Source organism: Nonomuraea soli, assembly GCF_013761175.1.
In the GTDB taxonomy this organism is placed as follows: Bacteria; Actinomycetota; Actinomycetes; order Streptosporangiales; family Streptosporangiaceae; genus Nonomuraea; species Nonomuraea soli.
The window spans coordinates 111,456-167,518 of the sequence record NZ_JACDUR010000012.1 but is presented as its reverse complement, the minus strand read 5'-3'; the positions used below and the strand labels follow the sequence as shown (position 1 = coordinate 167,518).

The window sequence follows — 56,063 nt, the reverse complement described above, 5'->3', positions numbered from 1 at the left end:
CGGCCAGGCCTCCCCAAGGTCGCTAGGCGTGCCCCTGGTCGTCGGGGTGCGGGCAGGCACCGCGACGCCTCAGGCCGTGGAGAGGCGTAGGCAGCTTGCCACTTACTCATCCGCCGGGGATTCGGGACGGACCGCGAACTCGACCGAAGCGGCATCTTCTCCGTTGACCTCCATGACCCATCGGTAGATGTGTCCGGTCTGGAGAGGCAGCGGAGGGATCGGAAGCGCGAAGGCGACATTGAACGGAACGCTCTTCCCGACCTCGTCGATCTCGGCAAGGTCTGGGACTGCGAAAGAGCCACCAATTTTGAGTTGGTCATCCCTGTCTCGGAACGGCAGAAACGGGCTCCCAGAGGAATGCTCCAGGCGCAGAGTGAACTGGACCTGATCTTGCGCTTCATCCCATGGCATTCGGATAAAGCATGAAATGCCAGATGCCTGAGACTGTGGACCGATGATCGACCAACCTGCCCCCAGCATGTTGATCTTTCCCGCGGCCGGATCCGCACTTACGGCATCAGCCAGAACGAGGAATGCCTCCATCACCCAACCATCCCCAAGCGAAGTGCGGTGGATGGGCTGGTGGTCTGCGGCCTGAAAGCAGCCAGTCCTAGATCTTTCTGAGACTGAACGGCGATTCTGGGTGGGGCCTCCAACGGCTGCCGCCAGACTACGTCGACTACCACCGGTGGAGTGGTGCGAACTTCCCTCGCAGGCATCGGCCTCGCCTCGCGCTGCTCCAGCGCAGCTCTGCGTAGCTCTCCAGCAGGCACCAGTTGTAGGTCTAGCTCGAAACCCATCTCATACAGATATTCCGCCAGGGTCTCAACGCGGACGTTTCCATCCCCCTTGAACACCTGGTTCACCGCCGACCGGCGGCGACCAAGCCTCTTCCCCAGATCGCTCTGCGATAGGCCGGAGAGCTCAAGAGATCGGTGAAGGACCTTGATGACCTTGCGGCGAAGCCGTGCCGCCGCAAGCAGCCGGAGGCCGTCAGGCTGAGCGGCAAGACGTTCGTACAGCGCACCTAGCACAGCTTGTCCTCCTTCATCATGTAAAGCCCTTTGCGGATCTGCTTCGGAGGACATTTCCCATCTATGGTCCTCCCAAAGTCTTTGAGGAAGCCATGAGTGAGTCGGGCAAGCCTCCCGTGATCTGGATCGACGACCTCGTAGTAGGGCAGTCGGACATCTGGAGTCTTCACCTCCCAGAGATCACCTTCCAGGTGGCGCTGACGAGTTTTCGGCTCAAGAACGACACCCGTGGACCAGTCCTCGAAGAGGGCTTCTACGTCGGCCGCAATCCGCCGCTTCTTCTTCGACTTGGAGTCGGCGAAGCCAAGCAAAAAAGACACGGCCGGCTGATCTCCCTCACGGTCTCGAGCAGCTTCTATGGCCATGACTGGCCCATCCCGGTAGCACGCCCTCCCGCACTTCACGCAGTCGCTGTGTACAGTCAAAACTGTACCTCCCGGTAGGGCAGGGGGGCTGTAGCGGGGTGGAAAGAGTAACCTTGTCATAGGCCAGCCCGCTCGTACCCTGAAATACCGGGAAGGTTGAGCGTGACGTTACATCGCGCACCGGGGGCTGCCGCTCCTCCGCGATAGGCCGGATCGGCCCCCAACGCGCAACCACCGAGGCTTCAAGGCATCGTCTGAGACCCGGAAGGGCGATCCGAGCCGCGATCCAAGACCTTGGTGACGAATCCGTAGGCGGTGACGAGGGTTGTGGCTCCAGCGGCCAGGACGACGGCTGGTGCCAGCCCGAGCAGGGCTGCGACGATCCCAGCGGCTAGGGCGACGTTCAGGGCGATGCTGAGTTCAAGGGTGGTGCGGGCAGCGCTCGACATGACGACCTCCGGGATGTCCGTTCCGGGTGAGGGTTGGTGGAACGGAAGGATGTCGCCGCTGGGCCGTCGTACGCCCGGCCGAGCAGCATTTTGTGGATAACTTCAAGCGCGCAGCTTCAGTATCGCCCGCGAGAAGCTCCCAGAAGCGGGCTTGGACGACCAAGAACGTTTACGTTCGCTACTCCGACAATTGCCGACTGCTAAACAGTGACAGGCGCTTCTCATCACCAAGCTGAGTGGGCCTCGCACCCCAGCCCTCAGGTCACTTCTCGCGCCTCAGGCGCCACGGATCTCGATCTTGTCAGCAGGGAGCACCTCTACTTCTCCTCCGCACTCAGGAGTTGGGCCAGTCCCTTTGCAGCTTCGCGAACGTCCCGCGCTGCGCGACGGTGTCTACCCTGTGGGGCTCAAGAAAACGATTCGTCGTCAACGTCGGGGTCCCTCCTGGTCGGGTTGGGTGTTCCTGGGGCAGTGGTCGACTGGTTCGGGTTGCCTGGGAACATCGTTCGTGCTCTTGTCCACGGTGTACGCCGTCGCTCGACGTTTGCTGTCTGTGCCCGCCCTGTTGTTTCGCAGTGACGTCTCCAAGGAGGCGGAAGTGCTGGTGCTCAGGCACGAGAACGCGGTTCTGCGCCGTCAGGTCCGACGGGTGCGCTATGAGCCCGCCGATCGCCTGTGGCTGGCGGCGCTCTCGTCTCTGATACCCTGGCGCCGCTGGGCGAAGATCTTCTCGATCTCCCCGGCTACCTTGCTGACCTGGCACCGCAAGCTCGTGACGAACAAGTGGGACCACAGCCAGCGGCGTCGTCCCGGGAGGCCGCCCACCGCTGCTGCGGTCAAGGCTCTGGTGCTGCGCATGGCCGCCGACAATCCCACCTGGGGCCACCGGCGGATCCACGGCGAACTGACCCGCCTCGGCCACACGGTCGCCGCTTCGACCGTGTGGAACATCCTGAAGCGGGCCGGGATCGACCCCGCCCCGCGCCGCAGCGGACCAACGTGGAAGCAATTCCTGACCGCCCAAGCCGAACACATCGTGGCCGTCGATTTCCTGCACGTCGACACCATCAACCTCAAACGCATCTACGCCTGGTCCTGCTCGAACACCGCAGCCGTCGTACCCACCTGCTCGGTGTCACCGCCAACCCCACGGGCGAATGGACCACCCAGGCTGCCCGCAACGTCCTGATGGACACCGACACGACAAACATGAAGTTCCTGATCCGCGACCGCACCGGCCAGTTCACCGATGCCTTCGACACGGTCTTCGCCGACGCGGGCCTGCGCGTCCTCAAGAGCCCGCCACAAGCCCCGAAAGCCAACGCACACTGCGAAAGGATGATCGGCACCCTACGCCGCGAACTTCTCGACCGCACGCTCATCCTCAACGAGCAACACCTGCGCCGAACCCTCACCCAGTACTTGGAGCACTACCACAGGGCCCGGCCCCACCGCGGCCTCGGGCAGTTGAGCCCATCCCAAGCTGAAACCGGCCCGCCACCGCCAGTCGATCTGGCCAGCCATCGGATCCACCACAGAACCATCCTCGGCGGCCTCATCAACGAGTACCAGATCGCCAACTGAAGCCACCAAGAACCAGCAGGTCAGACACCGAATCCTATTTTTGAGCCCCACAGGCTCCGCGGGATCCTACACGAATATTCACATGCCGCTTGAGCTGCATGGACGTAGTTTTCGGCAGGCGCAGTGCCGGTGCTGAGAGGGGTCTGCCGTTCACGCTCAGTCGTGGTCCCGACAGGCAAGCCCGGGCCACGCCGCGGCAGGGCCTTAGTGAGAGGCCTCGTACTGCTCGACGATGCCGCTGGCAATGCGACCGCGCTCGCTCACTTGAAGCCCCTCACGCTTGGCCCACTCGCGGATCCGCTTCGTGTAGGCCCGGTCCGGGCCACCTCGAGTAAGCGTCACGCGCTTCCCTCTGCGCTCGCTCCTAACGGGCCGAGCCTTCGTGATATAGGGCGCGAGGATCTTCTCAAGCTTCTCCCGGTTGGCCCCGGACAGGTCAATCTCGTAATTAACGCCATCCAGGGCGAAGGGGACGGTACCGTCAGCGGCGCCGCCGTCTATGTCATCAATGAAGATCGTCTGTATCTGCTTAGCCATTCTTCACCTCTCTTGATGATCTGAAGCATAGCGGGCAGCGAAGCCCCGGGTCTGGCAGGGCGTGGGGCGAAACCATTCTGCTCCCATGACTGCCAGCCATTTCGTCGGCTTTACTCACCCATCCCGGCTTCACCTGCTTGTGCTGGGCCAGCCATACGGGAATTGAGCAGTTGCCTGCGCTGACCTCCTAGCCTTGAGATCTTGCTTCTGCCCCGGGCTCGTCAGTGACCGGCAAGATGCCGGACGAGCGTGGGGCGAAGGGACTGCCCATGCGTTTTTGCTGGCATCGCAGCTTCGACTGTGGCCGCTTTGGTCGTTGTCCCGGCCCCCACTCCGATGGCGGCGACGCCACCAGACATCCCGACAGTGGTGGTGCCGACTGGCCAACTTGCTGGCCTGATAGTTGCTCCAGAGGTCAACGCGAGCGGCTACGACAGGGATCTCTTCCCGCATTGGGACTCGGTCTGCGGCTGTGTAATGCCCGCGAGGTGGTGCTCAAGCGCGATGGCGAGAACGTGGCCACCAATGCGTCATGCGCCGCGGTATCAGATACGTTACGCAGCCCGTACGACGGCGGCGAATGGACGCGAGCATCAGATGTCGATATTGACCATATGGTGGCGCTCGCGGAGGCGTGGCGGTCGGGTGCGCACGCGTGGTTACCGTCCAAGAGGAGACAATTCGCCAACAGCCTCACCGACAGCCAGCTGTGGGCGGTCACGGATAGCGTCAACCAGACTAAAGGTGACAAAGAGTCGAGCGTCTGGAAGCCGCCGCTGGTGTCCTTCTGGTGCATCTACGCCCGCTCCTGGATCAGCGTGAAGTACGACTGGCGGCTCACCCAGCAGGCCAGCGAGAAGAGCGCCCAGCAGGCCATGCTGGATACCTGCACCTGACTTGCTCGCTGCTACCAGGTTGGGAGCAGGGAGCCTGCCCATCGTCCACGCGGCGGTCCTCGAGTGGACTGTGAGGGGCGCCGAACGCTGGCTCCGCGCTCTGCACTTCCTGCCTTCGACCGCCGCACTTGCTGATGCGCCTCAGTGAGAGCCGGGGTCGAAGTCGTTGTCGCAAGGAGTGGTGCCTCCGGCGGAAGGCGGGGTCACGTTCGGGCCGACCACGTGAAGGCTATGGCTAGCTGTGCTTTGTTATTTGTGTTCACTTTTAGGGGTCTAGCTAGAATGCTTACATGGTAGTTCGGAGGTGTATTTATTGGCCCCTCCGGAGGTATTCTGATGATTCGGGAGAATTCTTCAAAAGCTGGAATAGTTGGCGGAATCGGACTGTGGGTTCCGCTTTCACGTCCAGCTTTCGTAGTGACGCTCCTGCTCGCGGCAGGTTCATCAACCGCCGCTGCAGCCAAAATGGAGCCTTATTGCCCGCCTGTGTCAGATCAGGCTCGGGAGATTTACGACATCGATCAATGGTGTGCATCCGTTAACAGCGACGTTGATGCGGGACGGGTTCCGGATCTGGGGGCGCGGTTGGAGGAGTCGCGGCGCCAGCCGCTAAGGGAGCCGCCCGCACCACGCCCGCCGAAGATGTCGGAGTCGGGCGGTGCCGTCTCTGAGGTCAAGCAGCCGGGAACACCAACCACGAGCAACGAACCACCAGCTACGCCCGAAGACAACATGAAGCCCGCGCAGGGGACGGCTCTGACAGGAGATCACCAAACCCGCGGGCCGGATGATCCGCAGCATGAGGTGAAAGCGACGCCGTCACCGCCGGTGGTGTCTACCCCGGGCCGGGCGTCGCCGCCTCCTTCGTCGTCCTCATCGAGTTCCGTTCCTTCACCTGCCGGTTCGCCGAGTGCTGGGGCGGGGCGTCCTGGTGCCGGGCCTCGCTCCGATGTGACCGGGCCATGGAAGACCGCGCTGGTGTTCGGTCTGATGGTGATGGTGCTGGCCGGTGTACTTATCTCTTGGGTGCGGTTCCGGCTCGGGCTGGCCGGCCGGGACATCCGCCACAGCGGCCGTGCTGCGGGCGGAGATGGTCTGCATCGAGGTGCCCCCGGTGAGGGCGCCTCTTTTCCGATCATGATGACTGCCGGCACGCAGGCTCCCACAGCCGAGCCTGTCAAGGTCAGATCGTCCAGTGACGCGGAGAGGCTGAAGCCGGACGCGCCTGACCCCAAGCCACAGAGCGAGCGGCCTGGAGAGCCTGTTCCAGCAGCCGCAGTCGCGGCAGCAGCTGCGGCCCCCGAGGCCCTCGGTTCGGGCTTCGTGGCCGTAGTGGGAAAGACCAAGGTCGAGGTGTTCGGCGTGCCGAAGCTGACCGCGGCGGGGAAGGCGGTGGCCTTTGGTCGAGCGGAGGCGCGGGATCTGTTCGCTCTGTTGTCGGTGTCGCGGGACGGGGTGTCGGCTGAGGGCATCGTGGAAGCGCTGTGGCCGGGCGACGGTGAGCGGGGCGGGCGCCGGTTGGAATCGGCGGTGCGGGAAATCAACCAGGCAATGCGGCACGCGACTGGCTGCGCAACTGGTGTGCGGTTCGTGTTGAAGTCCGGAGAGCGGCGGTTGCTGCCGGCGGCGTCATTCGATGTGGACTTCTGGCGTTTCGGCGAGGCATGCCAGCGCGCCTCCACCGCGCGCGAGAACGTTGCCCGAGAGACGGCGTTGCATGAGGCGCTGACCCTGTATCGGGGTCCGTTGCTGGCCGGTCGTGACGATCTGTGGGTCCTTCCGGTACGCCAGGCGGTTCAACGGCAGGCGGTCGACGCGGCCGAGCGGCTGGCCGAGCTGGCGCGCCCGGATGATCCGGGCCTGGCGGTGGATGTGCTGCGGCACGCGGTTGACCGGATCGACCCGCTCGCCGAGGTGCTGTGGTGTCAGTTGATGACGATCCAGGCAGAGCTTGGTCGTCTGCCTGCGGTGCGGCGCTCGTTCGCGCTGTTGACCGAGCGCCTGGCGGAGATCGATGCGCTGCCGAGCGTCCAGGCCCGGCAGGTGTATGAGCGACTCCTTCGCTGACAGGCCCGCGGCAGGAGTAGCGAAGGGTGAGGTCCTGTCGGCGTCTGCCAGGGGCCTCACCCTTCGTCGCGTAGGGTGCGCTGGTCTCGCAGGGGATAGGTTGCCAGCGTCTCGGCGGTGAGCAGGTTCGCGGGGTGGGTGCCGTAGACGCGGGCCAGGAGGCAGAGCGTGGAGGCGGAGGGTCGCCGGCCTGCCTGCGGCCAGTTCTCGTAGTCATACAGGCGGGACTCGCGCAGTCCAGCGCCGGTGGTTCCGGCGAGTCGGTGGAAGGCTTCGACTGCCTGCGCCGCGGTGAGGCCGGTCGCGTAGCGGTAGAGGCGCAGTGGGGTGGCGGGGTGGTCCAGGGCGAGGATGACGGTGATCTGGTCGAGGGTGAAGCCGTGCTGACGCAGGTATCGGCTGCGGCGGCGGCAGTCGAGCAGGGTCTGGTATCCGGTGCCGGACATGGCCTGGTGTCCCTTTGTGTTGGCGCGCGGGGTGTGCGGCGGGTCCCTGTGGGGTTCGGGGTTGGGGGACGGTAGGCGGCCTTGTGGGAGGGGCTCAAGTCTGGGTGTGGGGTGGTCGATGTGCGGGTGGTGGCGGGGATGGCGGCGTGGTGGTGGTGTTGTCGCAGGCCGGGGCCGTGTGGAGGTGGGGCGGCGGGTTTGGGGGTGTGATTCGGGCGGGGAGGTGGGTGATCGTGCTGGCCGCTCCCGGCATCGGGCCGGGGTGCGGACACGAAAGGGCTTCGCATGGACATCCGGACGCAGCACCTGAGCCTGGCTGAGCTGGCTGATGCCTTCCTTCCTCCGGCCGTTGTCGTTCCGCGGGAGCCTGCGGTGGAGCGGTTCCCGGATCTGGCGCCGGGGCTGGTGATGTCGACGCTGCGCTCGGCGCAGGTGTGGGGCGGGATGGCGTGGCGTCGGGCCTTCCCCGGGCGGGGCGATCAGTCGGCGATTGCTCGCCGGATGGTGGGCCAGCTTCTAACTGATACCGGGCGGGCAGAGGATGCGGCGTGGGTGACGGCTGAGCTGGTCAGCAACGCGCTGCGGCATTCGCGTTCGGGCCGGGCGGGCGGCATCTTCGTGGTGGAGGTGCTGCTCGGGATGGATCGCGCGCGGATCGTGGTCTATGACCTGGGCGGCGGCACCATCCCGGAATCCTCGCCCACGCCCGGCGCGTTGTCGGAAGCGGTTGAGGAGGGGCGGGGTCTATCCGGGGTGGCCGCGCTCGCAGTCCGGACCGGAGCGGCGGGGAACACGGTGACCGGGCATGCGGTCTGGGCGGAGCTTGCCTTGGCCGAGACAGCGACGGGACCAGCTTCGGCCAGCACGGCTGCGGGTGACCCGGGCGAGCATGATGTGGACGGGTCGGAGTCGAGCAGCGCCCTGGAGCTGCCGGTCCCCGACGAGCCTGATTGCGGTCGCCAGGAGGAGGGAGTCTGCTTGGACCCTTCGATGCGTCTGCGGGAGGCGAGCTGAGGCAGAAGGCGGGCCAGGTGTCCGCGTACGGGCAGGAGCCGTGGGCTCGGCAAGCGCTGGCGGAGCTGCGCCGGAGCTGGCCTGACTGGGCCTTCCTGGTGGTGCGCTACCGGTGGCTGGCGCTGCACGGCAAGCGGATAGTGATCAGCGCGACCGGCCCGTACGAGCTAGGTCGCGCGCTGCCAACCCGCCCGGCGGAGTCGGCCGAGCTGGTCCCGGCCGAGCCGGTCCTGGCTAAGCCGGCCTGTCCGGTGCCCAGCACGGCCTCGGCCTGCCCGGTTGAGTGTCGTGTGCCGGAGCCGCGGCTGATGCCGCTGCCGACGTTGGCCGGGCTGCTTCAAGAGGAGCCTGGACTGAGCTGGGCGAAGGCGAGCACGCCGCTGTCGGCGGCGTCGGGGCCGAGGGCCGTGTCGGGTATGGCCGATGATGGCGGGGCGGGGCTGAGCGGCCCGGGGACGTCCGATGATCCCCCGATGGGGGCGTTGGCGGCGCAACGGTCGATGACAGGTACGTGGGCGGTTGCAGGCGCGGACGCGGGCCGTGTGGGGTTGTGGCCGGGTAGGTGGTGGCCGTGGGGCCGCCGGTCAGCCCGTTCGAGGCCCCTCTCGCCGGGAGCAGATGGTCCTCGTCATCGTCGTAGCAGGTCAAGGTCCTCGACGGTGGCTGCTGCGATCGCTACCTGAGGGCCCGGGCCGATGGCCTGGTTGTGATCGCGGGGCGGGCTTGACACCGGGGGCGGAGGTGGGTGTTGATACCGGTCCGCCCGCCCGCCGTGCGCTGCGGGACGGTTGGGCGGGTGGTTTCGGGTGGTGGGTCCGCCTCGTGTTGGGGACGAGGCGAACCCACCGCACCCCACCGCAACTCCTCCAGGTCCGGTCGGGCTCTCGTCCCCAGAGGATGGGAAATTGGGGGCAGATGTCGGTATTGGAAATGGGGGTAGCGTTCCGGTGCGCGGTTAAGACCACTACCCCCTGCGGTGGCTGGTTTTGCAGGTCACGCCAGTTTCGGGCATAGCGGTGGACGGCCCGACTCGTCTAAGGACGACTCCTTTGAATATGTGTGCGCGTGTTCTCGTGGCTGGCTCTGTTGCTTGTTCTCGCTTCTTCTGTCCCTGTGTCTGCACCTCTTCTCTGTCTTGACAGGAGTGCTATCGGCTGCGGCCTTTCCACGGCCGGCCTCTGCGGTGACCTCGGGTCGAGCGCCGAGCAGTGCCTTCGCCTCAGCCTCGCCGGGTGCCGGGATGGCCGGTCGGATGCGGCGTTGACGGGCGGCCCGAGAAACCCCGGAAGACTTTACCTTTTACGCGCGAGAAAAGATTCCGGCCGCTATGTTCGGCGGTGTTATCGAGATAAAATAAGAATGTCAGCGAGAAAGCAGAAAGGGCGGGCGGAAATGGCGAACACCACGGGTGACTTTGACGGCGAGTTCATGGCGGTAGCGACGGCGGATGTCCGGCCTACGGATGTGGTGCTGAACCCGGCCCGGTACGTGGCCGACCCGGCGGCGTTGCCCGCCGGGGTGGTCGACATCTTCCGTCCGGCCGACCCGGCGCGGGGGTGTGGGGGGTGTGATGCGGGGCCGGGCGAGCCGTGCGGGTGGGGGTGTTTGGGGTTGGCGGCGTTGGATGACGCGACCGGGTACGGGTTCGCCGACGCGGTCTGACCGGGTCGGGTGTGGCAATGGCCCCGGTGCCGCCGTAAGGCGGCACCGGGGCTGTTGGCGTGTCCGGATAGGCGTGTGCTGGGTCCCGGTGTCGGCTGACCGGGTGGGCATGCGCAGGGCCCCGGTAGCCGTCCGTGGGGCGGTTACCGGGGCCCGTGGGGGTCCAGGGGCGGGGATTACGCGGTGGTGCCTGTGGCGGCGGCATCCGCGCGGTCCGCGCGGTCCGTGCCGCCCATGGCGCCCGTGGCGTCTGTGCGGTCGGTGGTCCGGTCCGGTGCTGCGGGGGCGGGCGGGTGGAAGAGGAGGTGGGCACGAATCAGTTCGGCGACGTCGGCGGGCGGGGTTTCGACGGGAAGGTCGGTGGTGGGGTAGGTGTCGCCAGGGGCGGTGCGGCCGAGGTAGGTCCAGCGGATCGTCAGGGGCGGTTCGGGGGCGGTGGCGGGATGGGGGTCAACGGGGATGTGTAGTGCGACGAGGTGGCCGTCGGGCGAGCGGTAGTCCTGTCCGAAGACTTCGTGAGAGGGGCTGTCGTCGCCGGGGTCGTTGGCGTTGCCCTGGTAGAGGTAGCCCTGCGCGCGGCGGTGGAAGCCGTGTTCGGCCAGTGCGCGGGTGTAGGGCAGGGTGCTCGGCATGTAGTCGGCGATGTCGTCAATGGTCTGGTGGTAGTCGCCGAGGATATCGGTCATGTGGGCGGCGATGACCTCGAAGTCGGGTTGCCCGAGCGGCATGCAGGCCGGGCAGGTGTGGTCGTCGCCGCAGGTGTCGCAATCGCCACCGAGCCCGAACATGCGCTCGAAGGTGCAGACCTCCATGAGACGGCCGTCGTCGCCGCGTGTGGGTCGGGCGATGACGGGGTGGGTGTGGTCGTCGTTCCACATGATCGTCCAGCCGGGGCCGTGGGCGGCGAGTGCCCGGACGTGGTCAGGGGTGATCGTGTGGGTTTTGGGGGCGTCGCGGAAGCCGGTGGCGTTGCGGGTGGGATAGACGCGGGTGGTGTGGGGGGTGAGTCCGGCGGCGGTGACGATGAGGGCGGCCACGGCGGCGGGTGGGGTACGGCGGGGCACGGTCGCGACGTAGGCGGGAGTGGTGGCGTCGGGGTTGGCGTCGCTGAGGGTGACGGTGATCGATGAGAGGGAGTCGTGGAAGTAGGGCATGGCGACGGTGGCCGTGGCCCCGCTGGGCAGGCGGTAGCGGGTGGTGGCGTCGCCGTTGGAAAGGTCGAGGTCGCTGAGCTGGTCGCGATGGATGCCGTAGGGCCGTAGGGCGGCGCTGTAGGGGCCGCTGACGCTCATCCGCAACTCGATGCTCCGCCATTCCTTCACGCGCGTGCGGGCGGTTTCGGTGACGCCTTCGGCCACGCGGTCGAAGGCGGTCGTCAGGCTACGGCCGGGTTCGGTGGCAAGGACGGCGTCGAGGGCGGCGGCCGCCTCCTCGTAGGTGGTGATCTCCAGGAGGGTGCCGTGGTCGGCCATGGCGGCGGGGGCGATGAACACGTCTTGTCTGTCCCACACCAGGGCATGGCCGGGGCCGGTGACGGTGAGCCCGTGGAGCTGGGCGGCTTCCACCGTGATCACGGGCTTGGGGGTGGTGTTCGGTGTCATGCGGGTGTGCCCTTTCGTGTGGGCCCCGGAATGGCGCGGGGTGGTTATTCCGGTGCGGCGTTCCGGCGGTGTTTACCGCCTAATTCCATGGACGCTCTGCGCCCGTATGAATGTCAACCCGGCCGCGCGTTAATCTCACGAATTCTCTACAGTCGAAATTCGGGCATTAGGGTATCGTCTGCCGTCGTCCGGTGGAATAGGTGAAGAGTCGGGCCGGCCGCTAATGTCAAGTTGAACTGGCTGCCTTCTCGCGAGATGTTTTCGCAGATCGGGGATTGTTTTGTTAGGGCAGCCTCTCCAGCCGTTGGGGTGACGATATTTGTTGGCCGGTCGACTTGCCAGCCGCGTTATTGGCGAGGGATGGTCGTGACACAAACGAAAAACACCGGCCCGGACGGGGCCGGTAATGCGACCGGAAAGGGCTTCGAAACAATGGCTATCAACATCCCGGAAATGACCGGAACTGAAAAAGCCACCGCTGACATGGAAACCGCCGCCAATGCCCCGGCCAACGTCCCCGCCGCCGGGTCTGTGACGGTCCCTGACAGCCCCGACGCCGCCACCCCGGACATCCCGGCTACCGACCTGGCCATGGACGCGGACGAGCGGGTGGCGGCGGTGTCGGCGGCGTTGGAGTCCCTGCCGGGTGGGTCGGCGACGGGGATCGGTGCGGCGGCGGGGCTGAGCCGGGTAGCGGCGGGCAAGGTCCTGAACCAGATGGAGGCCGAGGGGCTCGTTCGCCGTGAGCCGGGGGTGAGTGACGGCAGTACGAAGGGGCGGGCGGCTGACCGGTGGTACCTGACCCCCGCTGACCCCGCCGAGCCGACCGGTGCCGCCGAGGCGTCGGCCCCGGCCCCTGAAGCGTCGGACGCCGAGCCCGTCGCGATGTCCGCGCCGGACACCGGCACGGACATCGCGGACGACGAGGCGGATGACGCCGCGTTGCCCGCACCGGAGGCAGAGGTTGCCGTGCCCGGTGTCGGTTCGGCCGACCCTGCCCCGGCGGACGAGCCGACCGATGAGGAGGGGACGGGGCAGGGCACGGCCGGGGCCGACGACCTGAACGCCGACGCCGAGCCGGAGGTCGACGAGCCGGAGTCTGAGCCCGTTGCCGACGACCCCGCGTGGGAGCGGGCCCGTGCCGAGCTGGCGGAGCTGGCCGAGCTGTTCAGCGGGATTCTGTCCGCGAAGGAGGACGGGAACACCGTCATGGCGCTGGGATGCCTGGAAATGGCCATGACCAAGGTCGCCGCCGCGCACCGCACCGCACGGGCGGCGCTGACCGGCACCACCACCCCGGCTCGTGCCGTACCGGGGGCTGGTGGCGGTGGGGGCATCGGCGGCAGCACACGGTCGGGCGCACTGCGGGAACTGGTTCACGGGCACCTGATCGCGTTCCCCGGTAAGGAGTTCACCCCGCACGAGATCAGTAAGGCGTTGGGGGGCCGTTCGTCCGGCGCGGTGGCCAACGCCCTGGACCGGCTGGTTCAGCTCGGTGAGGCCATTCCGACGACCGAACGCCCCCGCCGGTTCACCCTCGCCCCGACCGCCGACCACGGCCTGGCCAACGCCGCCGTGGCCCCCGCCAACCCCGTCCCAGCCAACGCGGCCGACACCGGGAACGGTGCGGCAACCGGCATCAACGGCCACTGAGCCGGGGCCGGGCGGGCCGCATTGACCGGCCCGCCCGCCCCTGGTCCGGTAGCGGGCGGGACACCCCTACAGCCCCGCCCGCGCCACCCGCGCACAGCCCGCCACCGGCTCGCCCGGTACGGCTCCCACGGCTACGGCACCAGGGCCTCACGGTCCGGTCCGCCACCCCTCACAAACATCTCACGCGGCATCGCGTCTGTTCCGCATGCCCGCACACCACCCCCGCACCGCAACGCCGCACGTCGGTGTTTCAGAAAGGGAACATGCCATGGCCCACGAGATTGAGATCTTCGCCAATGGTTCGGCCGGGTTCGCCGCCGCCGGGAAGCCCGGTTGGCACGGGCTCGGCTACACCGCCCCCGGCCCAATGACCGCCGGAGAACTGCTGACCCGGTCGCACCTGGCCGGGTGGAACGTGCGCAAGGTGCCGGTCGGTCAGGTGACCGACCCGATCACCGGAGGGTCGGTGGTCACCGACGAGGACTTCCTCATGGTGCGCACCAACCCGGTCACGGGTAAGCCTGAGCGGCTCGGCCGGGTCGGGCGGGAGTATCAGCCGCTGCAGAACGAAGAGGTCTGTGACTTCCTCCAGACCCTGGTGGACGAGTCGGGGGCGATCTTCGACACCGGCGGCTCGCTGAACAACGGGCGGCGGGTGTTCATCACGATGCGGCTGCCCGAGCCGCTCATGGTCGGCGGGTTCGATCAGATTGACCTGTACCTGGCCGCGTTCTCCCGGCATGACGGGTGGGGAGCGTTCACCACAGTCGCGACCCCGGTGCGGGTGGTGTGTGCGAACACCGAACGGGCCGCTTTGGCCAACCACGCCTCCCGGTTCACCGTCCGGCATACCGGCAACGTCGCCGGACGGATCGCCGAGGCCCGCGAGGCGCTGAAGCTGACGTGGGAGCACGGTGAAGCCTTCGCCGCCGAGGCCGAGAAGCTGCTCGCGGTCCCGATGAACCTCAAGGAGTTCCGTCAGTTCGCCACGAAGTTGCACCCGCTTCCGGCGGACGCCAAAGACCAGGCCAAGCGTAACCACGACCTGACCATGCGGGAGCTGGAGTACCTGTTCGCTCAGGCCCCGACGCAGGAGCCGATCCGTAACACCCGCTGGGCCGCCTACAACGCGGTGACCGAGCGGCTGGATCACAAGAGCCCGGTGTTCGGCAGCCGTGACATCGCCACCGTTCGCGCCGAGCGGGCCCTGCTGGACGACCACGACAACGCCAAGATCAAGGCCCGGGCGTTCCGGTTGCTGGCCACCGTCTGACGTACCCGACGTCCGGTACGGCCCCGGCACGGGGGCCGTACCAGGCCACGCCGCCAGACAGGGCGGCTCCGCCGGGCAGCCCGGAACGCCACACCGGGCGACGTCCGGAAGCCGCTAGGACGCTACCCCGGCACTGTCCCCGCGCCCCTGCCACGTCACGGGCCGGGAACCCGGCCCCGTGCCGTCGCCGGACACCCGCCCATCACACCCCCGCCATGCGAAGGAGATCGTCATCATGGGTCGACTCGAAGACCTGCTAGCCCAGTTCGCCAACGATGCCCGCTACGAGCTGAGCCAGGCGCTCACCCCGGTCTGTTCCCTCGACGACGAGGGCAAGCTCGGTGATCACGACCTGGGCCGAATCGCTGACCGGTACCACCTGATGACCTGGTGGCAGGAGGTCACCGACCTCACCCACGGCATCGAGGAGGCAGTCGACGGCGGGACCGCCATCCTGACGGTTCGCCAGCGAGCGCGCCGCTACCTGCTCGAGGTACGCGTACGTGCCTACGGCTCGGCCTCCACGATGGCCATGGCCGAATCCCGCCGCGCCTCCGCCCAGACCTTCCTCGACCAGACCCGGCAACTCGCCGATGCTCTGACCCCGCCCCTGGCCCGAGGCGCTCATCCCGCCAACGACCTGGCCGATGAGCTGACCGACGACCTAGCTGCCGCTTCGGCTGACAACGCGTCCGGCGGCCCAGCCGTCCGCTGCGACCGGTCCGGGGCCGAGGCGAGCGGGGCGGCCAGGGAGTACCGGCCATGACCGCCCGGCCGACCGCCGCCGCCAGGGATCCACCCGCCCCGCCCCGCCACCGGCTGCGCGGGTTTCCCGCCGAGCCTCGCGCGGCCCCTCAAGACTCCGTGCCTCCTGCCACCCGGCACCTGTCATCTATTCACCCGACGAAAGGGAACCCGACCCATGAAAGACCGCTACCAGCCCGGTCAGCCTGGCCCCCTGCCTGCGGCCGAACCAGCCACCAACGACACCTCCGCCGAGGGCGGGGAGGGGTGCTCGCTGGGCGAGCTGACCGCCGAGGAGATCGTCACGGCCCGTCACCGCTACTACGCGGCGGCGGCCGAGGCGACCGCCGCCTTGCAGAACGGGGACTTCCTCGGCGGCGAGCAGTTGTTCGCCGCTACCTACGCCCAGACCTTCCGTGCCTGGTGGGACTTGGTCGAGGGCCAGGTCACCGTCAAACGGCTGGCTTGGGATCACGCGCTGCGGCGGGTGCGGTCCTGGGCCCGCCACCACCTGACCGGCGAGGCCCCAGCCACACGGCCGGGCACGTTGTTCGATCACGCGCTGGCTCACGCCTCCCGAATGGCCGCCCGTGACTTCCTGGCCGCCACCGGCGAGCTCCTGACCAGGCACCTGGCCACCGAACCCGGCGACGCGGCCGGAGCAGGCGACGACGCCGAGGTGCTAGGCCCCGACACGCCCGCCAACAACCTTCACCCCTACCGCGCGACCGTGACCACGGCGCAGACGCCATGAACGATCAGCCCGGTCAGTCGGCCATGCCAGCGCATCCCGGCGCTGGCCCCACCACCCCGAGAAAGGTCCCTCCCATGTCCGAGTACAACCCGACTCCCGGTGCGGTCCCGCCCCCGCCCGATGTCCCCAGCGTGCCCGCCGTACCCGCCGTACCCGCCGGACCGAGCCCGGTGTTGTCGATGGAGGCGGTCATCGAGCAGGCCCGGACGATGCGGCTGCGCAACGCCGACGACATCGCCCACCGGCTCGCCCGAGGCGAGCGGCTGGACGCCGAGCGGCTCTACGGCGTTCTGCACTCCCAGAAGCTGGCTGGGTGGTGGCTGCTGATCGATCGGCACATCCGCTGCGGCAGCGTCGGCCGGGGGCTGACCCCGGCGGGGGTGGTGGCCAAGTACGTCTCCTGGATCAGCCCGTTCCTGGAGGAGCGCGCATCGTGCGAGGCGCCTTTCACCTTCGATGTTCTCGGGGTCAAGAGCGTGCAGGAGCTGGCTTTGGCTCACCTCGACCGGGCCATGGCCCTCATCCGGCAGGACGCGGCGGGGACCTTCCTGGAGCAGGTGAAGTCCCTCGCGCCGGCCTCCGCGGAGCAGGAGCAGTCTCGCTCCGGCTTGGCCGGGCAGGAGGCGACGGCATGAACGGCCACCCGACCACCGGCGAACACACTCCCGCCACTCCCACTTTCGGCGAATCCGCCCCGGCCACCCCTACCCTGCCCGCACGGAACGAGGCTCTGTCGGTGGAGGCACTCATCGAGCAGGCCCGCGAGACACAGCGGCGCAGCATCGACGGCCTCGCCCGCAAGCTCCGTCTCGGGCAGCAGCCTTCAGCCGAGCAGCTCTACGACATACTGCGCGCGCAGACGCTGGGGACCTGGTGGGTGCTGGTCGAGCGGCACCTGCGGTATGCGGGAGGTGACCAGGGACAGACGCTGGCCAGGTTCCTGTCCTTGGTCAGCTTCTACCTCAACGAGGACGACACCACGCGGGATATCACCCTGGCCGTCGGCGTCCTCGGGCCGGAGGACGAGCACGAGTTCACTCTCATTCACCTCAACCGGGCGATGGACTTGATCCGGCGGGACGCGGCTCGGACCTTCCTGGAGCAATTGATGTCCCTCGCGTCGGCCTCCTCCGAGCCCGAACAGTCTGCCTCCGGCTCGGCCGGGCAGGAGGGGACGGCATGAGCGGCCACCTGACCACCGGCGAACACGCCCCCGGCCACCCCGCGCGCGAGCCGGTGGCTCTCTCCGAGGGAGCAACGACCACGAAGCCGGGCCCCGGACCGGTGGACAGCTCGGAGGTGGAATGGTTCCAGATCCTGGCCTGGCGATGGGACATCACCACCGCCAAGCAGTTCGCCCAGGGCCGTGTGCCGAGAGGCCGCCTGGACCCCGCAGCGTGGAAGGGCATGCTCGGTTTGATCGCGATCAACATCGAGCACGCCGCGCGGGTGGATCTGTCCGAGCCGCTGATCGCGGCCCCGGTGCCGAACGGCGGGCTGCTGATCATCGACGGCTGGCACCGCCTCCACAAGGCCCTGAACACCGGAGTCACCGAGTTGTTCGCGGTGGTGCTCACCGCCGAGGAAGAACGGGCCTGCCGGATTTTCGGCGGGGAACCCCACCACGACGACGAAGAGGAAGGCGAGTACGGAGAGCACGACGAGGACGACTACGACGACGAGTACGAGGAGGGCGGCCGGACTGACGTCTGATCCGGTGATGTAGGGGGCATGCCCCGCCCAGCACACGCTAATTGCGCTGGCCGGGGCATACCTCCTTCACCACCGGATCAGACATCAAGTCACAGGTTCGCCCTCATAATCGGGGGATGCTACCCGGCTTCGACCAGCGCTGCTCGTGCTTTCACGGCTTCCGGCGTTGGGTGTCGGAGTGGGGAGGGGCTGGCCGCAAGGCCGGGTGCGCTCACGTAGCGTGCGGAGGCCTGTGGCGCTCGCCCGGAGCTGAGTGTCGTCCGTAATGATGAGGTTGCGGTGCAGGAGCGCGTGGCCCATCACACGCAGCATCGACTCGATAGGGATCATGTAGTCGAGCAGGCTGGCCTCGTCGTCGATGGACAGAGTGAGGTCGTGAGGCCGGTTGCGGTTGTGCAGGTCGACGCTTTCGGCGCTGTCGAGGCAGTGGTAGATCTCGCCTTCGAGCCAGCCGGCCTCGGCGCTGTTCAGCTTCTCATCCTCGTTAGAGGCGTAGCGGATGAGCAATGCTCGGTACCAGTGGTCACGCGCTTTGAGCTGTTGCAGGACGCGGTTACGCAGGCCGGGGCTGGTGGCTTTGCCGACGTAGGCTCCCCATCGCCCTTCGGTGTCGGGTCGGTCGAGCAGGATGTAGACGCCGGGCACGTTCCAGTCTTTGTCCAGGCCCTTGGCATTGTGCCGCTCGATGAGGCGCATGTCGGCGACCTTGTGTCTGGCACGGATCTTGATCGGCTCGTCGGGGTATTCGGAGAGGGTGACGACGAGCGGAAACGCGGCGAGCCGGGCAGCGGGCACGGGGGTCTCCTTCACTTGGAGCTACTGGAGATGTCCCGCTCGGTATCTGTCACATCGCTCTGCGTGATCACGCGTTTCGGGAAACAAAAAAGGCCTTCCGCCTGCGGACCTTTGTCGATGCGGCACCGGGTGTATGGCTCACCCGACGCCGTGACGGGGCCGGGTGGGTTGGCAACCTGGTCCGGGCGGTTGGCGCGGTACGGCCCTACGGCGGCCGGTACGGCGCTTCGTGCCCGCCCGGCCCGGATGGCTGTCCGGCCGTCACCGGGGGCCGTGGGCGGGGTCAGCGCGGGTCGGGTTGGCCGGTGGTCGCGCGGGCGGCGGGCCGGGTGAACCCGATCAGGTCTGCGCGCTGGTAGGTGTCGATTTTGACGACGGAGCGGCTGTTGGGGGCGTGGATCATCTGGCTGTCTCCGATGACGAGGCCGACGTGTCCGGGGCCGTCTGGTTCCATGCGGAAGAAAGCGAGGTCGCCGGGCTGCTCTTGCCCGTTCGCGACTGGCGGTCCCCATCTCCACTGGTCGGCGGCGACGCGCGGGATAGAGATTCCGGCGGCTTGGTAGGCGCGCATGGTGAGTCCGCTGCAATCGAAGCTGGTGGGGCCTTCGGCTCCCCAGACGTAGGGTCTGCCGAGCTGGGCGTGGGCGTAGGCGATGACGGCGGCGGCCTGTTCGCCGGGGATGATCGTGACGCAGGTTCCCGCGAGTGCGTCTACCACGCGTTGCGCGAGTGGCTCCCACTGGGCGTAGGCGTCGGGAAAGCCGGAGCGTTGAACGGCTTGCGCGGCGCGGGTGAGGGGGAGCTGCTCCCACTGTTTCACTCTCACGAGGTGGTCGTAGAAGGTGCCGGTGGCGTAGCGCGGGTCGAGGATCTGCTCGCGCGTTCCCCATCCCTGGGAGGGGCGTTGCTGGAACAGGCCGAGGCTGTCGAGGTGGCCGTAGGTCAGGTTCCGCAGCTTGGACTCCTGCAACGCGGTCGCGATAGCGATCACAGCCGCTCGCGCGGGCAGCCCGCGTTCCATCGCGATCTGCACGATGAGTGCGGCGTGGGTCTGCTGCTCTGTGTCCAAGGTCAAGCTGGGCGCGGCAGTGACTGTCGGGGATGCCGCGACCGGCCCGCCCGTTGTCCTGCTCACCGCCTCGGGCGTGATCGCGCAGGCTACGCCGCCGGGTGTGCCGGAGCCGGTCAGGATGCTCGTAGCAGCTGCGAGAAACGCCAGAACGAGGAGGAGCAGGAGGGCGGCGCCGGCCGCGGCGGCCTTCACCTGCTCGACTCCTCTTCGCCGAAGATGCGGTCGAGGAAGGCGTTCTCGTCTTCGCCGGTGTCGGGCTGGTCGGGGATGGTACCGAGGGTCAGGTGGGGCCATCCCTGGTCGAGGTCGGCCAGCCGCATGCGTGGCTGTCCGGTTTCGGCGTGGGCGGGCAGCCAGCAGGGCCCGGCGGGGCCGTCTCCGGTTGTGGTGTGGACAGCGGTGGCGACCGGGATCTCATGGTCGTGGACGTGGGTGGCGAGGAGTTTGCGCAGGTTGGTTTCGCGGGTGGGGTTGGGCAGCCAGAACAGCACGGGTGTGGAGAGGCGGGTGGCGTCGGCGAGGTTGCGGTAGGCGAGGAGTTTGGCGGCGACGCGTTTGAGGGTTTCGGTGCCGGTGTCGTGTTCGAGGAAGAAGTCGATCTGTCGGTTGTTGTCGCTCCAGCAGCCGTAGGCGTCGGGGCGGGCCAGGTCGCCCCATTGTTTGCCGCATTCCTTTTCTGACAGCCACGCCTTCAAGGTCGCGGTGGGTGTGTGGCGAGCGTGGGCGTGCAGCCGGGAGAAGAAGTCGTTGACGCCGATGAGGTGGTTGAGCCGGAGGGAGGTAGAGACCTTCGTGTCGGGGTCGTAGCCGAGTTCTTTGACGGTGACCTCGCGGCGGACGGCCAGGACGTGGGCTCCGGCCTTGCCCAGGGCCCAGTGGGTCGGTGCCGAGCCCGCGCCGTATCCAGCCCATGGCCGGAAGCAGACGACGGCGTTGAGCGCGAGCAGGGTGGTCATGCGGGCTCGGGTGGCTTGCACGATGCCGAAAAACATGCGCTGGAGCTGGGGGGTGGTCAGGACCTGGTGGCGGTGCAGGTGGTCGAGGATCTGGTAGTCGCGTTCGGTCAGGCGGGCGGCGAGCGCGGGCAGGGTGGTGCGGTCGAGGCGGGGCTGGGATGTCGGGATGGGCTGGATGGTGGGCTGGGGCAGCTTGCGGGTCGCTTTGCGGGCGGCGGGCGGATTGGCCGACGTGCAGGAGTGTGGGCAGTCGCAGGGCTTGGGCATGGCGAAACCTCCGTGCGGGTAGGGGTGTGGACAACGGTCGGTCACGAACGGCCGAGTTCAGGAAGGGCTGGCGTCTGAGATGGCGGCCGGGCCGGTTCTTCCGGTTGTGCGGCCTGATCCCTTGGCCGCCGCGTGGTGGGTGAAGCGCTGGCGGGAGGCATGCCGGATCTCGGCCTCACGTCCCTCGATGGCGGCGGGCAGTGGCCTGGTCCGCAGGGTGAAGGCGGAGGTTTGCTGCCCGTCGACGACCAGGCGGGCGGCGGCTTGGTAGGCGCCGAGGTGGGTGAGGTCATGTGGGGTGAGCAGCGGCGCGGTGTGGTGTTTGAGCTCGCCGGCGTCCTTGGGCGAGGCGTTGAAGTACACCTTGTTACGCGCGTCGGCCGACAGGGCTTCGCGTAGGTCGGTGGGGAGCTGGTCGAGGTGCTGGTGGGCCAGCACCAGCGATAGCCGGTAGCCGCGTGCCTCGGCGAGGACGTCGTTGATGTGGCCGGGCAAATTCAAGAAGTTATGACATTCATCGATCACCAGGGACGCGTCGTGCCGGGCGGCCTCTGCCAGGTTGGAGCGGCGAGTGGTGGCCTGCCAGGTGTGGGCGAGCAGGATGGAGCCGAACAGGCGGGCCGCGTCATCGCCGAGGATGCCCTTCGGCAGCCGGGCCAGGACCAGGCCGCCCCGGTCGAGAAGCTGCCCGATCGGGACGGTGGTGTCCGAACTGGCCAGTGCCTGCCGGACGAACGGGCGTAGGAGGACGGCGCGCAGCTTGTTCATGACGGGCCCGATGACGGTGGCCTGCCCGGCGGGGGTGAGAGCTTCGTAGGACTCCCAGAAACCGGACAGCAGCTCATCGCGCAGCTCGGCCGTGGTGCGGGAGCGGAAGGCCGAGTCGGTCAGCAGCCTCGGCACGTCCGCCAGGGTCGCCTTGCGGCCCATGACCGAGGTAAGGGTGAGGCAGGTGGAACGGAGCAGGTCATCGACTCGTGGTCCCCAGGCGGTGGAGAAGCAGCGGTGGAAGATGGTGACGACGGAGTCGACGGCGAAGGCGGGGTCGTGGCCGGCGAGGATGTTGATCGACGGTGGCGGGGCTGGGTCCTGCGGGTCGAACACCACTGTCCGGCCGATCGCTCTCTCCGGGAGCCTGGCGAGGATGTCGGTGATCAGGTCGCCTTTCGGGTCGATCACCAAGGCTCCCCGGCCTGCGGCTGCGTCGGTGAGGACGAAATTGGCGAGCAGGGTGGATTTGCCGACGCCGGTGCCGCCGAGCACGTGGGTGTGGTGGCGTCCGTCACGGACCGGCAGCGCCACGGGCCGCTGTGGGCCGCTGTCGGCGTCGCCCAGGACGCGGACCGCGCCACGGGCCGCGTTGCGGGGTACGGCCGGTGACGGGGCGACGGGGCGGGCTCCGGCGCGGGTGATGCCGGGGGCGTCGATGTCCCAGGGCAGGTGGGCGAGCGCGGCCAGCTCGCCAACCGATAGCAGGTAGCCGTGGTCGAGGCGGCGCGAGCCGATGGCGCGGGCGGGCTGCCGCAGTCGGGCTCGGCGCAGGTGCTGGTGGCTGTTGGTGAACAAGGCGAAGGTGCCGGCCAGAGCGTGTGCTTGACCTCGTAGCCACCCTCGGACCACCTCACGAGAACTCGAGCCTGAGCTGGAGGCTGCGTTGTCTGGCCGGAGACTTACGGCTGCTGTGGTGGAGACGGCATAGCGGATGGCCACCTCATAGCGCGGCTGTCCGGCCTTATTCAGGATGGCGCGGACTTGTTCGGCTCGTTCGGGGAAGTCGCGGGCCAGCTCTCCGGGCCGGTGTTTGCGGGTGTTGTCCGGCATGGGCAGGACCTCGTCGAGGAGGCGGCCGATGTGGTGGCGGCTGCCTCCGCCGCGTAGATGGGCGGCGGCGCGGTAGGCGTGGCGCAGGCGTCGCCCGGTGGTGGGCCGGGCGAGGACCTGGACGACGGCGTGCTCGCCTTCGAGCAGTCCGCCCATCGCCTCCAGCAGCGATCGAACCGGATCATGATCATGATCGGTGGTGAGGGGGAAGTGCTCGGGCCCAGCCAAGATGAGCCGCCCGCCCGTCACCTCGGCTTCGCAGGGAAGGGGTGAGGCGGCCGGGCTGGTGGTGGTGGTCGCGCCGGGCCAGGCGGCCTGGACGGCTTTCTCCACGATGCCGGGCGGGATGGTGCCGGGAACCCAGAGGCGGATGCGGACTCCGGCTTCGCTGCCGTGGTACTCCCACACCAGGTGCGGCTGGCCGGTGAAGAACCGCGCCCAGGCGGGCCGCAGCAGCCCAACCAACTGCCGCCACAAGACGAGGGCCCCTTCGGGATCGCTGCGCGGCGGGGACGAAATCTCGATCAACCTGGCTCGCGGGGCCAAGTCGACGTGGTGAATCCAGCCGAGCAGGTAGCGCGCAGCAGCGGTGACGGTCCAGATGAGCGCAAAGGCCAGGGCGATGCGGGGCCCGTAAGCGAGGGCGAACTCGGGCAGCCGGGCGGGCAGCTCGGCCAGAAAGTCGAGAGCCTTCTGGACGTCGCCTTGGTCGATCCCGCACAGCAGGCACGGGCTCTCGGGGTCAGTGATGGCTGGCCTCACAGCGGGTCGCCTTCCTCATCTTCGCCTTCCTCGTCCTCGGAGTCGTGGTCGTCGGTGGTCCCGGTGAGGGTGGTCGGCGCAGGCGGTTGGCTGTTCTCGGCGTGCTGATCGAGTGCAGCGAGGTGGGCGGGATCGGTGGTGACCAGGGCTGCTTCGGTGGGGGAGGCGATGATGTGGAAGGCTGCTCGACTAGCGGGGCCGGCGATCAGGAGGGCTTCGCCTCGTTCCGCGGTGAGGAGGAACTGTCTCTCCCCGTCCGTCAAGTCGAAGGCGTCGCCGACCGCGCCGATCGCCTGGGGGGCTTGGCGGAGCAGGACCTGGCTGGCGGCGTTGGCGACGATCGCTTGCCCCAACTCACTCCCGAGCAGGTCGGCGGCATCCTGAGTGATGACCGCGAGCCCGGCCCAGTGCTTACGAGCCGCCTTCGCCATCCGGAACAGGAACCGCGCCCCTTCGGGCTCTTTCATCAGCAGCCACGCCTCGTCGACCACGACCAGCCGCTTCTTGCGGTCGCGGGGGTTGGCCACCCGCCGCCAGATGGCATCCAAGGCGAGCAGGGTGCCGACCGCTTTCATTTCCTCCGGCAGGTCCCGTAGGGAGAAGACGGTCAGGTGCCCGGCAGGGTGGGTGGTGGTGGGGCCGTTGAAGAGTTCGCGGTAGGAGCCGGTGACGTAGGGGGCGAGCTGGGTGGCCAGCTCCGCCCTCGCTGACTCGCCCTCTCCGCCTCTTCCGGTAAGGGTGGTGACCAGATCGGCGAGCAGTGGCGCTGGGCGGGTCCAGGTGGCGGGGTCGCGGGTGATCCCGACGGTTTGGTAGGTGGTGATGATCGCGGAGTCGAGGACGGCGCGGGTTTGGGCGGTGAGCTGGCCGCCGAGCATGGTGGCGAGCAGGGTTTGCAGGAACATCGCCCGCCGTGAGAGCACGTCGTCTCGTGGGCCGTGGCTGGCGGGCAGGTCGAGCGGGTTCCATCGGACTCCGGAGGCGCCCAGGGTGAGGCAGGTGCCGCCGACTGCTCGTGTGAGGCGGGCGTATTCGTCTTCGGGGTCGACGACCGCGACCTCGACGCCTTGGTAGAGCAGGCGGAGGGTTTCGAGTTTGGTGAAGAAGCTCTTGCCCGCGCCGCTTCTGGCGAGGACGACGGAGTTGTGGTTGTCCTGGCCGTAGCGGTCCCAGAGCACGACGCCGGAGCCGGTGGCGCTCAGCCCGTACAGCACGCTCGATTCGCTGACGTTGGTCACGAGGTCGGGTGAGGTGAACGGGAAGGCCGCCGCGAGAGCGGTGGTGTCGAAGGTGCGGGTCAGGTTCAGGGAGTCGACCCCGAGCGGCAAGGTTGTGGTCCATCCCTGCAAGGCGCGGAACGTCGCGGGTTGCGCGTCGAGCAGCAGTGAGGAGGCCAGCGCCCGCACGCGTTCGACCTCGGCGGCCAGCTCCGGCTCCGAGGGGGCGTGGATGGTGAGGTACAGGCCGACTTTGAACAGGCGGCCGTGGCCTCGGGCGAGGCTGTCGGCCAGGTCGGTGGCGTCATCGGCGGCGGCCTCGGCCCCGAAGTCGGCCAGGCGACCGTGCTGGGCGTCCGATCGGCTGGCCGATTCCAGGCGGGCGAGCTGGCGGCGGAGCCGCATTGCCGCGACCTGCTGCGGGATGGGTTCGATGTGCAGGGAGACGTCGAGGTGGCCGGGGTAGGTGAGCAGGGGTTCGAGCCAGCCCGCGCCGACTTCGCGCGGGTAGCCGGTCACAGCGAACGACTCGCAGTTGGCGCTGGGCAAGGTGATGGTGCGGACACCCACACCAATTGCTCCTGGATGAGTGAGGGCACTTGGCTCTTGGGCGTGCGTACGGCGGCGAAGCTTCATAGGGTCCTCCTGGCCGAAGTGATGAGTTCGTCTGGCAGGGCCTGGCCGGCGGGATGTGCGGCTCGGGGGTCGAGGCACTCGGAGAGCACCTGGGCGGCCTCGTCGGCGTTCAGGACGCGGGTGGTGACACCGAGCGAGGCCAGGGCGCGTTCGGCTTCTGCAGCTCGGCGCACGACAAGGCCGGCCGAGGCGTCTCGCCGCACCGCGCGGCGACCCCGGCTGCTGGCGGGGTGGTCGCGGAGCACGACGAGGACGTGGCGGGTCAGCAGCTCACGTGAGGTGTTGAGCTCGGCCAGGTAGGCGGCGTGCTCGCGGGCGGCCTGGGCCAGCGCCGGGTGCGGCAGGACCTCGGCCTGTGCCTCGACGGTCTGAACGAGGTCCGTCAGGTCCGCGGGCCGGGCTCGCGCCAGCAGCTGGACGGGAGCCTCTAGCGAGTTCAGCCACCTGCCGAATCCGTGAACTAGGGCGGCTTGCTCGCCGGTGGTGCGCAGGTGGAAGGACAGGGTGCCGGTCTCGACCAGCACGGCGACGCCGCCATCTGCGAGTTCGAGCGCGCCGTCTGTGCGAATAGCGCGCACAGGCAGGCGCAGGGGGGCGGGTAGCTTTCCGCGCAGGCGGCACCACCTTGGCGGCCCGGTCACTCCGTCCGGAGCGGCCACCAGTCTCTTGGATGTCCGGGAGAACAACACGGCGGCCAGAGCGAACCGATCCAGGCTTAGCCCATCCCGTCGTCCGAGGGCGACGGCGATACCGAGGGCGATGAGCGGGAGCAGGATCGCGGCGAGGATGACCACGGGCAGGAGTTGGTGGAAGAGGTAGTAGATGGCGGCGGCGATGCCGCCGGTCAGGGCGACGATGAGGATCTGGCGGAAGGTGAGCCCGTAGGCGATCTTGTCGGGCTGATTGATGTCGGCAGGGATACGGGCAAGCAGCGGCGGCGGCTCGTCGTATTTCATCGGTTGCCCTCTCGTGGCTGGCGCTGAGCGCGCGGGACGTGGCGCGGTGGCGGGTCGAGCCGCAGACGGAGCTGGCCGGGCCGGGGAGGTCGGACGGGCATGCCGGGCAGCCGGTCTTGCACCCACGGCGGGCGGGGCCTAATCCATGGCCCCGACGTCGGGGCCGTGCGTGAGGCATCGCCGGGTGGGGCTGGCGGGCGCAGCACGCGGGTGACCGGGAACGGCAGCGCGAGCTGGACGCCCTGCCGGGCTCGCCTGCCCGAGGCAGCGGCTGCCTCGGGTGTAGGCGCAGGCGGGGTGGTTGCTGACAGGTTGAGCGGGAGTTCGAGCTGCTGCCAGGCAGGTGTGCGGTTGGGCATGGCGGCTCCCGTCCTCGGGTTGGTCGGCTTCTTGGGTCCAGGCCGCTTCGGGGCCGCGCCGGGGCCGCTCTTGCCCGTGCCTGGGCCGCCGTGGCGGTGGGCTGTCGCCCTACCGCCCCTTCGGGCAGCAGCGGCACGGCCGGAATTGCCGAGAGCGCGCGCGGCGCCGAGGGTCTTGTAGACGATCACGGCTTTGACGAGGCGTTTGAGCATGTGGGGCGGGCCCTGCTGCCAAATCGTCTTGGCCACCCAGCCCGGAATCTTGATCAGTACGAACAGGACCCCGATCAAGATCAGGATGTCCAGGGCGCGGTTGGCGGTCGGGCGGACCATCGCCTCGGCCGCATCGCCCGTGCCGGGGTTGGCGGGGGCGAGCGGGTAGGCGGCGGTGGAATCGGTGAGCATCAGCTTGAACGCCAGGATCAGCCCGATGGCCTGCAGGATCTGGATGGCCAGCAGCCCGAAGAAGCACCGCCACCACAGCTTCGCGACGCCCTCGGTCTGCGGCAGCGCGTGACACAACAAAGCCAGCGGTGCGGCGATGATCAGGAAGAGCAGCAGGGTGACGCGGATGACCCCGATGAAGGCCAGGAGCAGCCCCATCAGTACGGCGGTGCCTATCAGCAATACGAGGAACAGGACCGTTCCCTCGGGGTCTTTGATCAGGGCGTCGACCTTGACCGCGAGCAGGTTCCCGGCCCGCTGACCGTCAACGCCGTCGCCGAGCAGGGCGGTGACCATGGCGTTGGTGAGCTCGATGGCGTACTGGCAGATCGTGAGCGAGGCATTCAGCGCGATCGCCGCGGCCACCAGACGCGGGATGACCTCGCCCGGCGTGGTCGAGGCGTGGGAGCTGCCGCCGTAGGCCATGACGATCACTCCGGCGGCCAGCAGCATCAACACCAGCAAGGCGTTGGCGATGAGCTGGACGTGCCCGGACAGTTCCCGGGCGCGATCCAGCATCATCGGCGGCGGCGCGGCGAGCAGCACGCTGCCGACCGTGACGAAGGCGGGGTTGATGGCGTCGGTGACCAGGCTGGTGAACCAGCCGTTCATCGCCTGGTTGAGCTTGCACCCGACGTCCATCCACCCGCACTCGGCCACCCCTCCCGGCGTTGACGGCGAGGTTGTCGATGGTGTGACTGGCGGAATCCACGTCACCTGCGGTGACGGGCGCGGGCTGGGGCTGACGGTCGGCGAGGGCGTGGGTGCCGGGTCGGCCAGCGCAGGCTTGGCCGGCAAGGCGGGTGCCGTCAACGCCGCGACGGTGAGCGCCATCACCACGAGGCCGGTACGGCGCAGCCAACCCACCCCGGCACGGGGAAGCCACCGGCGGTCGAGGCAGGTCACTCGGCGCCCACGATGCTCTTGAGCACCGTGACCAGGAGCGGGGCGAGGGCGGCGATGCCGTAGCCGAGGGCGGCGTAACGCAGGCCCTTCTTGGCGGCCTCGACCTCGCCGGGGTCGCCGCCGGCCAGAATGTAGCGAACTCCTGCAATCGTCAGGAACAAGGTGGCCAGAGCAACGAGCAGGCCAACGATGACGTTGCGCAGATTGTCGATCACGGTGTTCAGCGATTCCGGCGGCGCGGCCAGCACCTGGCCCGGCGCATCGACCGTCGCGGCGGTGGCGGCGAGGGCGTAGCTGAGGAGCACGCCCAGGGCGATCGCGACGAGGACGAAGACGGCGGCCAAGGCGATCTTGAGGCTATGGGCTTGTGAGGTGGTGGTGCGACGCGGACGGATCATGGGCTGCCTCCCGGATGAGCGTGGCTGTCTGGTGAGGGCGGCGCGGAGGGGGCCGTGCCCGGCGCGGGTCCGGGTGGGCGTCCTCCTTCGAGGTGCGGAGTGTGGGGCTGGGCCGGGTGACAGGGACCGGTGACCAGGTACGGGTCCCGCTGCCGAGCTCGGCGCCCCCAAATCCGCGCTGCCTCACTTGTCCAAAGACCTGGTCGAAGAGCGGAGTTCGGACATCGGAACCAGCGGACTTTGCGTGATCTTTGCTGGCGAACGCCGTCTGGGGCCCGGTGCGATCGCTACTGGGCGGGCTTGAGAAATGCCTGGTAGAGGGCGTTCTCGGCGCGCTGTCGCCGCTTGAGGACGGTGCAGTAGAGCAGGCCGCGGCGCCGGCAGAAGGCGGACAGCGGGATGCCCTCCAGCCGGGTGAAGCCGATCAGCTCTGCCTCATCGCTCGTAATGACTTCTTCGGCGACCGCCTGAGCGAGCAGGAGGTCGGGGTGGCCGGCCGGGTAGGCGAGCGTCTGAAGGCTAGCCTCGGCGCGATTGAGGAGGGTGGGATCGTCCAGCAGTCGGGGTTGCTCGACCGTCAGCGTCCGCAAGACGGCGAGCTGGGTCAGCCTCGACAGTCGCAGCAGCGGGTGCGACCAGGTCAGCTTCACCCGGATCAGGGCTTCCATGAAGGCGACCAGAACCTCAGCTTCCAGGTCCTCCTGGTCCATGCGGGCCAGCCGGTCTGGGTGCTCGGAATGATCGGTGTGGAGCTTGGTGGCCAGGGCGGTGACGAGGCGGCCCAGCATCGGTCGGGCCAGCGCGACGGCGGCGACCATCCACGCGCCCCGTACGGTGCGGGCCTGCTCGATGAGATGCCGCCACACGTGGTCGCGGGTGGTGCGTGAGCAGGACCGGTGCAGCAGGATGGCTCGTAGTTCGTCGAGCGGGATGGGCCGTGCCGGGAGCCCTTCCCTGAGTGCGGCGCCGTCAACGGACAGTGGCTGGGGGCCGCGCATGAGCAGGGCGAAGGCGTGCCCGGCCACATCCAGCGGCAGCGAGCTGGACGGGCTGGCGACAGGGGTCGAGACGGTCGAAGTGGTGTCGTCAGGCTGGTGGGCCGAGGTGTGGAACATGGGCGACGCTCCCAAAACGGAGAGGCGAATAGAGTCGTCGCCATCCGGCCAGATCGCCCGTACAGAATCCGGGCAGAAACCGGACAGACATCGGGCACAGCAAAGATCACATCAGTGTTCACTCATCGGACGGCACCGTATGTGACCTGCGAAAACGCCGAGAGGCGGCCTATTTGGCCGCTGGATGGCATGAGGTCGCATCCCCGGGCTTCACGCATAAAAGGTGCTTTGACCTGCGGTAACAGGACGAGGACGAAAATCCCGGGTCAAGCTTGCGCCAAGCGGGTGGACATGGTCCTCGGGCTCTCGGGGTGAAGACGGCCCTTGCTCACCTGGTGTGGATGAACAAAGCGGGCGTGACCTGAACTGGCGAGACAGTCGTGGAGCCCGGTGGGCGCTTGATGGCGTGGGCCGTACCGCGGAGTGGCTCAGGCTTAGGAAAGATAGGCCGCGACCGCTTCGACCGCGCGGTGAGCCGCCAGTTCTCGGATCTCCGAGGGTGCTTCGCGGTTGTCGATGATGAGCAGGGTGCCTTCGTAGGCGACGTGCGGGCGGACAATGCCAGTCGAGCTGGCGGCCAGCAGCTTGTGCCGCCCTGCGCACATCGGCCAGGTTGCCGAGTTCGGCAACCGCCCCTTTGCTGAGGACGACTTGGCCGTAGAAGCGCGGGACTCCGGTTTGAGCCGGCGACCATCAGCGCCCGGATCTGGCCGGTGAGCTTGGCCAAGCGTCGGTCGGCCAGTTCATCCATACGGCCCGGCATCCCGGCCGCCTCCCGCAGCGCATCGCAGGCTCCTGACTTGCCAGCTTAAGCGTCACCTGGTCGGAGATAGCGAGGTTCAGGGAAGACGGTGACGAAGAGTGCCCGGAACTTGTCCGAAAACGCTGTGACCTGCGAAAACAGGAGGCCGGGGAAGGTGGCGGGAAAGTGGGATGTGGGCTGGCCTGGGGCGCAGGCGCCCAGGCCAGCACATCCCCCGAGCGACCAGACCCCCCTCCGAATCCGGTCGCGCCGCACCATTATGGCGTCACCGAACGGACACAGGGCGTGAACGAGGGGAACGCGAGGCTCCCCGGGGGGCCTCGTGGCTTCCGCTGGCGAGCTCGGGGTGCGGGAGAGGCCGGTCGTCCACAGGCTGTGGGCGGCTGAGCTCGGGCCCGGTCCCGGGGTGGCCAGGAGAGTCGGGCACGGGCGGGCCTTGCGCGATCTTTGCTTGACGGCCTGTCCGAACTTGGCCCTGGCCGCAGGTATTTGGATAAGTGACAGGGACACGTGACCCGGTGCTCGGGCCACACCCACATGACCAAGCCCACCACTGACCGTCTCTCCATCGACTACGGCGTCCACGACGTCGGCTCATTGGCCAGCGGGGCCGTTGATCCGCGCGGCGACCTCACCGTCAGCCGCGAGATCCAGGCCCCCGCGCGGGCACATCTGCCGCTGACGGTGTGGCTGGCCGCAGCCGACGCCGAGTCCGTCTCCACCTGTTCGGCGGGCTGCTGCCAGCCAGTCTCCGGCCCGTTGGCCCGCCAGCTCGTCTCCGCCTGCACCCGCATCGGCGAGACCGTCATCCATCTCGGCGCCGCTAATCATCAGGTCGTCTCGGCCGCGTTGTCGGCGGGTTGCCTGCCGGTGGCTGTGTTCGCCGATGCTGGCCGGGCCGGGGTGACCTGGACCCGTCTCGCCCGCACTCACCCCGGCCACGACCTGGAGGTCATCGACCTGCGCATCACTGACCCTGCCGATCGCGAGCATTCCGTGCTGGCAGACCTTGAAGGGGGCGCGGGCCTGGTGGTCGCCGAGTTGCCGTGCCAGCAGGCGCCCGCCGCGGGTGTCCAGCGGGGCTCGGGCATCGAGGCGGGAGTCCTGGACTTCGCCGTGATGGCGGGGTTGCTGAAGCCGAGCGGTCATCTGGCCGTGGTGACCGGCCTCCACCGTGCAGGCCGGGTAGCCGACCCGCTTCCGGGGATCATCGCGCGGGCTCGGGCGGCGGGGCTGGTGTATCTGCAGCACATCATCGCCCTGTGCCAGCCCGCACGCGGCGACTACATCGAACCCCACCTCCCCAGGCGGGTTCGGGCCCTACGGCAGGAGCTGCCGGAGTGCGCCGGACTGCCGCAGAGCGCACGCGCGCACAGCGACGTGCTGCTGTTCACCAAGCCGAAGACGCCTGCGAGCTCGCCGGCACCGGAACCCGAGCCCGCGGAGTCCTTCGGCGAACCGCGCGATCCGGCCACGGCGGACCCGGCCGGACAGGAGCGTTGATGATCGACCCGACGAAGGGCCAGCCCGTGACCGAGGCGGCGAACGGCACGACGGCGGCAGAGGCGGCGGTCACGTCGACCGCCTCGGTGTGGGCGACCGGGCAGCACCCATCACGGGTGCAGCGGCGGGACCGGTATCTGCCGGAGTCGATGGAGCATCCGGGCAAGATGCTGCCCTCCATCGCCGCCCGCGTGGTCGGCACCTACACCGTTCCGGGCGAGCTGGTGGTGGACCCGATGTGCGGCATCGGCACCACACTCGTCGAGGCCACACACCTCGGCAGGCACGCCGCCGGGGTGGAGTATGAGGAGCGTTGGGCGCGGCTGGCGGTCGCCAACCTCGGCCACGCCCGCAAGCACGGAGCCGAGGGGTTCGGGCGGGTGGTGTGCGGGGACTCGCGCAACATCGCCCGCCTGCTGCCCGGCCTGGCCGGGCGGGCGGCACTGGTGCTCACCTCTCCGCCGTACGGGACCTACACCCACGGCCACATCCGCTCCACCCGCGACACCGGCCAGCCGGGGGTGCGCAAGTGGAACCACCACTACTCAGCTGATCGCGGCAACCTCGCCCACCAGCAACTTCCCGTCCTGCTGGAAGGGTTCGGCCGCATTCTGGACGGGAGCGTGGACCTGCTGCGGCCGGGCGGGGTGGTCGCCATCACGGTCAGGCCGTATCGGGTGAGGGGTGAGCTGGTCGACCTACCTGGCCTGGTCCACGAGGTCGCGAGGCAGGCGGGGCTGGCGTTCGCCGACCGGATCGTGTGCCTGCTGTGCGGGCTCGGTGACGGCGTTCTGCTGAACCGAGCCAGCTTCTTCCAGCTCCACGAGGCCCGCAAGGCATGGGCTCGCGGCCTGCCTGTGCACGCGGTGGCGCATGAGGATCTGCTGGTCTTCCGTAAGCCCGTCGTGCCGGCCCCGCGCGTGCCTGGCTCCGGCGCGCGAGACAGCGGCGAGCCGCATTAGACCGTGACGCCCCTGTTCCCGGCCCGGATTCGGGCCGGGAACAGGGGTTCGATCCCAGACCTACGGACTTCGCTTGACACGGGCCGTGGAGGTGGGCGTCGATACCGCCCGCCACCGCTCGCCACAGCCCGCCCGGCCGCACGGGGTCGAGCATCACGCGACCCCGGACCGACCCTTGTTGATCAACGCGCATGGAGGTGACTCGTGACCAGCACGACCTCGAACCAGCCCTTCGATTCCGAGGCGGCCGGTGGGCGGGAGGTGGTGAGCCTGCTGGCGGCCGGGCGGCTGCTCGGCATGGGCCGTACCAAGGCATACCGGCTCGCCGCGTCGGGCGAGTTTCCGTGTCGGGTGCTGCGGATCGGTGGCCGGTACGCCGTGCCGGTGCGCGGGCTGCGGGCGCTGCTCGATCTGCCAGCGGAACGACTCGATGACACCGGCCCGGACTGCGGTAGCGGTCCGGTGGGACAGGAAGGATGATCACGATGGCCAGCAACCCGGCCACCTCGAACGCGTCGGCGGGCAAGGAGCCGACCGTCGCCAAGGGCGCGACGTACAAGATCTGCACGTGCGTTGATTCCGAGACGGGTAAGAACATCAGCAAGACGTGCCCGAAGCTGCGTACCTCGCACGCCAACGGCGGCAAACGGTGGAGTTCGACGCACGGCACCTGGGCCTACCAGCTCGAACTCCCCGCGCACGCGGATGGGAAGCGCCGCACTCCGCTGCGCCGCAGGGGGTTCGTCACGCTGGAGGCGGCGGAGGCGGAGCTGGACCACGCCCGCGGCCTGCTCGGCCTGGACTCCGACCCCGCCGTACGGCGGCAGATCACCGAGCTGATGCTGTCGGTCCTCAAAGCCACCAGGCAGCTTCCCGACATCGAGGAGGTCCGGCGCAAGGTCCGCACCCACCAGGATCTCAACAGGTACATCACGGTCGGTGAGTGGCTGGAGGAGTTCCTGGGGCGCAAGCGTTCCATCGAGGCGACCACCCGGCGCTCGTACGAGTCCCATATCCGGCTGTATTTGAAGCCGTATCTGGGGGACATCCGGCTGGACCGGTTGCGGGTCTCCGACGTCGCGGGGATGTTCGACGCGATCGAGGAGTTCAATGAGATCATCGCGACCGAGCGCGCGAGTGGCGTCCCGGCTCGTGTGCTGGCGGTGCGGTATCGGCGTCCGGTCGGCCCGACCACGATGCACCGCATCCGCGCCACCTTGCGGCATGCGTTGAACGTGGCGATCAAGCAGGACCGGTTGCTGGACTTCAACCCCGCCGCCGTCGTCGAGCTGGCTCCGGCCTCGCGGACCAAGCCATTGGTGTGGACGGAGGAGCGGGTCGCCCAGTGGCAGCTCGATCATGCCGCGCATGTGAACCTGCTCAGGCGAGCCCGTGAGGCCAAGGGGGGCAAGGAGGGTAAGCGGGTTGATCCGGTGGTCGCCTACATCGGTGCGCCGCGTCCGTCGCCGGTGATGGTGTGGACCCCGCAGCAGACCCAGCAGTTCCTCACCCACGCCAGAAAGGATCGCCTGTTCGCCCTGTACCGGCTGTATGCCACATGTGGGCTCCGGCGAGGTGAGGGCGTCGGCATCCGCAAACTGGACGTCGATTACAAGGCGTCGCGGATCGGGATTCACTGGCAGATCACCCAGCTCGGCTGGGACGCCATCCAGGGCACCCCGAAGACCGACGCCAGCGATCGGGAGATCGCGGTCGACACCGAATCGATGACCTGGCTGAAGGAGCACGAACGGCGGCAGGCAAAGGAACGGCTGGCCGCGGGCCAGGACTGGGTGGAGTCAGGGTTCGTCTTCACCGACGAGATCGGCCGGCCGCTGCACCCGCAGCACGTTTCGGACCGGTTCTACTCGATCTGCTACCAGGCGGGGTTGCCGCCGATCCGGCTGCATGACCTGCGGCATCTGGCGGCCACGGCGATGCTCGCGGCGGGGGCGGATGCCGTGCTGGTGCAGAGGGCGCTGGGGCACCGCACGGCGTCGTTCACCCGCGACACCTACATCAGCGTCTACCCGGAAGCGGCTGCTGCGGCGGCCGAGGCGACCGCCGCGTTCCTGACCGGGTCGGCCGTTCCCGCGCCCCGTCCGGTCCCGCCGGAGCCCGGGGCGACCGGCGCGCAGCCGGACCGGAAGGGGCAGGCGGGCCATGGGACGGTCACTTACCTGCCGACTAGGACAACCAGCTAGAAGCCGACGATAGAGGAGGGCACTCGTCAGAGGCCGGTCAGCCGCACGCTGACCGGCCTCTGCCCTTCACCTGCTCCAACCCTCATCGGACGGTCAGGGCCCTCGGGCAGGGATAACGCACCCGCTTGTGCTTGTGACCCTTAGCGGGTGCTTTCCCGAGAGCCCCGGGTCCGGCGGCGGCACACGCTTGGAGGGGGTGCTGCCGCCGGACGATCAGGGGTGGGCGGCCCCTCGCCGTCACGGCATCGGCGGGCCGTGACGGTCACCTCGTGGCGAGGGGCCGCCCGGGCGGCGATCAGGTGGACGGGGGCCCACACCATGATCGCCGCCGGGAGGGGTGGCTGGCCGGTCTCCTCTTACCGGTCAACCGCCCCTGGTGGGCGACCGCGTTCACGCCACCACGCGAAGGCGTTCGCGGTCACCTGTCTCCCGGAAGCGGACAAGCCGCCTGCGCACGGCCGTCCGGCTTCCGGGGAGTCGGGGGTACCTTCACCCGGCATCCCGGACGTCGCCGGGTGAAGGCGCTGCCAGCCACAGCGGTCTCCGCTCAAGCGGCTGCGGCTGGCAGGGTCATGTGGACCATCCGGCGTAGGCCGGACGGCGGGTTGGACGCGTGGCCCCGTGGGCGTCCCCCACGCCGACGACGGGGCGGCGGGTCCCGGTCCTGGCGGCCAGGTGCCCGGTGTTCGCCCGTGGGGGTGTCAGTCGGGCTGATGGGCGTCCGGGGCCGCGCGGGTCGCCGGGGTCAGCACGTGGGCGATGCGTTCGACGGCGGCGGTCATCTCATCGACGTCGGTGATCGGTTCGGCCCACGACCACCACAAGCTCCACTCGCCGTCCAGCGGCGCGGCGGTGACGACCTCACACAGCGACGCGCAGCCGGGGTTGATGACTCGCAGGCGTGGCAGGCGTCCGGGCTGGGTGAGGACGCGGGCATGCAGGCCGCGTTCTTCCAGCAGGGCCTTCAGGCGGGTGAGGTGGGTGGCGGCCCGGTCGGCCACGTCGCCGGGGATGGGTTCGGGCATGACGACCTCCCATGAGGGATGAGACAGGACCGGCTAGGAGCCAGGAGGCGGGGGCTGGTTGCCGCCAGTCGAACGCCGGGCGCGGTAGACCTTCCGCACGATCACCGCCACGGCTCCGGCGATGATGACGGCGAGGAGAACCTGGGACGCTGGCCGGACCACCTCGCGCGGGCCCAGGAGCGCGAAGGCGACGAAACCCAGCGGCCAGGAGCAGCATTAGCACGGACAACGCCTTGCCACGGAGCACAGCCGGACCTTCCTTCGCGACAGGTAGAGCGAACGGGGCGACGAGGAGAGCGATCTGGAGAGGAGCGGTCAGGGGCTGAACAGCGAACGGCCGTTGGCCGCCCGGCGATGGGCCCGCCAGTGCCGCCCGAGCAGGACGCCCGCGAACACGCCTGGCCCGCCCGCCAGCACCGCCACCACCACGGGCGCGGGGACGCTGCCGGGACCGGCAGTGACCCGGCCCGACGAAGAGGGCGGTGACCAGCAGCGGGATGAACATGAGCAGGTGATGACGGCGCATGACGGGTCTCCGAATCCGGGCAGGCCAGCACACAGCGTGAACAGGCCCGAGGGAGTGAAAGGTGAAGAGGAGGGTGGAGGTCAGCCGGCGGCCGGAGCGCAAAAGAGTGCGTTGAGTTCTGCTGGAGTGGGTGTCAGGTCGAGGTGGCACCACACCAGGCGCAATCCAGCGTGAGGGAGCCGGTAGCTGCCCCATCGGCCCCGCGACAGGGCATTGACGATGGCCAGCCCCCGTCCGTGTTCAGCGTTCGGCCCCGGCACCTGCAGAGGGATCATCGACGGCCCCTCACCTGACGATCCCGGATCGGTCACCGCTAACCGCAGATAGTCCGACCCTTGGGCCACACTGAGCGTGATCACGTCCTGCGTTTCCTGCACAGAGGCAGAGGCCCCCATGGCGTTGGAGTGCTGGACCGCGTTGGCAACCAGTTCCGACGCGGCCAGCACCGTGATCTCGCGGGCGGGGTGCGTGGTCTCCAGCCAGTCGTTGATGGCTCCTCGGGCCAGAGAGGGGGCCAGATTGCTACGCGCCAGGGTGGCAGCACCGATGGTGTGAAGTTGGGAAGGAGGTACGTAGATCACCGAATCTGCCTCGCTATTCCTCGGTGGCCAGTCGAGCCCTATATGTGAAGAATTATGTGGTCCTCGTGCACGCACGATCTTTCGTTTTGTGTGGACCCGTGACGCGTCGCGCTGGCCTGAACAGACCATCCCAGAAATGCCCAGCGCTCGGGGTGTATTGCAAAGCACTTCCCAGGCACGAACCAGATGTGCTACTACACATGCCCGTGCGTTTCTCGTGTTCCCCGCCGAGAAGGAGGCGCTTGCCTTGGAAAACGCCGAGCCGGAACCGGTCCTTAACGCTCCAAGAGTGGAATTCGGCATTTACCTCAGCGAATGCCGCAACTTGGCAGGCAAAAGACAAAAAGAACTCGCCTCCCTGCTCGGCTGGTCCGTATCGAAGATCAGCATGGTCGAACGTGGCGAACGCCCTACCGATGAGGAATTCGCCCGGAAGGCCGATGCGGCTTTGGGGGCTGGCGGAGCGTTGCTGCGCCGTTGGCGCGAAACCATCGAGCACGCCTCACGCTGGCCCGCCTGGCTCGCTCAACTCGCGGAGATCGAACAGCAAGCCGCGACCCTCAAATACTGGCAGCCGATGATCGTCCCTGGCATGTTGCAAATTCCCGAGTACGCGCGAGCGGTCTTCCGGGGCAAGCCCGGCTCCACCGCTGAGGATGTCGAGCGGAACCTGGCGGCGCGGCTGGAGCGCCAGAGTATCCTTCACCGCGACGACGGCCCTACGATCTGGGTCATACTGGACGAAGTTGTCCTTATCCGGCCGGTCGGCAGCGAGGCGGTGATGGCAGAGCAGATGACGCGTCTCGCAGAGCTGGATGAGCACCCTCGCATCAACGTCCGGGTGCTTCCACGCACCTCCTGGCTCACCAGCGGCCTGCAAGGCGCCTTCGTTCTCGCCAGCGGGCCGGGGATGCCGGATACGGCCTACATCGAGTCGATCACGCTGAGCCAGATCACCGCTGATAGTGGGTGCGTCCGGGAAATCCAGTGGAGATACGAAACCTTGCACAACGAAGCCCTGCCCCGGAGGGCTTCGCTCCAGTTGATAAGGGAGATGGCAGAGCAGTGGACGACGCAACCGCAGAGCTGCTGAGGACCGCCCAGTGGCGCAAGGCGACACGCTCCGGCGAGGCCGGTGACTGCATAGAAGTGGCCCCGCTGGCGGACGGCAGGATTGGACTGCGCGATTCCGAACACCCCGAACAACCCGCCTACGTGGTCTCGCCCTCGGTCTGGGCGGCGTTTATCGACGGTGCAAAACAGGGTGAGTTCGACTTCTAACGCTCCGCGAGTGATGCAGATCAGGGCCTGGTGATACCCGGGAGCCCTGACCTGCCGAAGCCTGGACGCAGATGATCGAGTCCCGCGTCGCGCACCGGTCGCGAGCGGGGCCGCTCACCTCGTCGACGGCGGATGCTGCTGAGTCGGGACTACCGTTTCTTGATCCAGATGGGGTTGTGGCAGTACCGGTTCAGACCGTCGGTGACGCACAGCTTGAAGACATCGATGCGGGAGAAGAACGTGCTGTCGGTCCCGCACCCGGCTCGCGGGCCGTTCGGGTCGGGCACCGTGTAGATGTTGAGCAGGGACGTGGCGTACTCCGCGTCGACGCCCCTGTCGTCGTCCCGTAGGTCGCACACGGTGATGCTCCTGCGGTCGGCGGAGACGTAGGCGTATCCGTCGTTGGATTCGCTTGTCCAGCCTGAACCAGCTGTACCGGCCGAGGCCGGGGACGAGAGCAGAGCCAGGACGGCACCACCGAGCAGGGCAAGGCGAACGATCATTGAGCTTCCGTTCCGTAGAGGAGTTCAGAACGGCAGCCACTATGAAAGCGGTGCGACCTCGGACGGGAGCGGCTTTGCCAGCCGTTAGGTGGGCCTGCGATCAAGCCGGGCACGGCCAGCCTCGCGGCCCTCGCCCCGCGCGGACGCACTTGGGTATCTGACGGGCATGGCTTTGCCTAAGAGGATCGACAGCTCTCCTCGCCCGCGCAGAGCTGCGGATATCGGCTCAGCTCGCCAATTACACGGACCTGAAGAGCAACTAGGCCAAGGAGAAGCACCCCGACAAAGGGGCAAATCACTACCCCGCCGTGGCCGCTGCGATGCAGCCCGACGAAGCCGAGGCCGTGCTCTTCGCCGCACGTATTGGCCAGGAGCTTCTTCGCGCCAGAGCCCGACCCGGACCCACAGCTCACTGCCGGGCGTTCAGTTCCGTCAGCAGGTACGCCCTGACGCCCTCGGGGCACGACGGCATCGTGCGAAGGCGAGCCGCTCTCCCGCCAGGAGCGCGCTTCTCGAACTCCACCATGCCCATCGCGATCGCCATGTGCACGCCGGGGGCCAGGTCGGTACGCGGGAAAAGTTCCTCGGTGAGCCAGTCCAGTGCCCCGGCGTCCGTTCTCGCGAGCCAGGTGAGAAGGTCGGCCAGCATTTCCCTGACGTCCTTCACGTCAGCCACGTCCGCCACCGTCAGGAGCTCTCCGAGCAGCTCGCGGACCTTGGCCCGGCCAATCCTGCCGGGCAGCAGGGTTCGGCAGAACCGGTCGATCTGCCGCAGGGCCGCCGAGTGCTGCACCCGCTCCCGCTCGGACACGGGGCGCGGCGTCGCGGGGAACCTGTCGCGGGCGGTGGCGAAGGCCTGGGCGACGACCTCGCCGGACAGCGGCCGTAGCCGGTCGAGGCGCATCAGGAGGTTGCCCTGCGCGCGGAGGAGGTTGGGGTCCTCCGCGGCTTCGACGGCCCGGCGCATGCGCCGCAGGACGCCCGCCACCAGTTCCTCGTAGTACGTGGAGATCTCGGCGTCCGAGAAGTGCTCCTCATTCCTGATGATCTTCGTGATGCGCAGCGCCGCGTCGGTGTGCGGGGTCTCCAGCAGCGAGACCAGCCAGCGGGCGGACTCGCCCTCGAACCGGCCCATGTGGCGTTCGATCATGGTCATGGCCTTGCCGGCGGGACCCGGTTCGACCCTTTGGAGCAGCACTCGGACCAGCCAGTCGCGAGCTCTCGGATCGGTTTCGGCGAGCCGGCCCTCCAGCTGGGCGCGCGTCTCGCTCACCGGGCCGTCGGCACCGCCGAGCATCGACCGCAGCTCCTTGCTGAGCGCGTTCAGCACCGGTTCGGAAGCGTTGTGAGTCCATGCCTCCACGACGCTCTCGGCCAGCGAGGGCGACGGGGATGTCGCCGTGAACTCGGCGAAGAGCCGCCTGTGGATCTCCGTGGACCCACCCGCGAGGATGATCTCCGCGGGCCAGACGTTGCGGGGCGCGTGTACCCGGCCAGGCGCGAGCCACCCGCGCAGCCGCTCAGCCTGCTCGGGAGTGACCGCCAGGACGCGGATGACGGCGCTCAGCCCGCCCACGCCCGAGCGCGGAGGCATCGGTTCGGCCACCATCCGGTCGACCCACCACGTTGTGTAGTCGCGGGCCAGGCACTTCATCACGTTCACGTAGCGGGTGGTCTTCCGGTGGCTAATCCCCTCGAAGACGTCGTCGATGAGACCCGCGCGCACCTCCTCGAACTTCTCTCCGAGCGCCGCGGTGAACTTGGTCTGGGCGTTGTCCCAGGAGAGGCCGAGCCCGGCCAGGAGCATCTGGCGCCAGGTCGGCCAGGACCGCCGGACCCGCACGGCCGGGCACTCCCAGAACATGCGCATGACCTCGACGAGCTCGCTGTCCTTCATCGGTGGGCACTCCTTGGACAGGACCTCTGCCAGCGCCACCATGTGCTCCTGCGGCAGCGGGGTCCCGATGTGGGCTAGCAGGACGGTCCTGCGGGCCACCGGGCTGATGACGGCGTAGCGGGCGAGGGCGACGGCCAGCGCGCGTTCCCCCGCGCCCGTCACCAGGAGGGTGTCCACCAGCCACAGCGACAGGTACTTCCACTCGCGGGCCCCTCCCTGCTTCTCGAGCCGGCTCCTGACCGCCCCGACCGCGCGCAGCGCCGCGTCGAGCCGGTCCGGATAGTCGTCCCTCGGGACGCGCGGCAGGAGCTGGGCGAGCGCCTTGGCCGACGCCATGACCAGCGCCACGGAGTGCTCGGTCACGGTCTGCACGAGCGCGTCGCAGGCCGTGCCCAGATGGCCCGACGGCGCCTCGCCGAGCAGCGGCACGACCGGTTCCAGCCGCGCTGGATCGGCTCTGACCTCGACCAGGACGTCCGCCAGCGGTTCGGCTTCCGGTCTGCCGAGAGCCGCGATGGCCTGCGACTGCGCGGCCTCTGGGCTGCCGATCGGGAACAGGGCGGCCAGTTCGCGGTAGGCGGCCAGGTCCTCGATCTGGGCGAGCAGGGACCGGCCGAGCGGCCACAGAGTCGTGTGCTCCTCGGTGAGGGCCCGGGCGAGCTCCCTGACCCGCTTGCCGGTCAGGCCGTCGCGCAGCAGCCACAGGCCCTGCGCGTACTCGGCGAAGTTCTGGTGGAAGAATCTCCAGCCGCCGTCATGGCTGAGCACGACCCCTTCGCTGACCAGCAGCTCCAGGCCTTTGCCGTGCACCGGGTCGATCTTGCCCATGGGCACGCTGAGCGTCAGGCCCTTGCCCGTCCTGACCATGCGCCCGGCGAGGGCGAGCGCGGCCTGCGCCGTCGGGCTTACGCCGAGGGCCGAGCCGATGTCGCGGATCTTCTCGACCTTCTCCTTCCAGTATGCCTTCGAGAGGCTCGCGGCGGTCAGGTGGCCCGGGATGTAGCCCTTGCGGGCGTAGACGTCGCAGGCCATCGACAGCCTCACCGGCAGAGCGCAGAGCCAACGGAGCGGGGCGTTGTCGTCCATTTGGCCCTGGAGACTGCGCAGGAACGCCGCGTTGTCCGCCGGGCTGTCCGGGTGGAAGCGGCCGAGGTAGAGGCCAGCCCATTCGATGATCTCGTCCAGTTCGAGGATGGGCATCGCGTACTGCACGACGCGGTCCTTCAGCGGCCGCGCGGTCCTGCCGGGATCGCTCAGGTGGGCCTGGTACTCCTCGCGACGGCAGGTCACGACGACCTCTCCGTACTTGAGCGCTGCGGCCAGGAGTTCGGCGATGCCGGCGAGCGCGACGCCGTTGAGGATCAGGTCCAGGGTGTCGAGGAGCAGGGTGACCGAACGGTGGTTGCGGCGCTGGCGCTCGAGGATGGCGAGCAGCCCGTCGGACGAGCCGGGGAGCGCGGCTCGGCCGAGGGCCAGGTCGAGCTCCGCAATTCCGCGTGCGCTCATCCCGGGCTCGCAGCCGATGGCGACGACCGCACCCTCCTTGCCGTCCTCTAGCTGCCTCAGCAGCTGGTCCAGCAGGACGCTCTTGCCGATGCCGCCGTCGCCGGTCAGCACGAGGACCTGCCGTTCACCGTCGAGGGCCCGTCTGTCGCGCTCCCTCAACGCCTTCCTCAGTAGCTCCGGCCGTGGGACGACGGGGAATCTGCTCTGGTCCGGTCCGAGCCGGGCGGGCGCGAGCACCTGCGGCAGGAGCGCCATGGGCGTGCGCCGTTCCGGTTTCTTCCGCGGCTTCTCGCGGCCATGCTCGGCCTCCAGCCTCTCCGCCATGGCGTGCCGGGCCTGCCACCGCATGACATCGGCTTGCCGCTTCTGGTCACCAGCCTTGCTTCGTTGGTGCAGCACCTTCAGGATGTCGAGGACCAAATCCAGGTCCGGGACGGCGCCAACCTTGGGGGAGAACATGTTGTAGAGCGTCGACTTGCTGTGACTTCCGCGGTCCCTGACCGTGTCCTCGTCCGTCCGCAATGTGCGCAGCGCCGTCGACAGGGTGTTGGGGTTCAGGCCCTCAGCCTGGACCTCGGCGAGGAGCTCTTGGCAGAAGGCCCAAGCGGCCGGGTTATGGATCATCGGCTCACCGCCCTGACGAGATCCGCCGCGGTGAGGCGGCGGCGGTCGTTCGGGTTTAGGCAGCGGCCCACGATGTTCCGCCAGGGTGCGGGCAGGATCCGGAGGTCGGGTTCGGCTGCCAGGGTGCGCGAGGCGATCTCCATGGGTGTCCCCTCGTAGGGGAACCGGCCTCCCGCCGCGTAATGGAGCACTGCCGCGGCGTTGAATAGATCACGACGACGCAACCGATCATCTCCGATCCGTGCGATGCCGAAGTCGATCAGGAACAGGCGCCGTGCGGGGCCGCTGATCACGTGCCTCGGCTTGATGTCTCCGTGATGAATTAGCCTCTCATGGAGGGCCTCGACCATCCGGCAGAACCGGAGGGCGAACTCCTTCAGCTCGAGTGGCGGCAGCGGGCCGCCGCTCCTGATCCACTGCTCCAGCGATGGACCGGGCAGATACTCGCAGGCGAGATAGCGCCGCGAGCCGTCCCATCCCGCGGAGTAGACGCGGGGAGTGAAGGAGTCCGGCGCGGCCCGCAGCGCCTTCTCCTCATTCATGAAGGCCTCGAGCGCGGTCGTGTCGGCCAGCCTCTCCTTCCGCAGCAGTTTCACCGCCGCGGCATTCCCCGTGGCGTCGGTCCCGAGCCGGACGACGGCCTGCCGCCCGGCGCCGATCCGCTCGCCCAGCACGAACCCGCCGAGCGAGTCGGGCTCCGATGCCCCCGAGGGGCCCATTTCTTTCGGTGTCTTCCTCATGCCGGCGACTCTTCCGGACTGAAAAGATCATCGGCGAAATCCCGTACTCGCCCGGACGTACTGAAGGAAGCCCCTGATCAGAACGCTGATCGGGCAGGACGTCGCAGGAATTCCGCGGAATCCGAGCCCGCTAGGCCCCGACATGGACGCTCCCCTCCCAGAGCAGGGGCGAGCCGGAATAGCGGTCGCGCAGGGACCGCTGGACGTCCATCAGCACCCGGGCCGGATCGTCCGCCAGCGCCGCGACGTCGGCGTAGGCCTCGCAGGCGACGAGCGCGGCGTGCTCGTCGCCGACCTTCCAGAGCGCTCCGATCACGTAGCGGAGCCGCACCTCTGGAAGACCGAGGCGAGATGGATCGTCTGGTCGATCAGCGAGGTCCCGGCGGCGTTGGAGCAGCTCGACAGGAACGCCAGATGCCCGTTCGCGAAACCGGAGCCGCTCAGGTCGTCCACCGGCACCAGCCGCCATCCCGCCAGGCCGATACCAGCCCACCGACAGATCAGGAAATCGCCGATGAGGCTGTTGAGCGGCTGAGCCGCAGCGGTTGGCACCTGCAACCCATTCACGCCCCGCGGCTCGTGCTCCAATCGCACAAGTGGAGCAGCCCCTACGTCACGCTCGAACACGTCGGATCGTCCGAATTCACCGACCGAGACCTGAAGAGGCCGCCGCGAACTCGGGTCTCCCGTCGACGACCTCGTCTCGATCTCGGTTCATGCATGACCGGCCGGTCGGTCTCGGTGGTGCGTGAACGCTCAGGCAGCCCGCCGTTGAACGTGTAGAACTTTCTTCTTTCGCTCCGCGTCATCCGGGATCACCGAGTGGTCGAGAAGATCCGTCGTGATGATCAGATTCGTGGCGTGATGGCGGCGCTCGCCGCGTCACTGCTTGTGTCCCCACCTCCCAGCGGATCGTCGGGCCGATGGGCGTCTCGGTGAACGCTGACGGCGGCCCGATGGCCGCGCTCTTCACCGGCGAAGAGGGCGCGACGGGCGGGCGGGTCTACACCTCGGCCGGCGCCGCTTCCTCGGTGATCGTCGCTGAACTTTCCAGGGATCGGTCGACGCCCCCGGGCTATCGTGTATCGATCCGGCCGCGCCCGCCAACGGCTGGAAGGCCAGCCCAGCTGTCGATTTCACGGCGGGCTTTGTGATCCCTTGGACGGGTCTGGGATCGAGTCGGGCACGGCGTGTCGTGCAACCCCTCCAGCCCACCCATTCCCTTGGGCGTCTGACGGGTCTGGCTTGACCTGCCGCGCTGGCTGGCCCTGTGGCCGCCCGCGCAAAGCGGGGCATTCCGTCCCGCGCGCAGGCCCGCCGCCATGCCGGACCCGTGCCGAAGAGCATGTGGCGAGCATGAACTCGGCCGTCCTCGGCTCTCAGAGGAGGCCAAAGACACGAGAAACCCCAGGTCAGATGGGGTGTTGGGTGGTAGGGCGCCCGGGGCTCGAACCCGGAACCTACGGATTAAAAGTCCGCAGCTCTGCCAATTGAGCTAACGCCCCTCGCAAGATGCAGGGTACAGAGACTACCCCGCCCCCCGCGACGCGATTCCCGCTCGATCACGATAACGCACAGTCAGCTACCGATAGGCGGCGAGCCCGGTCAGCGCCTCCCCGATGACGAGCGTGTGGATCTCCTGCGTCCCCTCGTACGTCAGCACGCTCTCCAGGTTGTTCATATGCCTGATGACCGGATACTCCAGGGTGATCCCGTTCCCTCCCAGGATCGACCGCGCCTGACGTGCGATGTCCAGTGCCGCGCGCACGTTGGCGAGCTTGCCGAAGCTGATCTGGCGAGGCTCCAGGGCGCCCGCGTCCTTCAAGGCCCCGAGGTGGAATGCGGTCAGGGAGGCTTGCGCCATCCCCACGTACATCCACGCGAGTTTCTCCTGCGTGAGCTGGAAGGCCCCGATGGGCTTGTCGAACTGCACGCGCGTCTGTGAATACGCCACCGCCGACTCCAGGCAGGCGCGGGCGGCGCCTACGACGCCCCACAGGATGCCGAAGCGCGCCTCCGACAGGCACGACAGCGGGCCGCGCAGCCCTGAGACCTCGGGCAGTACGGCGGAGCCCGGCAGGCGGACGTCGTCGAAGTACAGCGACGAGGTGACGGAGGCGCGCAGCGAGAGCTTCTTGTGGATCTCGGGTGCGGAGAAGCCGGGCGTGTCCGTGGGGACGACGAAGCCTCTGACGCCGTCGTCGGTCTGTGCCCACACCACCGCGACGTCGGCGATGGAGCCGTTGGTGATCCACATCTTGGACCCGTTGAGAATCCAGTCGGAGCCGTCGCGCTTGGCGAAGGTGCGCATGGAGGAGGGGTCGGAGCCGTGGTCGGGCTCGGTGAGGCCGAAGCAGCCGATGGCGTCGCCCGCGGCCATGCGGGGCAGCCATTCCTGCTTCTGCTCCTCCGACCCGTACTTCCAGATGGGGAACATGGCCAGGGATCCCTGAACGGACACGAAGGAGCGCAGGCCGGAGTCGCCCGCCTCCAGTTCCCTGCACGCCACGCCGTACGAGGTGGCGTCGGTTCCGGCGCAGCCGTACCCGGTCAGGTGCATGCCGAGCAGGCCGAGCTCCCCGAGGACGGGGGCGAGCTCGCGGGCGGGGAAGGTGCCCTCCTCGAACCAGTCCGCGACGTGCGGCAGCACCCTGTCGGAGACGAAGGTGCGGACCGTGTCGCGGATCAGCCGCTGGTCGCCGTCGAGCCGGTCGTCGATGCGGAGGAGATCGTCCATGAAAACCATCCTGTCAGGGGTCACCAGGGTTCTACCAGGGGGAATCCCGATGTGCGAAGGACTGTCCACGGGGCAGGCTGAGGGCATGAACGAGACCAAGCAGCTTCGCAGGACCCAGGACGGCAGGATCATCGCGGGTGTGTGCTCGGGTGTCGGACAGTACCTGGGCATCGATCCCAACATCATCAGGATCGGGCTGGGTGTGCTGACCCTGTTCGGTGGTGCGGGCATCGCGGCGTACGCGATCGGCTGGCTTCTGCTGCCCGAGGAGGGCCGCCCGTCGATCGTGCAGGATCTGCTGAACAAGCAGCAGAGCAAGCCGCAGGAGCCCTGGCACGAGACCACCACCTCGGCCACCTACCCGCCGCAGCCGACCTACCCCACCCAGACCCCCTACCCGCCGCAGCCGACCCCGCAGCCCGCCCCGCAGACGCCTCCGCAGGCGCCTCAGGCCCACCCGGCCACCGAGCAGCAGGCTCCCGTGAACACCACGCCCCCGAGCTACACCCAGCCCGAGCAGCCGACGGTGCACACGCAGCCGCAGCCCGCGACGGAGACGCCCGACCACGACGTCCCCGCCGGCGAGCCGCGTCAGCAGTGATCAGGCCGTGATCAGGCCGTGGCCTCGGCACGAACCCTCGCGGACAGATCGGCACGAGACTCGGTCCAGACCATCGCCAGCACGGCCGCGACCGTCAGCCCGCTGACGCCGGCCAGTGCGACGACCGGTTCGGGACCGAGTCGTTCGGCTGCCAGGCCGCCGATGAGGATGCCTACCCCCTGGGCGGCCATGAGCCCCGACTGCACCAGCCCGAAGGCCTGGCCGCGTCGCTCGGCCGGGACGCACTGCACGAAGGCGGCGTTGGCGGCCAGCTGGTAGGCGCCGCCGACGCCCGACAGGACCCAGAGGACCAGCACCACTTCCAGCGGCGGATGCATCGCGCAGCCGATCAGCGGTGCGCAGCTGAGCATCGCCATCCACCCCATCGCCCGCAGCCGCCCTGACGGTGAGACGAACCTGCTGAACAGGAACGCCCCCAGGACGGTCCCCGTCGGCATCGCGGCCATGAGCAGGCCGGTCACCACCGGAACGGGAAGCGTCTCGTCGGCCAGCGAGATCGCGTACGGCACGGCGATGCCTTCAGGGAGCACGTAGAAGCCGCACAGCCAGGCGAACATCACGAGGGTGCGCAGCTGGCGGTCGCCGAAGACGAGTGAGGCTCCGGCCCTGGTCATGCGCCACATGGACGGCTTGGAGGAGCCCTGCGAGGCCGCCGGGCGCCGCCGTACACCGGACATGATGATCAGCGCCGAGAACAGGAACGTGGCCGCGTCGAGAGCCAGCGCCTTGTACGGCCCGAGCGAGGCGATCAACGCGCCGCCCGCCGCGAAGCCCAGCATCTGCATCGCCTGGTTCGTCATGTTCTGGAGCGCGGAGCCGACGACGTAGCGGTCGCCCTCCAGGATCTCCGGCAGCAGCGCCGCCCGCGCGGCCGAGAACGGCGCGCTGAGCAGGACCACGAAGAAGACCAGGACGCACATGGTCCACAGCGGCATGCCGGGCACGGCCATGACGGCCACGAGGAGCCCGCGCAGGAGGTCGCAGGCGATCATGATCCGCCGCCGCGCGAATCGGTCGGCCAGGCCCGCGAGGAACGGCCCGCCGACGATCTGCGGCAGGTAGGTGAGTGCGTAGACAGCGGCCGTGGCCAGCGGCGACTTGGTCCGTTCGTAGATCAGTACGGCCAGAGCCACCTGGGCCAGCTGGTCACCCAGGAGCGACAGGCCCTGGCCGTACCAGAGCGTGCGAAACTCCCGGATGGCGATGACCTCGCCGTAGGTGGCCTGTCGTTCGGGAGCACGCCTGTGCTTCCCCATAGTCCCCGCCGTGTGACTGCTCAGAGTGTTCGGTATGTCACCCAAGGTGCCTGATCGAGTGGCACGTCGCAACCGAAAGCATCCAAGGCCTTGCAAACTGTAATCGCAGATGACGACATGTCGGGTTACCAGCCGAGATCGTGGAGCCGATCGTCATCAATCCCGAAATGGTGGGCGATCTCGTGCACCACCGTGATCTGCACTTCCTCCACCACATCATCTTCCGTATCGCAGATATGGCATATCGGATTGCGGTAGATCTCGATGCGGTCGGGCAAGACCCCTGAGTACCAGTCGCCACGTTCGGTGAGGGGGACACCGGTGTACAGACCGAGCAGATCCGGCTCGGGCGGATCGTCGACGACCACGACGACCACATTGCTCATCATGCGGGTCAGTTCTGCAGGAATCGTGTCCAGCGCTTCGGCCACGAGCTCTTCGAACTTCTCCCGGGAGACCTCGATCACGCTTGATTTTAGGCCATGAAGGCCCTGCGCATCGTCGGAGTGCTCCTGGTGGCGGCCGTGGGCGCCTGGCTGGGCATCTTCCTCAGCGGCACCGTGCGGGCCCAGGTCGGCCCCGTCGAGACGGGGATGACCCTGCGCCCCGCCTGGCAGGGCGAGACCGTCGTCGACGCCAGCCCCCTCGGAACCCTCAGCTTCCGCACCCACAGCGCCCCCCTGCGGCTGCGCGTCACGCTCGAGAACATCGACCAGGAACGGGCCAGGATGTACCTGGAGGATCCCCGCCTGGCCGACCGCCTGCCCGACCTGATCGTCGAGGACCTGCGCGACGGCGTGCAGTCGCTGGTCATCCGCTCGCTGCTGTGCGCCGGCGCGGGCGCGCTCATCGCCGTCCTGATGGTCTTCAGGCGGCCCATGTACTCCTTCATCGGACTGACCGCCTCCGCCGTCGCCCTGGCCGGCACCGGAGCCGCCGCCGCGCTCACCTTCCGCCCGCAGTCGCTGGTCGAGCCCCGCTACACCGGCCTCGTCGCCGCCGCGCCCTCCCTCATCGGCAGCGCCGAGACGATCGTCACCAGGTTCGAGTCCTACCGCGGCCAGCTCACCAAGCTCGTCGCGAACGTCTCCAAGCTCTACGAGACCATGTCGGGCCTGCCCGTCTACGACGCCGACCCCACGTCCATCCGCGTGCTGCACATCTCCGACATCCACCTCAACCCGCTCGCCTGGGACGTCGTCCGCTCACTGAAGGACCAGTTCAACGTCGACCTCATCGTCGACACGGGCGACATCACCGACCACGGGTCCAAGCCCGAGAACTACATCACCGACGACATCGGCAAGCTCGGCGTGCCGTACGTCTTCGTGCGCGGCAACCACGACTCGAAACTCACCGAACGCGCCGTCGCGCGCCACAAGAACGCCGTCGTCCTCGACGATCGTATGGAAACCGTCGCCGGCCTGCGCATCTACGGCCTCGGCGACCCCCGCTTCACGCCCGACAAGGCCACCTTCGAGAACAACGACCCCGGCTACCTGCTGCGCTTCGGCCAAGAGCACGCCGTACGGCTGGAACAGCCCCCCGACCTCGTCGCCGTGCACGACCCCGGCGTCGGCCAGGGATTCTCCGGACTCACCCACATGGTGCTCTCCGGCCACGGCCACAACCGATGGACCAAGGTCTGGCCCTCGGGCACCCGGGTCCTCACCCAGGGATCGACCGGGGGAGCGGGCCTGCGCGCCCTCGAACACGCGGAACCGACGGCCGTCCAGGCCTCGGTGCTCTATTTCGACAAGGAGACGCATCGCCTCCAGGCCTGGGACGATGTCACCCTCGGGGGCCTCGGAGAGCAGTCGATCAACATCCGGCGTCACGTGGAGCCCGACCCTGCACGTATGATTCTTCCAGAGCCAACGAACGCCCCGTCGCCAACGGGAACGATCACTGGCGCTACGACGCCTACGTCGCTTTGGCATCAGGGGCAATCGTCCCCTATGCTTCAAAGGTCTCCGACGGAAGACGTCGGGAACAGGATGCGAATCCTGAGCCCCCATCGTCTAGCGGCCTAGGACACCGCCCTTTCAAGGCGGCGGCACGGGTTCGAATCCCGTTGGGGGCACTGGGTTACTGGGAAAACGGCTGGTCGAAGACCACCGGGAAGCTGGTAAGCTAAGCGAGGCGGAAACGCCAAGCGAGAACAAAGCAAGGTCCTGTAGAGCAGTTTGGAGTGCTCGCCACCCTGTCAAGGTGGAGGTCGCGGGTTCAAGTCCCGTCAGGACCGCTTAGGTCAGGTAGCTCAGTCGGTACGAGCGTCCGCCTGAAAAGCGGAAGGTCGGCGGTTCGACCCCGCCCCTGACCACCCGCTCTCATCAGCACAAGGAAGCCCCGAAGCGCATGCGCCTCGGGGCGTTTTTGTGTCTGCACAACTATGGCTCCGAGAAGTTCTGGCCCCGTGCAGGCTCAAGGCGAGGGGTGGCCCGCCACGTATTAATCGAATATCGTCGATTAACGATGAAGCCCTTGGAAAGAGCTGAAGCCGAAGAGTACGCGAGCTGGTTCAAGGCCCTGGCCGATGCCACCCGCATCCAGATCGTGTCCCTGCTAGCCAGGCAGCGAGAACCGATGACCGTCGGCGAGATCGTCGCGGCGGTGTCGATCGGCCAGTCCACCGTGTCCCACCACCTGAAGATCCTCGCTGAGGTGCGTTTCGTCCTGGTGGAGCACCGTGGCACGTCCAGCCTCTACCGGATCAACGAAGCCTGCGTGAGCTGCTTCCCTACCGCCGCCGACGTGGTGATGGGGAATCCGGTCCCGGCAACCCCAGCGTGTGAGTGAGGAATCATGGCCGACGACGAGATCGTGGGACGTTATTCGGATCTGGCCCATCGCGCTCTTCGCGGAGAGCCCATCACCGACTGTTCGGCTGAGGCCTTCACGGCCGGCGGTTTCGGTGCCGTGGGCTACACCGATACCGAGGGCCTGCCGGAAGGGGCCGTGCGAGCGAGTCTCGGCTGCGGTAACCCGGTGGCCGTCGCGGAGTTGCGCGCCGGGGACAAGGTCCTGGACCTGGGGTCGGGTGGTGGCATTGACGTCCTGCTGTCCGCCGGCCGCGTAGGCCCGCATGGGCACGTCTACGGCCTGGACGCGAGCGCGGAGATGGTGGAGCTCGCCCGGCGCAATGCCGAGCAGGCCGGAGCCGTCAACGTGGACTTCCTGCACGGCTCGATCGAGGACGTCCCGCTGCCGGACCTGTGGGTGGACGTGGTCATCTCCAACTGCGTGATCAACCTGTCCGACGACAAGGGGGCCGTGTTCGCCGAGGCGTTCCGGGTGTTGCGCACCGGGGGACGACTGGGGATCAGCGACGTGGTGAGCCTCGATGACGCGGACCCGGCCCTGCGAGCGGAAGCCGGGCAGCGGGTCGGCTGCCCGGCGGGCACACTCACCGTGGGTGAGTACCGAGCGCTCCTCCAGAGCGCCGGCTTCGTCAACCTGGCGATCAGGCTGACCGCCGACCATGGCGGCGGCGTGCACTCGGCCATCATCCAGGCGCTCAAGCCCGCGGGCTCACCGGGCATGGTGATCCGGCCCATGCGTGACGACGACGCGGAACAGGTGCTGGGCATCTACCAGGCTGGTCTGGACACCGGAAATGCCAGCTTCGAGACTGCCGCCCCCAGCTGGGAGGTCTTCAGTCAAGGCAGGGTGCTGAGGTATGTCGCGGAGGACACCGAGACGGGTCAGGTGCTCGGGTGGGTCGCAGCCTCACCGGTCTCCGGCCGATGTGTCTATGCCGGAGTGGTCGAGCACAGCGTTTACGTCCATCCTGGCTGCCAGGCGCACGGGATCGGCCGGGCGCTGATGACGGCGTTCATCGCGGCCAGCGAGGATGCCGGGGTGTGGACGATCCAGTCCGGCGTCTTCCCCGAGAACGCCGCGAGCCTCACCTTGCACCAGGCGCTGGGCTTCCGGGTGGTCGGCACGCGTGAGCGCATCGGCCGCCATCGCGGCGTGTGGCGGGACGTGATCTTCCTGGAGCGACGCAGCGCTATCGGCTGAGCTCGGCGATCAGCTTCTCCACGCGGGTGCGGATCTCGTCGCGGATCGGCCGTACCGCCTCGATGCCCTGGCCCGCCGGATCGTCGAGCCGCCAGTCCTCGTAGCGCTTGCCGGGGAAGATCGGGCAGGCGTCGCCGCAGCCCATGGTGATCACCACGTCGGAGGTCTCGACGGCGTCCGTGGTGAGGATCTTCGGCTGCTGGCCGGCGATGTCGATGCCCACCTCGGCCATCGCCTCGACGGCGGACGGGTTCACCGCCGAGCTCGGGTCGGAGCCGGCGGAGCGCACCTCGATCCGGTCTCCGGCCAGGTGCTTGAGCCATGCGGCGGCCATCTGGGAACGGCCGGCGTTGTGCACGCAGACGAACAGGACGCTGGGCATGCGATTCCTCCAGAGACGGGCAGCTATATTGATGCTAATCGAAATCGATGAGTATCAATATCGGGAGTGCTGTTGACCGTCCCGGACTGCGCCTCCCGGCTGTCTCGCGAGCCGCTACCGCCCGAGCGAGCGGCCGACCTCGCCAAGATCTTCAAGGCCCTGGGTGATCCGGTACGGCTGCGCATCGTGTCGATCGTGGCCAGTCACGAGGGCGGCGAAGCCTGCGTGTGCGACCTGACCGGCGCCTTCGAGCTCTCCCAGCCGACGATCAGCCACCATCTGAAGGTGCTCAAGGAGGTCGGCCTGCTGACCTCCGAGCGCCGCGCCTCCTGGGTCTACTACCGGATCGTCCCCGAGACCCTGGCCGAGCTGTCCGGCCTGCTCACGCCATGAGGCGCCGCCTGCTTGCGGAGTTCGTCGGCACCGCGCTGCTCGTCACCGTGGTCGTCGGCTCGGGCATCATGGCGCAGACCCTCTCTCCGGACGACGTCGGCCTGCAGCTGCTGCAGAACTCCACGGCGACGGTCCTCGGCCTCGCCGTCCTCATCCTCATCCTCGGACCGGTCTCGGGAGCCCATTTCAACCCGGTCGTCTCCCTGGCCGACTGGTGGCAGGGCCGCCGGACCGGAACCGGCCTGTCCGTCCGAGATCTCGGCGGGTATGCCCTGGCCCAGGTTCTTGGCGCGATCGGCGGCTCCGTCCTGGCCAACGCGATGTTCGACAGGCCCGCGATCACCTGGTCCACCCACGATCGCGCCGCGCCGTACTTGTGGCTGGGCGAGGTGGTCGCGACGGCCGGGCTGGTTCTGGTGATCTTCTGTCTCGTCCGCTCGGGCCGCACGACTGCCGCCCCGGCCGCGGTCGCCGCCTACATCGGTGCCGCCTACTGGTTCACCAGCTCGACCAGCTTCGCCAACCCCGCTGTCACGATCGGCCGCGCCTTCACCGACTCATTTGCCGGTATCGCCCCCTCTTCTGTGCCGGGCTTCGTCGTCGCACAGCTCATCGGGTGTGTGATCGGCCTGCTGCTGGTGCACGGCCTGTTCGGCTCAAGAAAGCCGGCGGACCAGTTCTCGGGCGGTACGGCCGGCGCCGATCAACGTGGCTGAGGCGGGTCCGGTCCAGTCGCCATAGCCGAGCAGGTGGAGGCGGGGTTCGTCGATCGCCTGGGTGCCGTCGACCGGGATGGTTCCGTCCGGCCCGCGCAGCTTCAGCGGCGTGAGATGGCCCAGGGCAGGGCGGAAGCCCGTGCACCAGATGATCACATCGCAGGCCAGTGCGGAGCCGTCGGCCCAAGCGACCCCATCGGGCGTCAGGCGGGCGAACATCGGCTCCGCCTTGAGCACCCCTCGATCGCGGGCGGCACGGACGGACGGCACGGCGACGATGTCACCCAGGTCGCCGCCGCTCGCGCCCTGGAGGCGCCGAGTAGCGTGCTCGAACAGGGCGCGGCCGTCGAGCTCGTCGGGCAGCAGGCGGGGCGGGCGGAGAGTGACCCAGGTGGTCTCGGCGACGGCGGAGACCTCGGCGAGGATCTGGGCGCCGGAGTTGGCGCCGCCCACAACGACCACGCGCATGCCCGCGAAAGGCTCTGGGCCCTGGTAGTTCACGGTGTGGAGCTGCCGGCCGTCGAAGCCGCCCGGGTAGTAGGGCACATAGGGGCGCCACCAGGTGCCGGTGGCGCTGATGACCGTCTTCGCGCGCCAGGAGCCTCGGTCGCCCTCCACCAGCAGGGCGTCGCCGTCGCGCCGGACCGCGCTGACGGTCACGGGCCGCTCGATGGGCAGGTTGTAGCGCAGCTCGTAGTCGGCCAGGTAGGCAACCGTGTCCGCCGCAGTCGGGTAGCCGCCATCCGAAGGGGCAGGCATCATCCGGCCGGGAAGCGAGCTGTACTGGGCGGGCGAGAACAGGCGAAGCGAGGGCCAGACGTGCCGCCAGGCGCCGCCGGGCTGCTCCTGGGCGTCGAGAATGACGAAGTCCGCCTTGGCGCGGCGCAGGTGGTAGCCCACGGCGAGCCCTGCCTGCCCGGCGCCGATGACGACGACGCCGGTCATGCGGGTGCGAGCCCCAGGTCCGCTCGTGCGGGCTCGGCCATCGGGGCGAACAATGCGCCCAGCTTGTTCACCGTCTCCGGGATGATCCGGTAGTACACCCACGTGCCGCGACGCTCACCATCGATCAGGCCTGCCGTACGCAGGATCTTGAGGTGGTGGGAGATCGTCGGCGCGGTCAGGTCGAAGGAGCCGGTCAGGTCGCACACGCACGCCTCGCCGCCCGCGTGGGAGCCGATTATCGACAGCAGGCGCAGCCGTACCGGGTCGGCGACGGCCTTGAGCAGGGCTGCCAGCTCGGCCGCGTCGCTCTCCGACAGCGGTTCGCGTGCGATCGGGGCGCAGCATTCGAGGCTCATGACAGGCTCCTAATTAGACAGCTATCTAAACTATAGGCGATGGTAGACGGCCAGTGCGAACGCGCTCAGCGTGCAGGCCACGGCGACGGCGACCATGACGACCGGGTAGCCCGCCGTGGTGGCGGCGAGCGCGGCCAGGGAAGGCGCGAAGGCCTTGGCGACGGTGATCGGAAGGGCCATCGCGCCGCTGATCCCGGCGTAGGCGCTGGTGCCGTACCGCTCGACCACCAATGCGGGACGAGCGATCGTGGCCACGCCGAAGCCCAGACCGAACAGGACCGTGGCGGCGATCGCTCCGACGGGGCTGCGGCCGATGAGCGGCAAGAGCAGGGCTGCCACGGCCTGGAGGGCGAAGACGGCCGCGGTGACCAGGGCGACCGGCCAGCGGCGTTGCAGGCCGGTGGTGACCACGCGGCCGGTGACCGACAGGACGCCGAGCAGGCCGGCGACGGTGGCGGCGAAGACGGGCGGGTGGCCGAGGCCGATCAGGTAGGTGATCAGCAGGACGCTGACCACGGCGACGGCGCCCGAGTGGATCAGGAACGAGGCCGCGAGCAGTCGGAAGGGCCGTCCGCGGACGGCGGCGGTGCGTTCCGCGGCTCGGGCGGGGCGAGCGTGGGTGCGGTTGCGCAGGACCAGGGCATGCAGGGGTACGGCAAGCGCGCCGTACCCGATCGCCAGGACCACCAGGGCGGTGCGCCAGCCGTACGCCTCGATCAGCAGACCGGTGAGCGGCATGAAGATGCTGGAGGCGAAACCGGCGACGACGGTGAGCGCGAGGATGGCCTTGGCGCGCTGCGCCGTGTCGAACCAGGCGACGATCACGGCGAAGGCGGGTTCGTAGAGGCTGGTGGCCATGGCCAGGCCGAGCAGCACGCAGGTGGCGTAGAACCACGGAAGGTTCCCGGCCTGGGACAGGGCCAGAATGGCGAGGGTGCCGAGGGCTGCTCCCGCCGTCATGAGGGCGCGTCCGCCGCGGGCGTCGAGGTGGCGGCCCACGTACGGCGCGGCGAGCGCGGAGA

53 protein-coding genes and 4 tRNA genes (1 of these 57 only partly in view) are annotated in these 56,063 nt (G+C 68.4%); 28 read left to right on the top strand and 29 right to left on the bottom strand.

Going from position 1 to position 56,063, the window contains the following annotated elements:
• Positions 1–102: 102 nt before the first annotated feature.
• Both HNR30_RS45005 and HNR30_RS45000 read right to left on the bottom strand, forming a co-directional pair.
• Positions 103–543 carry a DUF6941 family protein gene (locus HNR30_RS45005; protein WP_181616368.1) on the bottom strand — a complete coding sequence of 147 codons (441 nt, stop codon included), beginning with the start codon at positions 541–543 and terminating at the stop codon, positions 103–105.
• A 484-nt stretch (positions 544–1,027) separates the two neighbouring features.
• A complete protein-coding gene (locus HNR30_RS45000; protein WP_181616367.1) occupies positions 1,028–1,354 on the bottom strand; it encodes a hypothetical protein in 327 nt (108 codons plus the stop codon).
• A gap of 1,008 nt (positions 1,355–2,362) precedes the next feature.
• Between HNR30_RS45000 and HNR30_RS47110 the strand changes: the two genes are divergently transcribed.
• Complete coding sequence (locus tag HNR30_RS47110) at positions 2,363–3,037, top strand: helix-turn-helix domain-containing protein (RefSeq protein WP_220134726.1); 675 nt, start codon at positions 2,363–2,365, stop codon at positions 3,035–3,037.
• A 20-nt stretch (positions 3,038–3,057) separates the two neighbouring features.
• A complete protein-coding gene (locus HNR30_RS47105; protein WP_220134725.1) occupies positions 3,058–3,432 on the top strand; it encodes an integrase core domain-containing protein in 375 nt (124 codons plus the stop codon).
• Positions 3,433–3,636: 204 nt separating this feature from the next.
• On the opposite strand, the gene HNR30_RS44990 is transcribed toward HNR30_RS47105, so the two are convergent.
• A complete protein-coding gene (locus HNR30_RS44990; protein WP_181616366.1) occupies positions 3,637–3,969 on the bottom strand; it encodes a histone-like nucleoid-structuring protein Lsr2 in 333 nt (110 codons plus the stop codon).
• A gap of 488 nt (positions 3,970–4,457) precedes the next feature.
• Between HNR30_RS44990 and HNR30_RS44985 the strand changes: the two genes are divergently transcribed.
• Both HNR30_RS44985 and HNR30_RS44980 read left to right on the top strand, forming a co-directional pair.
• Positions 4,458–4,865 carry a GmrSD restriction endonuclease domain-containing protein gene (locus HNR30_RS44985; RefSeq protein ID WP_246380282.1) on the top strand — a complete coding sequence of 136 codons (408 nt, stop codon included), beginning with the start codon at positions 4,458–4,460 and terminating at the stop codon, positions 4,863–4,865.
• 978 nt (positions 4,866–5,843) lie between these two features.
• Entirely contained in the window at positions 5,844–6,932 is a 1,089-nt protein-coding gene (locus HNR30_RS44980) for an AfsR/SARP family transcriptional regulator (protein WP_181616365.1), read from the top strand.
• A gap of 56 nt (positions 6,933–6,988) precedes the next feature.
• Here HNR30_RS44980 and HNR30_RS44975 read toward each other — a convergent pair whose 3' ends face one another.
• On the bottom strand, positions 6,989–7,378 hold the full coding sequence (locus HNR30_RS44975) for a helix-turn-helix domain-containing protein (protein WP_181616364.1): 390 nt from the start codon (positions 7,376–7,378) through the stop codon (positions 6,989–6,991).
• Between the two features lie 285 nt (positions 7,379–7,663).
• On the opposite strand from HNR30_RS44975, the gene HNR30_RS44970 reads away from it, so the two are divergent.
• Together HNR30_RS44970 and HNR30_RS44965 are read left to right on the top strand one after the other, a co-directional pair.
• Positions 7,664–8,392 carry an ATP-binding protein gene (locus HNR30_RS44970; protein ID WP_181616363.1) on the top strand — a complete coding sequence of 243 codons (729 nt, stop codon included), beginning with the start codon at positions 7,664–7,666 and terminating at the stop codon, positions 8,390–8,392.
• Between the two features lie 1,392 nt (positions 8,393–9,784).
• Entirely contained in the window at positions 9,785–10,054 is a 270-nt protein-coding gene (locus HNR30_RS44965) for a hypothetical protein (RefSeq protein WP_181616362.1), read from the top strand.
• Between the two features lie 176 nt (positions 10,055–10,230).
• On the opposite strand, the gene HNR30_RS44960 is transcribed toward HNR30_RS44965, so the two are convergent.
• Positions 10,231–11,655: a hypothetical protein gene (locus tag HNR30_RS44960; protein WP_181616361.1), complete on the bottom strand. Its 1,425-nt coding sequence runs from the start codon at positions 11,653–11,655 to the stop codon at positions 10,231–10,233.
• Between the two features lie 366 nt (positions 11,656–12,021).
• Here HNR30_RS44960 and HNR30_RS44955 point away from each other — a divergent pair, with 366 nt between their 5' ends.
• From HNR30_RS44955 to HNR30_RS44925, 7 genes are all read left to right on the top strand, one after another.
• On the top strand, positions 12,022–13,308 hold the full coding sequence (locus HNR30_RS44955) for a MarR family transcriptional regulator (RefSeq protein ID WP_181616360.1): 1,287 nt from the start codon (positions 12,022–12,024) through the stop codon (positions 13,306–13,308).
• A 268-nt stretch (positions 13,309–13,576) separates the two neighbouring features.
• A complete protein-coding gene (locus HNR30_RS44950) occupies positions 13,577–14,581 on the top strand; it encodes a DUF932 domain-containing protein (protein ID WP_181616359.1) in 1,005 nt (334 codons plus the stop codon).
• A 235-nt stretch (positions 14,582–14,816) separates the two neighbouring features.
• Positions 14,817–15,347: a hypothetical protein gene (locus tag HNR30_RS44945; RefSeq protein ID WP_181616358.1), complete on the top strand. Its 531-nt coding sequence runs from the start codon at positions 14,817–14,819 to the stop codon at positions 15,345–15,347.
• A 156-nt stretch (positions 15,348–15,503) separates the two neighbouring features.
• Complete coding sequence (locus tag HNR30_RS44940) at positions 15,504–16,079, top strand: hypothetical protein (protein ID WP_181616357.1); 576 nt, start codon at positions 15,504–15,506, stop codon at positions 16,077–16,079.
• Positions 16,080–16,153: 74 nt separating this feature from the next.
• Entirely contained in the window at positions 16,154–16,714 is a 561-nt protein-coding gene (locus HNR30_RS44935) for a hypothetical protein (protein ID WP_181616356.1), read from the top strand.
• Entirely contained in the window at positions 16,711–17,262 is a 552-nt protein-coding gene (locus HNR30_RS44930) for a hypothetical protein (RefSeq protein ID WP_181616355.1), read from the top strand. Before HNR30_RS44935 ends, HNR30_RS44930 begins: the two co-directional genes overlap by 4 nt.
• Positions 17,259–17,792: a hypothetical protein gene (locus HNR30_RS44925; RefSeq protein ID WP_181616354.1), complete on the top strand. Its 534-nt coding sequence runs from the start codon at positions 17,259–17,261 to the stop codon at positions 17,790–17,792. Before HNR30_RS44930 ends, HNR30_RS44925 begins: the two co-directional genes overlap by 4 nt.
• Before the next feature lie 84 nt (positions 17,793–17,876).
• On the opposite strand, the gene HNR30_RS44920 is transcribed toward HNR30_RS44925, so the two are convergent.
• The 9 genes from HNR30_RS44920 to HNR30_RS44880 all read right to left on the bottom strand — a co-directional run bounded on the left by HNR30_RS44920 (position 17,877) and on the right by HNR30_RS44880 (position 29,496).
• On the bottom strand, positions 17,877–18,587 hold the full coding sequence (locus HNR30_RS44920) for a GIY-YIG nuclease family protein (protein ID WP_181616353.1): 711 nt from the start codon (positions 18,585–18,587) through the stop codon (positions 17,877–17,879).
• Between the two features lie 283 nt (positions 18,588–18,870).
• Positions 18,871–19,851, bottom strand: coding sequence for a C40 family peptidase (locus HNR30_RS44915; protein WP_181616352.1), 981 nt, complete (start codon positions 19,849–19,851; stop codon positions 18,871–18,873).
• Positions 19,848–20,882, bottom strand: coding sequence for a replication-relaxation family protein (locus HNR30_RS44910; protein ID WP_181616351.1), 1,035 nt, complete (start codon positions 20,880–20,882; stop codon positions 19,848–19,850). The genes HNR30_RS44915 and HNR30_RS44910 overlap by 4 nt, the downstream gene beginning before the upstream one ends.
• A 57-nt stretch (positions 20,883–20,939) precedes the next feature.
• Positions 20,940–23,465 carry a type IV secretory system conjugative DNA transfer family protein gene (locus HNR30_RS44905; protein WP_181616350.1) on the bottom strand — a complete coding sequence of 842 codons (2,526 nt, stop codon included), beginning with the start codon at positions 23,463–23,465 and terminating at the stop codon, positions 20,940–20,942.
• Entirely contained in the window at positions 23,462–25,252 is a 1,791-nt protein-coding gene (locus HNR30_RS49805; RefSeq protein ID WP_312895070.1) for a VirB4 family type IV secretion system protein, read from the bottom strand. Before HNR30_RS49805 ends, HNR30_RS44905 begins: the two co-directional genes overlap by 4 nt.
• Before the next feature lie 62 nt (positions 25,253–25,314).
• The gene (locus HNR30_RS44895; protein WP_181616348.1) at positions 25,315–26,274 is read right to left on the bottom strand and encodes a PrgI family protein; all 960 of its coding nucleotides are present in this window, start codon (positions 26,272–26,274) and stop codon (positions 25,315–25,317) included.
• A complete protein-coding gene (locus HNR30_RS44890) occupies positions 26,271–27,983 on the bottom strand; it encodes a TrbL/VirB6 family protein (protein ID WP_181616347.1) in 1,713 nt (570 codons plus the stop codon). Before HNR30_RS44890 ends, HNR30_RS44895 begins: the two co-directional genes overlap by 4 nt.
• Entirely contained in the window at positions 27,980–28,381 is a 402-nt protein-coding gene (locus HNR30_RS44885) for a pilin (RefSeq protein WP_220134724.1), read from the bottom strand. The genes HNR30_RS44890 and HNR30_RS44885 overlap by 4 nt, the downstream gene beginning before the upstream one ends.
• Positions 28,382–28,668: 287 nt before the next feature.
• Positions 28,669–29,496 (bottom strand): hypothetical protein, encoded by an 828-nt coding sequence (locus HNR30_RS44880; RefSeq protein ID WP_181616346.1) that lies wholly within the window; start codon positions 29,494–29,496, stop codon positions 28,669–28,671.
• Between the two features lie 1,300 nt (positions 29,497–30,796).
• Between HNR30_RS44880 and HNR30_RS44875 the strand changes: the two genes are divergently transcribed.
• The 4 genes from HNR30_RS44875 (at position 30,797) to HNR30_RS44860 (ending at position 34,928) form a co-directional block, all read left to right on the top strand.
• Positions 30,797–31,762 carry a hypothetical protein gene (locus HNR30_RS44875; protein WP_181616345.1) on the top strand — a complete coding sequence of 322 codons (966 nt, stop codon included), beginning with the start codon at positions 30,797–30,799 and terminating at the stop codon, positions 31,760–31,762.
• Positions 31,762–32,724 carry a TRM11 family SAM-dependent methyltransferase gene (locus HNR30_RS44870; protein ID WP_181616344.1) on the top strand — a complete coding sequence of 321 codons (963 nt, stop codon included), beginning with the start codon at positions 31,762–31,764 and terminating at the stop codon, positions 32,722–32,724. Before HNR30_RS44875 ends, HNR30_RS44870 begins: the two co-directional genes overlap by 1 nt.
• A gap of 204 nt (positions 32,725–32,928) precedes the next feature.
• Positions 32,929–33,204, top strand: coding sequence for a helix-turn-helix transcriptional regulator (locus HNR30_RS44865; protein ID WP_220134723.1), 276 nt, complete (start codon positions 32,929–32,931; stop codon positions 33,202–33,204).
• 5 nt (positions 33,205–33,209) lie between these two features.
• On the top strand, positions 33,210–34,928 hold the full coding sequence (locus HNR30_RS44860; RefSeq protein WP_181616343.1) for a site-specific integrase: 1,719 nt from the start codon (positions 33,210–33,212) through the stop codon (positions 34,926–34,928).
• A 701-nt stretch (positions 34,929–35,629) separates the two neighbouring features.
• Here the strand turns inward: HNR30_RS44860 and HNR30_RS44855 are convergent.
• Positions 35,630–35,953, bottom strand: coding sequence for a hypothetical protein (locus tag HNR30_RS44855; protein WP_181616342.1), 324 nt, complete (start codon positions 35,951–35,953; stop codon positions 35,630–35,632).
• Positions 35,954–36,559: 606 nt separating this feature from the next.
• Entirely contained in the window at positions 36,560–37,060 is a 501-nt protein-coding gene (locus HNR30_RS44850; RefSeq protein WP_181616341.1) for an ATP-binding protein, read from the bottom strand.
• Positions 37,061–37,349: 289 nt separating this feature from the next.
• Between HNR30_RS44850 and HNR30_RS44845 the strand changes: the two genes are divergently transcribed.
• Positions 37,350–38,153 (top strand): helix-turn-helix domain-containing protein, encoded by an 804-nt coding sequence (locus tag HNR30_RS44845; protein WP_220134722.1) that lies wholly within the window; start codon positions 37,350–37,352, stop codon positions 38,151–38,153.
• A complete protein-coding gene (locus HNR30_RS44840; RefSeq protein WP_181616339.1) occupies positions 38,126–38,341 on the top strand; it encodes a DUF397 domain-containing protein in 216 nt (71 codons plus the stop codon). The genes HNR30_RS44845 and HNR30_RS44840 overlap by 28 nt, the downstream gene beginning before the upstream one ends.
• 149 nt (positions 38,342–38,490) lie before the next feature.
• Here the strand turns inward: HNR30_RS44840 and HNR30_RS44835 are convergent, their stop codons facing one another.
• The 7 genes from HNR30_RS44835 to HNR30_RS44805 all read right to left on the bottom strand — a co-directional run bounded on the left by HNR30_RS44835 (position 38,491) and on the right by HNR30_RS44805 (position 46,348).
• Positions 38,491–38,844 carry a hypothetical protein gene (locus tag HNR30_RS44835; RefSeq protein WP_181616338.1) on the bottom strand — a complete coding sequence of 118 codons (354 nt, stop codon included), beginning with the start codon at positions 38,842–38,844 and terminating at the stop codon, positions 38,491–38,493.
• A gap of 409 nt (positions 38,845–39,253) precedes the next feature.
• Positions 39,254–42,871: an AAA family ATPase gene (locus HNR30_RS44830; RefSeq protein WP_181616337.1), complete on the bottom strand. Its 3,618-nt coding sequence runs from the start codon at positions 42,869–42,871 to the stop codon at positions 39,254–39,256.
• The gene (locus HNR30_RS44825; protein WP_181616336.1) at positions 42,868–43,611 is read right to left on the bottom strand and encodes a serine/threonine protein kinase; all 744 of its coding nucleotides are present in this window, start codon (positions 43,609–43,611) and stop codon (positions 42,868–42,870) included. Before HNR30_RS44825 ends, HNR30_RS44830 begins: the two co-directional genes overlap by 4 nt.
• 130 nt (positions 43,612–43,741) lie before the next feature.
• Positions 43,742–43,927 (bottom strand): hypothetical protein, encoded by a 186-nt coding sequence (locus tag HNR30_RS44820; RefSeq protein ID WP_181616335.1) that lies wholly within the window; start codon positions 43,925–43,927, stop codon positions 43,742–43,744.
• Positions 43,924–44,178, bottom strand: coding sequence for a hypothetical protein (locus HNR30_RS44815; RefSeq protein ID WP_181616334.1), 255 nt, complete (start codon positions 44,176–44,178; stop codon positions 43,924–43,926). Before HNR30_RS44815 ends, HNR30_RS44820 begins: the two co-directional genes overlap by 4 nt.
• Before the next feature lie 862 nt (positions 44,179–45,040).
• Positions 45,041–45,116: transfer RNA gene (locus HNR30_RS44810), tRNA-Lys, on the bottom strand.
• A gap of 77 nt (positions 45,117–45,193) precedes the next feature.
• Complete coding sequence (locus tag HNR30_RS44805; RefSeq protein ID WP_181616333.1) at positions 45,194–46,348, bottom strand: acyl-CoA dehydrogenase family protein; 1,155 nt, start codon at positions 46,346–46,348, stop codon at positions 45,194–45,196.
• 85 nt (positions 46,349–46,433) lie between these two features.
• On the opposite strand from HNR30_RS44805, the gene HNR30_RS44800 reads away from it, so the two are divergent.
• Complete coding sequence (locus tag HNR30_RS44800) at positions 46,434–46,949, top strand: PspC domain-containing protein (RefSeq protein ID WP_181616332.1); 516 nt, start codon at positions 46,434–46,436, stop codon at positions 46,947–46,949.
• A gap of 11 nt (positions 46,950–46,960) precedes the next feature.
• On the opposite strand, the gene HNR30_RS44795 is transcribed toward HNR30_RS44800, so the two are convergent.
• On the bottom strand, positions 46,961–48,226 hold the full coding sequence (locus tag HNR30_RS44795; RefSeq protein WP_181616331.1) for an MFS transporter: 1,266 nt from the start codon (positions 48,224–48,226) through the stop codon (positions 46,961–46,963).
• A 125-nt stretch (positions 48,227–48,351) separates the two neighbouring features.
• Positions 48,352–48,693 (bottom strand): metallopeptidase family protein, encoded by a 342-nt coding sequence (locus HNR30_RS44790; protein ID WP_181616330.1) that lies wholly within the window; start codon positions 48,691–48,693, stop codon positions 48,352–48,354.
• A gap of 15 nt (positions 48,694–48,708) precedes the next feature.
• On the opposite strand from HNR30_RS44790, the gene HNR30_RS44785 reads away from it, so the two are divergent.
• The 6 genes from HNR30_RS44785 (at position 48,709) to HNR30_RS44760 (ending at position 52,249) form a co-directional block, all read left to right on the top strand.
• Entirely contained in the window at positions 48,709–50,259 is a 1,551-nt protein-coding gene (locus tag HNR30_RS44785) for a metallophosphoesterase family protein (RefSeq protein WP_181616329.1), read from the top strand.
• Positions 50,237–50,309, top strand: a tRNA-Glu gene (locus HNR30_RS44780). Before HNR30_RS44785 ends, HNR30_RS44780 begins: the two co-directional genes overlap by 23 nt.
• 87 nt (positions 50,310–50,396) lie before the next feature.
• Positions 50,397–50,471 (top strand) — tRNA-Asp (locus HNR30_RS44775).
• A gap of 4 nt (positions 50,472–50,475) precedes the next feature.
• A tRNA-Phe gene (locus HNR30_RS44770) sits at positions 50,476–50,549 on the top strand.
• 152 nt (positions 50,550–50,701) lie between these two features.
• Complete coding sequence (locus HNR30_RS44765) at positions 50,702–51,025, top strand: ArsR/SmtB family transcription factor (protein ID WP_181616328.1); 324 nt, start codon at positions 50,702–50,704, stop codon at positions 51,023–51,025.
• A 6-nt stretch (positions 51,026–51,031) separates the two neighbouring features.
• The gene (locus HNR30_RS44760) at positions 51,032–52,249 is read left to right on the top strand and encodes a GNAT family N-acetyltransferase (RefSeq protein WP_181616327.1); all 1,218 of its coding nucleotides are present in this window, start codon (positions 51,032–51,034) and stop codon (positions 52,247–52,249) included.
• Here the strand turns inward: HNR30_RS44760 and HNR30_RS44755 are convergent.
• Positions 52,239–52,631 (bottom strand): arsenate reductase ArsC, encoded by a 393-nt coding sequence (locus tag HNR30_RS44755; protein WP_181616326.1) that lies wholly within the window; start codon positions 52,629–52,631, stop codon positions 52,239–52,241. The two genes, HNR30_RS44760 and HNR30_RS44755, sit on opposite strands and share 11 nt — an antisense overlap.
• Positions 52,632–52,703: 72 nt before the next feature.
• Between HNR30_RS44755 and HNR30_RS44750 the strand changes: the two genes are divergently transcribed.
• Positions 52,704–53,024, top strand: a complete 321-nt coding sequence (locus HNR30_RS44750; RefSeq protein ID WP_220134721.1) for an ArsR/SmtB family transcription factor — start codon at positions 52,704–52,706, stop codon at positions 53,022–53,024.
• Positions 53,021–53,740 (top strand): aquaporin, encoded by a 720-nt coding sequence (locus HNR30_RS44745; RefSeq protein ID WP_181616325.1) that lies wholly within the window; start codon positions 53,021–53,023, stop codon positions 53,738–53,740. Before HNR30_RS44750 ends, HNR30_RS44745 begins: the two co-directional genes overlap by 4 nt.
• Here HNR30_RS44745 and HNR30_RS44740 read toward each other — a convergent pair.
• The 3 genes in view from HNR30_RS44740 to HNR30_RS44730 are tightly spaced (at most 30 nt apart) and all read right to left on the bottom strand, a layout consistent with a single transcriptional unit that may run on beyond the window.
• Complete coding sequence (locus HNR30_RS44740) at positions 53,681–54,685, bottom strand: ArsO family NAD(P)H-dependent flavin-containing monooxygenase (protein ID WP_181616324.1); 1,005 nt, start codon at positions 54,683–54,685, stop codon at positions 53,681–53,683. The two genes, HNR30_RS44745 and HNR30_RS44740, sit on opposite strands and share 60 nt — an antisense overlap.
• Positions 54,682–55,041, bottom strand: coding sequence for an ArsR/SmtB family transcription factor (locus HNR30_RS44735; RefSeq protein WP_181616323.1), 360 nt, complete (start codon positions 55,039–55,041; stop codon positions 54,682–54,684). Before HNR30_RS44735 ends, HNR30_RS44740 begins: the two co-directional genes overlap by 4 nt.
• A 30-nt stretch (positions 55,042–55,071) precedes the next feature.
• Positions 55,072–56,063 carry the 3' portion of an MFS transporter gene (locus HNR30_RS44730; RefSeq protein WP_246380276.1) on the bottom strand. Its footprint extends 181 nt past the window's final position, so only the last 992 of its 1,173 coding nucleotides appear in the window; its start codon lies beyond the right edge, outside the window — the gene reads right to left on this strand; the stop codon is at positions 55,072–55,074.

Excerpts from the sequence above, each read along its gene's own strand:
- HNR30_RS44870 (WP_181616344.1), top strand. The coding sequence starts at position 31,762 with ATGATCGACCCGACGAAGGGCCAGCCCGTGACCGAGGCGGCGAACGGC.
- HNR30_RS44925 (WP_181616354.1), top strand. The coding sequence starts at position 17,259 with ATGAGCGGCCACCTGACCACCGGCGAACACGCCCCCGGCCACCCCGCG.
- HNR30_RS44950 (WP_181616359.1), top strand. The coding sequence starts at position 13,577 with ATGGCCCACGAGATTGAGATCTTCGCCAATGGTTCGGCCGGGTTCGCC.
- HNR30_RS44835 (WP_181616338.1), bottom strand. The coding sequence starts at position 38,844 with ATGATCGTTCGCCTTGCCCTGCTCGGTGGTGCCGTCCTGGCTCTGCTC.
- HNR30_RS44765 (WP_181616328.1), top strand. The coding sequence starts at position 50,702 with ATGAAGCCCTTGGAAAGAGCTGAAGCCGAAGAGTACGCGAGCTGGTTC.
- HNR30_RS44755 (WP_181616326.1), bottom strand. The coding sequence starts at position 52,631 with ATGCCCAGCGTCCTGTTCGTCTGCGTGCACAACGCCGGCCGTTCCCAG.
- HNR30_RS44965 (WP_181616362.1), top strand. The coding sequence starts at position 9,785 with ATGGCGAACACCACGGGTGACTTTGACGGCGAGTTCATGGCGGTAGCG.
- HNR30_RS44735 (WP_181616323.1), bottom strand. The coding sequence starts at position 55,041 with ATGAGCCTCGAATGCTGCGCCCCGATCGCACGCGAACCGCTGTCGGAG.
- HNR30_RS44935 (WP_181616356.1), top strand. The coding sequence starts at position 16,154 with ATGTCCGAGTACAACCCGACTCCCGGTGCGGTCCCGCCCCCGCCCGAT.
- HNR30_RS44875 (WP_181616345.1), top strand. The coding sequence starts at position 30,797 with ATGACCAAGCCCACCACTGACCGTCTCTCCATCGACTACGGCGTCCAC.
- HNR30_RS44945 (WP_181616358.1), top strand. The coding sequence starts at position 14,817 with ATGGGTCGACTCGAAGACCTGCTAGCCCAGTTCGCCAACGATGCCCGC.
- HNR30_RS44895 (WP_181616348.1), bottom strand. The coding sequence starts at position 26,274 with ATGAAATACGACGAGCCGCCGCCGCTGCTTGCCCGTATCCCTGCCGAC.
- HNR30_RS44785 (WP_181616329.1), top strand. The coding sequence starts at position 48,709 with ATGAAGGCCCTGCGCATCGTCGGAGTGCTCCTGGTGGCGGCCGTGGGC.
- HNR30_RS44940 (WP_181616357.1), top strand. The coding sequence starts at position 15,504 with ATGAAAGACCGCTACCAGCCCGGTCAGCCTGGCCCCCTGCCTGCGGCC.
- HNR30_RS44800 (WP_181616332.1), top strand. The coding sequence starts at position 46,434 with ATGAACGAGACCAAGCAGCTTCGCAGGACCCAGGACGGCAGGATCATC.
- HNR30_RS44880 (WP_181616346.1), bottom strand. The coding sequence starts at position 29,496 with ATGTTCCACACCTCGGCCCACCAGCCTGACGACACCACTTCGACCGTC.
- HNR30_RS47105 (WP_220134725.1), top strand. The coding sequence starts at position 3,058 with ATGAAGTTCCTGATCCGCGACCGCACCGGCCAGTTCACCGATGCCTTC.
- HNR30_RS44825 (WP_181616336.1), bottom strand. The coding sequence starts at position 43,611 with ATGAGGAAGACACCGAAAGAAATGGGCCCCTCGGGGGCATCGGAGCCC.
- HNR30_RS44760 (WP_181616327.1), top strand. The coding sequence starts at position 51,032 with ATGGCCGACGACGAGATCGTGGGACGTTATTCGGATCTGGCCCATCGC.
- HNR30_RS44805 (WP_181616333.1), bottom strand. The coding sequence starts at position 46,348 with ATGGACGATCTCCTCCGCATCGACGACCGGCTCGACGGCGACCAGCGG.
- HNR30_RS44855 (WP_181616342.1), bottom strand. The coding sequence starts at position 35,953 with ATGCCCGAACCCATCCCCGGCGACGTGGCCGACCGGGCCGCCACCCAC.
- HNR30_RS45005 (WP_181616368.1), bottom strand. The coding sequence starts at position 543 with ATGGAGGCATTCCTCGTTCTGGCTGATGCCGTAAGTGCGGATCCGGCC.
- HNR30_RS44990 (WP_181616366.1), bottom strand. The coding sequence starts at position 3,969 with ATGGCTAAGCAGATACAGACGATCTTCATTGATGACATAGACGGCGGC.
- HNR30_RS44975 (WP_181616364.1), bottom strand. The coding sequence starts at position 7,378 with ATGTCCGGCACCGGATACCAGACCCTGCTCGACTGCCGCCGCCGCAGC.
- HNR30_RS44930 (WP_181616355.1), top strand. The coding sequence starts at position 16,711 with ATGAACGGCCACCCGACCACCGGCGAACACACTCCCGCCACTCCCACT.
- HNR30_RS44910 (WP_181616351.1), bottom strand. The coding sequence starts at position 20,882 with ATGCCCAAGCCCTGCGACTGCCCACACTCCTGCACGTCGGCCAATCCG.
- HNR30_RS44970 (WP_181616363.1), top strand. The coding sequence starts at position 7,664 with ATGGACATCCGGACGCAGCACCTGAGCCTGGCTGAGCTGGCTGATGCC.
- HNR30_RS44960 (WP_181616361.1), bottom strand. The coding sequence starts at position 11,655 with ATGACACCGAACACCACCCCCAAGCCCGTGATCACGGTGGAAGCCGCC.
- HNR30_RS44740 (WP_181616324.1), bottom strand. The coding sequence starts at position 54,685 with ATGACCGGCGTCGTCGTCATCGGCGCCGGGCAGGCAGGGCTCGCCGTG.
- HNR30_RS44830 (WP_181616337.1), bottom strand. The coding sequence starts at position 42,871 with ATGATCCATAACCCGGCCGCTTGGGCCTTCTGCCAAGAGCTCCTCGCC.
- HNR30_RS44795 (WP_181616331.1), bottom strand. The coding sequence starts at position 48,226 with ATGGGGAAGCACAGGCGTGCTCCCGAACGACAGGCCACCTACGGCGAG.
- HNR30_RS44860 (WP_181616343.1), top strand. The coding sequence starts at position 33,210 with ATGGCCAGCAACCCGGCCACCTCGAACGCGTCGGCGGGCAAGGAGCCG.
- HNR30_RS44885 (WP_220134724.1), bottom strand. The coding sequence starts at position 28,381 with ATGATCCGTCCGCGTCGCACCACCACCTCACAAGCCCATAGCCTCAAG.
- HNR30_RS44745 (WP_181616325.1), top strand. The coding sequence starts at position 53,021 with ATGAGGCGCCGCCTGCTTGCGGAGTTCGTCGGCACCGCGCTGCTCGTC.